This is a genomic window from Salinicola halophilus (genome assembly GCF_003206155.1).
Lineage (GTDB): Bacteria > Pseudomonadota > Gammaproteobacteria > Pseudomonadales > Halomonadaceae > Salinicola > Salinicola halophilus.
The window spans coordinates 113230-170900 of record NZ_PZJV01000003.1 but is presented as its reverse complement, the minus strand read 5'-3'; the positions used below and the strand labels follow the sequence as shown (position 1 = coordinate 170900).

At 66.4% G+C, this 57671-nt stretch carries 49 protein-coding genes (1 of these 49 running past the window's edge); 32 read left to right on the top strand and 17 right to left on the bottom strand.

The genetic code is table 11. The features are described 5' to 3' along the window. The 7 genes from treY to DOM33_RS10975 all read right to left on the bottom strand — a co-directional run. Positions 1-2595 carry the 5' portion of a malto-oligosyltrehalose synthase gene (gene treY / locus DOM33_RS11005; RefSeq protein ID WP_110668942.1) on the bottom strand. It extends 12 nt beyond the left edge of the window, so the window shows 2595 of its 2607 coding nt (coding positions 1-2595); it begins with the start codon at positions 2593-2595; its stop codon lies off the left edge, out of view. Next, a complete protein-coding gene (malQ, locus tag DOM33_RS11000) occupies positions 2592-4736 on the bottom strand; it encodes a 4-alpha-glucanotransferase (RefSeq protein WP_110668940.1) in 2145 nt (714 codons plus the stop codon). Before malQ ends, treY begins: the two co-directional genes overlap by 4 nt. After that, positions 4733-6580: a malto-oligosyltrehalose trehalohydrolase gene (treZ, locus tag DOM33_RS10995; RefSeq protein ID WP_110668938.1), complete on the bottom strand. Its 1848-nt coding sequence runs from the start codon at positions 6578-6580 to the stop codon at positions 4733-4735. The genes malQ and treZ overlap by 4 nt, the downstream gene beginning before the upstream one ends. Then, entirely contained in the window at positions 6577-7914 is a 1338-nt protein-coding gene (locus tag DOM33_RS10990; protein ID WP_110668936.1) for an alpha amylase C-terminal domain-containing protein, read from the bottom strand. Before DOM33_RS10990 ends, treZ begins: the two co-directional genes overlap by 4 nt. Continuing rightward, positions 7911-9497 carry a glycogen synthase GlgA gene (gene glgA, locus DOM33_RS10985; protein WP_110668934.1) on the bottom strand — a complete coding sequence of 529 codons (1587 nt, stop codon included), beginning with the start codon at positions 9495-9497 and terminating at the stop codon, positions 7911-7913. The genes DOM33_RS10990 and glgA overlap by 4 nt, the downstream gene beginning before the upstream one ends. 400 nt (positions 9498-9897) lie before the next feature. After that, positions 9898-13095, bottom strand: coding sequence for an efflux RND transporter permease subunit (locus DOM33_RS10980; protein ID WP_110668932.1), 3198 nt, complete (start codon positions 13093-13095; stop codon positions 9898-9900). Further along, positions 13092-14417 carry an efflux RND transporter periplasmic adaptor subunit gene (locus DOM33_RS10975; protein WP_110668930.1) on the bottom strand — a complete coding sequence of 442 codons (1326 nt, stop codon included), beginning with the start codon at positions 14415-14417 and terminating at the stop codon, positions 13092-13094. Before DOM33_RS10975 ends, DOM33_RS10980 begins: the two co-directional genes overlap by 4 nt. Positions 14418-14585: 168 nt before the next feature. On the opposite strand from DOM33_RS10975, the gene DOM33_RS10970 reads away from it, so the two are divergent. Next, on the top strand, positions 14586-15206 hold the full coding sequence (locus DOM33_RS10970; RefSeq protein WP_110668928.1) for a TetR family transcriptional regulator: 621 nt from the start codon (positions 14586-14588) through the stop codon (positions 15204-15206). 69 nt (positions 15207-15275) lie between these two features. On the opposite strand, the gene DOM33_RS10965 is transcribed toward DOM33_RS10970, so the two are convergent. From DOM33_RS10965 to DOM33_RS10955, 3 genes are read right to left on the bottom strand one after another with little or no spacing between them, the layout of a single operon-like run. Next, on the bottom strand, positions 15276-16118 hold the full coding sequence (locus tag DOM33_RS10965; RefSeq protein WP_110668926.1) for a fructosamine kinase family protein: 843 nt from the start codon (positions 16116-16118) through the stop codon (positions 15276-15278). Next, a complete protein-coding gene (locus DOM33_RS10960) occupies positions 16078-17955 on the bottom strand; it encodes a monovalent cation:proton antiporter-2 (CPA2) family protein (RefSeq protein ID WP_110668924.1) in 1878 nt (625 codons plus the stop codon). Before DOM33_RS10960 ends, DOM33_RS10965 begins: the two co-directional genes overlap by 41 nt. A 60-nt stretch (positions 17956-18015) precedes the next feature. Then, entirely contained in the window at positions 18016-19263 is a 1248-nt protein-coding gene (locus DOM33_RS10955; protein ID WP_110668923.1) for a GNAT family N-acetyltransferase, read from the bottom strand. A gap of 146 nt (positions 19264-19409) precedes the next feature. Here DOM33_RS10955 and DOM33_RS10950 point away from each other — a divergent pair, with 146 nt between their 5' ends. Both DOM33_RS10950 and pncB read left to right on the top strand, forming a co-directional pair. Next, entirely contained in the window at positions 19410-19703 is a 294-nt protein-coding gene (locus DOM33_RS10950; RefSeq protein ID WP_239495340.1) for a DUF4190 domain-containing protein, read from the top strand. A 64-nt stretch (positions 19704-19767) separates the two neighbouring features. Beyond that, positions 19768-20943 carry a nicotinate phosphoribosyltransferase gene (gene pncB / locus DOM33_RS10945; RefSeq protein ID WP_110668921.1) on the top strand — a complete coding sequence of 392 codons (1176 nt, stop codon included), beginning with the start codon at positions 19768-19770 and terminating at the stop codon, positions 20941-20943. A 126-nt stretch (positions 20944-21069) separates the two neighbouring features. Here pncB and DOM33_RS10940 read toward each other — a convergent pair whose 3' ends face one another. The 4 genes from DOM33_RS10940 to gap form a co-directional block, all read right to left on the bottom strand. Then, on the bottom strand, positions 21070-21873 hold the full coding sequence (locus tag DOM33_RS10940; protein ID WP_110668919.1) for a dienelactone hydrolase family protein: 804 nt from the start codon (positions 21871-21873) through the stop codon (positions 21070-21072). 119 nt (positions 21874-21992) lie between these two features. Continuing rightward, on the bottom strand, positions 21993-23264 hold the full coding sequence (locus DOM33_RS10935; RefSeq protein WP_110668917.1) for a sensor domain-containing diguanylate cyclase: 1272 nt from the start codon (positions 23262-23264) through the stop codon (positions 21993-21995). A 51-nt stretch (positions 23265-23315) separates the two neighbouring features. Then, a complete protein-coding gene (locus DOM33_RS10930; protein ID WP_110668915.1) occupies positions 23316-23615 on the bottom strand; it encodes a hypothetical protein in 300 nt (99 codons plus the stop codon). A 307-nt stretch (positions 23616-23922) separates the two neighbouring features. Next, positions 23923-24924 carry a type I glyceraldehyde-3-phosphate dehydrogenase gene (gap, locus tag DOM33_RS10925; RefSeq protein ID WP_110668914.1) on the bottom strand — a complete coding sequence of 334 codons (1002 nt, stop codon included), beginning with the start codon at positions 24922-24924 and terminating at the stop codon, positions 23923-23925. 213 nt (positions 24925-25137) lie between these two features. Between gap and edd the strand changes: the two genes are divergently transcribed. From edd to DOM33_RS10880, 9 genes are all read left to right on the top strand, one after another. Beyond that, a complete protein-coding gene (gene edd / locus DOM33_RS10920) occupies positions 25138-26982 on the top strand; it encodes a phosphogluconate dehydratase (RefSeq protein ID WP_110668912.1) in 1845 nt (614 codons plus the stop codon). A gap of 2 nt (positions 26983-26984) precedes the next feature. Further along, positions 26985-27944 (top strand): glucokinase, encoded by a 960-nt coding sequence (gene glk, locus DOM33_RS10915; protein ID WP_110668910.1) that lies wholly within the window; start codon positions 26985-26987, stop codon positions 27942-27944. Further along, entirely contained in the window at positions 27941-28816 is an 876-nt protein-coding gene (locus tag DOM33_RS10910; protein WP_110668908.1) for a D-hexose-6-phosphate mutarotase, read from the top strand. The genes glk and DOM33_RS10910 overlap by 4 nt, the downstream gene beginning before the upstream one ends. Further along, the gene (locus DOM33_RS10905) at positions 28813-29688 is read left to right on the top strand and encodes an aldo/keto reductase (RefSeq protein WP_239495339.1); all 876 of its coding nucleotides are present in this window, start codon (positions 28813-28815) and stop codon (positions 29686-29688) included. The genes DOM33_RS10910 and DOM33_RS10905 overlap by 4 nt, the downstream gene beginning before the upstream one ends. A gap of 80 nt (positions 29689-29768) precedes the next feature. Next, positions 29769-30737, top strand: a complete 969-nt coding sequence (locus tag DOM33_RS10900) for a carbohydrate kinase family protein (protein ID WP_110669021.1) — start codon at positions 29769-29771, stop codon at positions 30735-30737. 399 nt (positions 30738-31136) lie between these two features. Then, a complete protein-coding gene (locus tag DOM33_RS10895; protein ID WP_110668906.1) occupies positions 31137-31838 on the top strand; it encodes a CoA transferase subunit A in 702 nt (233 codons plus the stop codon). Position 31839: 1 nt separating this feature from the next. Further along, positions 31840-32487 (top strand): CoA transferase subunit B, encoded by a 648-nt coding sequence (locus DOM33_RS10890; RefSeq protein WP_110668904.1) that lies wholly within the window; start codon positions 31840-31842, stop codon positions 32485-32487. A gap of 96 nt (positions 32488-32583) precedes the next feature. Beyond that, entirely contained in the window at positions 32584-33759 is a 1176-nt protein-coding gene (locus tag DOM33_RS10885) for an acetyl-CoA C-acetyltransferase (RefSeq protein ID WP_110668902.1), read from the top strand. 112 nt (positions 33760-33871) lie between these two features. Beyond that, the gene (locus DOM33_RS10880) at positions 33872-34168 is read left to right on the top strand and encodes a DUF4235 domain-containing protein (RefSeq protein WP_110668900.1); all 297 of its coding nucleotides are present in this window, start codon (positions 33872-33874) and stop codon (positions 34166-34168) included. 272 nt (positions 34169-34440) lie between these two features. Here the strand turns inward: DOM33_RS10880 and DOM33_RS10875 are convergent, their stop codons facing one another. Together DOM33_RS10875 and zwf are read right to left on the bottom strand one after the other, a co-directional pair. Next, positions 34441-35097, bottom strand: coding sequence for a bifunctional 4-hydroxy-2-oxoglutarate aldolase/2-dehydro-3-deoxy-phosphogluconate aldolase (locus DOM33_RS10875; RefSeq protein ID WP_110668898.1), 657 nt, complete (start codon positions 35095-35097; stop codon positions 34441-34443). Positions 35098-35151: 54 nt separating this feature from the next. Next, on the bottom strand, positions 35152-36636 hold the full coding sequence (gene zwf / locus DOM33_RS10870) for a glucose-6-phosphate dehydrogenase (RefSeq protein ID WP_110668896.1): 1485 nt from the start codon (positions 36634-36636) through the stop codon (positions 35152-35154). A gap of 220 nt (positions 36637-36856) precedes the next feature. Here zwf and hexR point away from each other — a divergent pair, with 220 nt between their 5' ends. The 5 genes from hexR to DOM33_RS10845 all read left to right on the top strand — a co-directional run bounded on the left by hexR (position 36857) and on the right by DOM33_RS10845 (position 41449). Beyond that, positions 36857-37714: a transcriptional regulator HexR gene (gene hexR / locus DOM33_RS10865; RefSeq protein ID WP_110668894.1), complete on the top strand. Its 858-nt coding sequence runs from the start codon at positions 36857-36859 to the stop codon at positions 37712-37714. Between the two features lie 180 nt (positions 37715-37894). Next, positions 37895-38746, top strand: a complete 852-nt coding sequence (locus DOM33_RS10860) for a putative selenate ABC transporter substrate-binding protein (RefSeq protein ID WP_110668892.1) — start codon at positions 37895-37897, stop codon at positions 38744-38746. Positions 38747-38801: 55 nt separating this feature from the next. Next, positions 38802-39515 carry an ATP-binding cassette domain-containing protein gene (locus DOM33_RS10855; RefSeq protein ID WP_110668890.1) on the top strand — a complete coding sequence of 238 codons (714 nt, stop codon included), beginning with the start codon at positions 38802-38804 and terminating at the stop codon, positions 39513-39515. Then, positions 39512-41020 (top strand): PhnE/PtxC family ABC transporter permease, encoded by a 1509-nt coding sequence (locus DOM33_RS10850; RefSeq protein WP_239495338.1) that lies wholly within the window; start codon positions 39512-39514, stop codon positions 41018-41020. The genes DOM33_RS10855 and DOM33_RS10850 overlap by 4 nt, the downstream gene beginning before the upstream one ends. Before the next feature lie 177 nt (positions 41021-41197). After that, positions 41198-41449, top strand: a complete 252-nt coding sequence (locus DOM33_RS10845) for a hypothetical protein (RefSeq protein WP_110668886.1) — start codon at positions 41198-41200, stop codon at positions 41447-41449. A 170-nt stretch (positions 41450-41619) separates the two neighbouring features. Here DOM33_RS10845 and DOM33_RS10840 read toward each other — a convergent pair whose 3' ends face one another. Then, entirely contained in the window at positions 41620-42372 is a 753-nt protein-coding gene (locus DOM33_RS10840) for a Crp/Fnr family transcriptional regulator (protein ID WP_110668884.1), read from the bottom strand. A 540-nt stretch (positions 42373-42912) separates the two neighbouring features. Here DOM33_RS10840 and DOM33_RS10835 point away from each other — a divergent pair. The 15 genes from DOM33_RS10835 (at position 42913) to DOM33_RS10765 (ending at position 57660) form a co-directional block, all read left to right on the top strand. Continuing rightward, positions 42913-43737 (top strand): manganese catalase family protein, encoded by an 825-nt coding sequence (locus tag DOM33_RS10835; RefSeq protein ID WP_110668882.1) that lies wholly within the window; start codon positions 42913-42915, stop codon positions 43735-43737. A gap of 483 nt (positions 43738-44220) precedes the next feature. Next, entirely contained in the window at positions 44221-44916 is a 696-nt protein-coding gene (locus tag DOM33_RS10830; RefSeq protein ID WP_239495337.1) for a beta-ketoacyl synthase chain length factor, read from the top strand. A gap of 56 nt (positions 44917-44972) precedes the next feature. Further along, complete coding sequence (locus tag DOM33_RS10825) at positions 44973-45236, top strand: phosphopantetheine-binding protein (protein ID WP_110668878.1); 264 nt, start codon at positions 44973-44975, stop codon at positions 45234-45236. A gap of 19 nt (positions 45237-45255) precedes the next feature. Then, the gene (locus tag DOM33_RS10820; RefSeq protein WP_110668876.1) at positions 45256-45831 is read left to right on the top strand and encodes a COG4648 family protein; all 576 of its coding nucleotides are present in this window, start codon (positions 45256-45258) and stop codon (positions 45829-45831) included. Further along, positions 45828-47555: an ApeI family dehydratase gene (locus tag DOM33_RS10815; RefSeq protein ID WP_110668874.1), complete on the top strand. Its 1728-nt coding sequence runs from the start codon at positions 45828-45830 to the stop codon at positions 47553-47555. The genes DOM33_RS10820 and DOM33_RS10815 overlap by 4 nt, the downstream gene beginning before the upstream one ends. Then, entirely contained in the window at positions 47545-48300 is a 756-nt protein-coding gene (locus tag DOM33_RS10810) for a glycosyltransferase family 2 protein (protein ID WP_110668872.1), read from the top strand. The genes DOM33_RS10815 and DOM33_RS10810 overlap by 11 nt, the downstream gene beginning before the upstream one ends. After that, positions 48297-49301, top strand: a complete 1005-nt coding sequence (locus tag DOM33_RS10805; RefSeq protein ID WP_110668870.1) for a glycosyl transferase — start codon at positions 48297-48299, stop codon at positions 49299-49301. Before DOM33_RS10810 ends, DOM33_RS10805 begins: the two co-directional genes overlap by 4 nt. Positions 49302-49345: 44 nt before the next feature. Beyond that, the gene (locus tag DOM33_RS10800; RefSeq protein ID WP_162617957.1) at positions 49346-50041 is read left to right on the top strand and encodes a LolA family protein; all 696 of its coding nucleotides are present in this window, start codon (positions 49346-49348) and stop codon (positions 50039-50041) included. Next, positions 50038-52404, top strand: a complete 2367-nt coding sequence (locus tag DOM33_RS10795; RefSeq protein ID WP_204352668.1) for an MMPL family transporter — start codon at positions 50038-50040, stop codon at positions 52402-52404. The genes DOM33_RS10800 and DOM33_RS10795 overlap by 4 nt, the downstream gene beginning before the upstream one ends. Continuing rightward, complete coding sequence (locus DOM33_RS10790; RefSeq protein WP_110668865.1) at positions 52401-53669, top strand: NAD(P)/FAD-dependent oxidoreductase; 1269 nt, start codon at positions 52401-52403, stop codon at positions 53667-53669. The genes DOM33_RS10795 and DOM33_RS10790 overlap by 4 nt, the downstream gene beginning before the upstream one ends. Next, positions 53666-54370, top strand: a complete 705-nt coding sequence (locus DOM33_RS10785; protein ID WP_110668863.1) for a DUF3261 domain-containing protein — start codon at positions 53666-53668, stop codon at positions 54368-54370. Before DOM33_RS10790 ends, DOM33_RS10785 begins: the two co-directional genes overlap by 4 nt. Beyond that, positions 54367-55563: a beta-ketoacyl-ACP synthase gene (locus DOM33_RS10780; RefSeq protein WP_110668861.1), complete on the top strand. Its 1197-nt coding sequence runs from the start codon at positions 54367-54369 to the stop codon at positions 55561-55563. The genes DOM33_RS10785 and DOM33_RS10780 overlap by 4 nt, the downstream gene beginning before the upstream one ends. Then, entirely contained in the window at positions 55560-56069 is a 510-nt protein-coding gene (locus DOM33_RS10775) for a hotdog family protein (RefSeq protein WP_162617956.1), read from the top strand. Before DOM33_RS10780 ends, DOM33_RS10775 begins: the two co-directional genes overlap by 4 nt. After that, positions 56066-56866: a 3-oxoacyl-ACP reductase FabG gene (gene fabG / locus DOM33_RS10770; protein WP_110668859.1), complete on the top strand. Its 801-nt coding sequence runs from the start codon at positions 56066-56068 to the stop codon at positions 56864-56866. The genes DOM33_RS10775 and fabG overlap by 4 nt, the downstream gene beginning before the upstream one ends. Positions 56867-57039: 173 nt before the next feature. After that, positions 57040-57660, top strand: a complete 621-nt coding sequence (locus DOM33_RS10765; RefSeq protein ID WP_110668857.1) for a hypothetical protein — start codon at positions 57040-57042, stop codon at positions 57658-57660. Positions 57661-57671: the final 11 nt, after the last annotated feature.

The window sequence follows — 57671 nt, the reverse complement described above, 5'->3', positions numbered from 1 at the left end:
TACCCAGACCGCGCAGGGGAAGTCCCGCATTGCATGGCCCAGCGACAGCGTTTCGTCGGCGGTTACGGCCTCATGGGTGAACTGCTCGGTGCCGCCATTCCATTTCTCGAGTCCATCGAGACGCAAACGGGTGTTCCCCCAGTCGAGCGTCGCGCTACCTTCGCGGGCAAGCGCCGTCGACAGACGCGGGACGGCGGCGACCACCGTCGCCGTCGGCGTCGTGCGGGCGAAGGCGATGACGTGCGCCGCCTTGTCGCCCTCGGCGTTCAACGGCTGGTAATCCCCTTCGAGGAACAGCGCAGGGTTCTCCTGACGTAGCGCCAGCAGGCGTTGGATGACGAGCTGCTTGACCGCACCGTCCTGCCAGTAGCGCCAGGCATCCTTGGCGTTCATCGAGTCCAGGGCGTCGCGTCGCGCCGCCATGTCCACCGGGCGACGGTTATCGGGGTCGACCAGCGTCTGATCCCAGAACTCGGTGCCCTGGTAGAGATCCGGCACCCCCGGCGCGCAGAGTCTGAGCGTCGTTTGTGCCAGGCCGTTGATGGCACCCGGCAGGTCGAGTCGTCGTGCCGCAGCGGCGAGTTCGCGTGTCACCTCGTCTCCGCAAAGCAGCCGGCGAATGACGTCTTCGCCGGCCTGCTCGTAGTCGGCGTCCGGCGCCAGCCAGTGGCTGTCGAGCTTGGCTTCGCGCATCGCCTTCTGCTGCCAGGCGGCGAGTCGGTCGGCATAGCCTGCCAGGCCATCGCGGTCATCGCCGGCAAGCCCGATCGGCCAAGCGGCCAGCATGACCTGCAGCAGCATCAGCCGGTCGCCACCGCTGGGGCGATCGACGCCGTCGTAAAGCCTCGCATCTCGCGACCAGGCGTCGAGACTGGGCACCAGCGCCGTCAGCTCGCTGATTGCCGCCAGCCGCGCGCGCACGTCCTCGCCACGTTTGTGGTCATGGGTGGCGGTCGTGATCATCCCGCGCGGGAATGCGGCGCGACGCGTCTCGCTCTGGGCGTGAAAGTGGGCAGGAGCGTAGGCGAAAGTCTCCCCTTCACAGCCCACGTCGTTACGCGAGATCAGGGTCGCTGAGCGATAGCCGGCGGTATCTTCCACCGCCTTGGCTGCCAGCGGCGAGGTCAACTGCTGGAAACGCGCGATCGCTTCGAGCCGCAACGCCGCTTCGTCATCATCGTAGTCGCCGGGGGCTTCACCGCCGAGCCAGGCATCGAACCGCGAAAGCCAGGCAGCGTCCGGAGCGGACAACGTCTTGGCGGCGAGCGCGCGTGCCGCGGCGAAATCCTTGGCGTCCTGAGCCGGGCGACCGTCACGGTCGGCGTAGCTGCGATAGACCGGATAGGCGACCGCCAGCGCGTGGGTCACGCGACGGATCGCCGGTTCGCTGAGCTCGCGAGTCGACACGTCGCGCCGCGCCAGGGCGCGAAACGACAGCACGCAGCGTTCGAACTCGGCCGTCAGCGGCCCTTCGATCATCTCGCGACGCGCTGCCCGAATCTCGGCGGCGAAATCCCCGCTGCGCCCGCTGACGTCTCGCCATAGCTGCTTGAGCGGCGCCTCGCCCGCCGGGTCGTGCTGGACCCCGGAGACGGCATCCAGAAACTCGTAACCGCTGGTGCCGTCCACGCCCCAGTCGGTGTGCAGGGTTTCATGGCCGGCGAGGATCTTCTCGACGTAGATCGGAATGCGCGACACCGATTCGGTGCGCCCGGCAATCGCATCCAGACGCTGACGCAGGCGCAGGCAGTAGCCCTTGGGGTCCGCGAGCCCGTCGACGTGATCGATGCGCAGCCCGTCGATCAGCCCGCGCTCGACCAGTGACAGGATGCAGGCGTGGGAGAGATCGAACACGCTCTCGTCTTCGACGCGCACACCGGCAAGCTCGGTGATATCGAAAAAGCGCCGCCAGTTGAGCGCATCGTTGCCCATGCGCCAGTGGGCGAGCCGATAGGCCTGCTTTTCGAGCAGCGCGTGAAGGCGTGCCCGACCCTGCACCGTCGCGACATCGTAGTTGGCAAGCGCGGCCTGCGGGTCGCGACCGTCACCACTGTCGAGAATCGCCTGTGTATGGCGGTCGCCGATGGGGAAGCGATTCTCGTGATAGGCCACGAGGAAACGCTGGCGCTCGGCGTCGTGAACGAGCGTGAGCTCGCCGGCCTCGAGAATCGTTTGATAGCGATCGCCCAGAAACGGCAGCAGCAGCCGACCCTCGGCGCCCGGCTGATCCCAGTCGACGTCGAAACAGCGGGCGAACTCGCCGTCACGTCCGTTGGCGAGCAGATCCTGCCACCAGGGGTTTTCCGAACTCACGGCGAGGTGGTTGGGGACGATGTCGGCGATCACGCCCATGTCATGTGCGTGCAGGGTCTCGACCAGCGCTTCGAAGCCGGCTTCGCCGCCGAGCTCGGGGTCGATCCGCGTGGGGTCGACGCCGTCGTAGCCGTGCGTGGAACCCTGCCGCGAGCGCAGAATGGGCGACAGATAGTAGTGACTGACGCCCAGTGCGGCGTAGTAGTCGACCTGCCGGCGCGCCTGCTCGAAGTCGAAATCCTTGTGCAACTGCAGGCGTACGGTGGCGCGAATCTGTCTCATGCGTCTTCTCCCTGACGGCCGTCGGCGATGCGTGAAAGCCGCTGCTGCGCCGCCGGCGCTTTGAGCAGCTCGCTCGCGGGGGCCGTGAGCCGACGCCGCCAGTTGGGGTGTTCGTCGATCGTACCGGGCAGGTTGGGCTGCTCGATCAGCCCGAGCACGTCTTCGAGCGGCAGTAGCGTCAGCGCCGTGGGCGTGGCGTTGACGAAGTCGATCACGGCATCGATGACCGTGTCGACGGCGATGGCATCGCTGTCGAGCCCGTCGTCGGCGTCGGCAAAACCGAGTCCGCACGCCTCGGCGAGACGTCGGCGGTCCCGGCGCCGCTCGGCACGACTGCCTTCCAGCGTTTCGCCCTCGCCGAACAGCCCGAGCGATTCGCGCCACTCGAGATCATGCCCCTGCCACCAGCCGGCGATCGTGGGCAGGTCATGGGTCGTCGTGGTGGCCATGGTGCCGCTACGCCACTTCGCGGCCGGGAGAAAGTCATCGCCGTCACGTTCGAACCAGAACACGCTGATGCCGAGGACGCCACGACTCTCGAGCTGCTCGCGCAGGCCCGCCTCGACGGTCCCCAGATCCTCGCCGATGACGATCGCCCTATGACGCCAGGATTCCAGGGCGACGAGCCGCAGCATGTCGTCCAGCGGATAGCGAAGATAGGCGCCCCCGTCCGCCTCGACGCCTTCGGGGATCAGCCACAGGCGTGACAGCCCCAGGATGTGATCGATCCGCAGGCCGCCTGCATGGGCGAAGCCGGCGCGCAGCATGCCGAGAAAACCACGGTAGCCGCTGTCGACCAGCCCCAACGGGGAAAACGCCGCTACGCCCCACTTTTGCCCGTGCGCGTTGAAGGCGTCCGGCGGCGCGCCCACGCTGAAGGTAGTCAGCATCTCTTCCGGGAAGCTCCAGGCCTGGCTACCGCTGGGGTCGACGCCGACGGCAAGGTCGGCGATCAATCCCACCGACATGCCCGCCTCCTTGGCGCGCTGCTGAACCGCGTCGAGCCCTGCAGCCATCAGCCACTGCAGAAAGGCGGCGAATGTCACCGTTTCACGATGCTCGTCGACGAAGGCCTCGACCGTGTCGCTGTAGGCGTTCTGCCACTCGGCGGGCCACTGTCGCCAGTCCCGGGTCTCGGCATGCGCCTGGAGCGCCTCGAAGCGACAGTGGCGCTCCAGTGCCTCGCCGCCGTCACGTCGAAAAGCGACGAACTGTGAGCGCCATGCCAGCGCACTCTCGTCGCGCTGCACGTGGTCGAACAGTCGCTCGAGCATCTCGAGCTTCAATCGCACGCTCGTCGGCCAGTCGATCAGCGTCTGCTGCTCCTGCGCTGCCATGGCATCGGCGAACGGCTCGCGCACCTTGGCCAGCGTCTCGGCATCGAACAGCGCCTCGGGCGCGGCGTGCCAGACGTTGTAGTAGAGCCGGCTCGAGGGGGAGTAAGGGCTGTAGTTGCGGCCATCATCGCCGAGCTGCGCATGGATCGGGCTGATCGCCAGGGCGTCGGCGCCTGCGCTGCCGAGCGACTCACAGAGTGCCGCGAGACTTTCGAGATCGCCGAGCCCGCCGTCGCCTTCACGTCGAAGCCCGTAGAGCTGAGCCGCGACCCCCCAAAGCCGGGTCGACGGCGACGGCGAGGAGAGAACGTCCGAGGGCATGAAGCAGCGCGACGGCGCCACTGCCAGGGTTCGTGTCGCGCACTCTTCGCCGCGTCGGCCCATCAGCGTCAGGCTGTGATAGCCACAGGCGCGGACGATCGGCAGACATCCCCAATCGTCTAGCTGGCCTTCCAGCGTTTCGCCGCTCTCCAGGCGCAGCGTAAAGGCCATGCCCGCACCGCTCATCAGCGGCACGGCATAGCTCACGCCCTGATCGGCGATCAGCAGTGGCGGTAGCGTCTGGCAGTCGTAAGGGGGTAGCCGCTGTCGCAGGCGATCGAGACTTTCGCTCGCCTGGGTCTCGTCGTCCGCCGAGAATCCGAGGCGGGCGAGCATCTCACGCTGACGCTCGGGGGCTAGTGTCTTCGGCTGATCGTCGCTTCCCGACCACTCGAGAATGAGCCCTACCGCCTCGGCGAGCGCCCGGAGCGAAGAGGGATCGCGGTCGGCACTCGCAGGGGCACTACTATCGTCATCGTTCATGGATTCTGGGCATCCTTGCCGCGGGTATCCGCACTCGGCTCGAGCCAGAGTGCCGCACTATGGGGAGGCAGCTCGCGGTTCGCGAGCGCCTCGCGTATCTCGTCATGGGATGTGACCCACGCCATCGTCTCATCTTCGATAGCGACCGCCTCACGCGAGAGATTGATCCGCAGCGTGAGGCGGCTGGCATCACCCAGCCGCCAGGTGGCCTCCACTGCCCTGTCGCCGAGCACGCTGGCGCTCTCGCCGCTGGCGCCGTCGAGGCGAGGCACCAGCACGCAATGTCGCAGCGCCAGCCAGCGCGCGAACTGTTCCCGCCGCACGCGGTGATCAGGGTGCTGCGCTTCGCTCGCGTCGAGACGCGACGCCTCAAAGGTGGCGGCAGCGTTGGGATCGGGAATTCGTTCGCGCTGGGCCGGGTCCTCGAACGCGCTGAAGTCGGCGAATTCACGCCGGCGCCCTTCGCGTACCGCGTCGGCGAGCTCGTCGCGATGATCGGTGAAGAACAGAAACGGTTGCTTGGAGCCCCACTCTTCCCCCATGAAGATCAGCGGGATTGGCGGCGTCAGCAGCAGCGCGAGCGTCGCCGCCTCGAGCGCGGCCGGCTCGACCAGCGTGCTCAGACGATCGCCGAGCGCCCGGTTGCCGATCTGATCGTGGTTCTGCAGGAAATTGACGAAAGCCGTGGATGGCAGGTGCCCACTCGGCTCGCCGCGCGACTCGCCCTTGCGCGTCGTCTGCCCCTGATAGAGGAAGCCCTCGCGCAGCACCGTGGCGAGCTTGTCGGTCGCACTGTCGAAGAAATCGGCGTAATAGCCCTCTTTCTCCCCGGTCAGCAGCACGTGCATCACGTTGTGCCAGTCATCGGCCCACTGCGCATCGAAGCCCCCCTTACCGAGATGGCTCGACTCGTTGTGCTCGTTTTCGAGAATCAGATGGCAGTGTCGGCGCGACCCCACGTCACGTCTCAGCGTCTGCTGGAGTTCGACCAGGAAATCCCGCTCGCTGATGGCATGGACGGCGTCGAATCGCAGGCCGTCGAAGCGGTAGTCGTCGAGCCACATCAACGCATTGTCGATGAAAAAGCGTCTCACCCGCGGCTCGCGGAAATCGATCGCCGCTCCCCAGGGCGTCTGGAGATCCTCGCGGAAAAAGCGCTTGGCGTAGTGCGGCAGAAAGTTGCCGTCGGGCCCGAAGTGGTTGTAGACGACATCCAGAAAGATCATCAGGCCGTGCGCGTGCACCGCGTCGACCAGTGCCTTGAGCGCCTCGGGGGAGCCGTAGTGGGCGGCAACGGCGTAGGGCTGAACGCCGTCGTAGCCCCAGTTGCGCTCGCCGGGGCATTCGGCGAGCGGCATCAGCTCGATGGCGGTAATGCCGAGCTCGACGAGCGCCGGCAGCTGCGCCTTTAGACCGTCGATCCCGCCGCATGCGCCAAGGTGTACCTCGTAGATGACGGTCTCTTCCCAGGGGCGTCCCTGCCACTCGGGATGCTGCCAGGCGTAGGCCGAGGGGTCGACGACGATGGAATGACCGTCGACGCCGTCACGCAGCGCCTTGGAAGCCGGATCGGGGACGGCCATGCCGGCCTCGTCGTCACCGACGAAGACGCGATAGCGATAGGCACTGCCGGGGGGACAGTCGGCTTCAGCGACGAAATCGCCGTCGTCGGCCGGCGTCATGGCAATGGCAGGCGCACCTTCCCGCTCCAGGACTACCCGAGCCGCATTGGGCGCCCACAGACGAAACCGCGTGACGCCATCACGACCCGGTGTGGCGCCGTAAGTGGGCACGAACGGGCGCCCGCTGGACGAATCCGACGACGAAGGACGTGGCGTACTCATTGGGCTTCCTCGTACCAGATTTCGTGACGCAAGAAGAGCGTTGCCAGGGGCGGCACGATCAGCGACAGGGATTGGGACCAGCCATGGCTGCTCTGGGGGGCGGTGTTGAGGACGCGACCGTTGCCGACGTTGCTGCCACCGTAGAAAACGCTGTCGCTGTTGAATATCTCCCGCCAGCGACCGGCGGCGGGTACCCCGAAGCGGTAGTCGTGATGGACCTGAGCGTCGAAGTTGCTGATGCACAGCAGCGTGGCGTGACCGCTTTCGGCCCGCCGGGCAAAGACGACGACGTTGTTGTCACTGTCATCGGCAACGAGCCAGCGGAAACCGTAGCGTTCGTTGTCGCGCACCTGGAGTGCCGGCTCGTTGACATACAGGCGATTGAGATCCGCGACCAGCCGCAGCATGCCGGCATGCGGAGTCTCGAGCAGCAGCGGCCAGTGCATCGGTTTGTCGAAGGGTTCGGCGAGATCCTGCGCGAACTCCACGCCCATGCTCAGCCATTTCTCACCGGGCAGCGCCCACATCGTCGCCAGGGTCGTACGCAGCGTCGCGAACCGCTGCCAGGCGTCGCCGTGAATGGGCCGGCGCCAGCGTCCGATCGGCGTTTCGAGCGATGGGGACTGTTCGAGAATGCCGCGTCCGCTCTCGACGGGGGTCAACGCCTCGATCCAGTCCGCATGGTGCTCGGTACGCTCACCGGGCGTGAATGCGAGATAGGCCGCGCTCGCCTCTCGCCAGCGCGGACGAAATTCCAGCTTGAGCTCTTCACGGGCATCGACGTCGACGAACAGGCGGCAGCGCGCCGGCCGGCCGTCCTCCTGTATCTCTTCGATGCCGTCGAGATGGAGCCGTCGACAGCGCTCGCGCCAGCCATTTTCGGCAAAGCAGTGACTCTCGTCGCCGCGAACGATCACGCCGACGCCGGCCACGTGGCAGGTTTCGACGAACCGTGCAGCGACGGTGTCCTCCGCTTTCAGCAAACCGGCATCGAGTGCAACGTGCGTAAAGCCGAGATCGGCGACGTACGGCACGAGTTCCTGTGCCAGGCGGTCCCAGTCGAAGGGCGGCGAGAAGCGCGATTCGAACCAGGGCGCCACGTCGAGCCGGTAAAACGAAAGCGGCATGCCGCCCCCGTGGCGAACGGCGCGTACCCGCATCCAGTCTTCGTCGTCCCAGTGAAGCGTGGGCTCGGCGGCTGGATCATTGGGCGTCGCCATCACCATGGCCAGTATCGGCAGCAGACTGCGCAGCCGGTCCTGCAACTCGACGCCCAGCGGCCGCCACACACCGGCCACATCCCAGGCCCCGGCCGTCGATAAGGAGTGATTCATGTGGCCTCCCCTGAGCTTGCGCCGACCCTGGCGTTGGACATCAGTTCACCGTAGAGCCGGCGATAAGGCACCACGGCCTGCCGCCAGTGCAGACGGCCGGCCATCGCCGCACGGCGCATGGCGTAGAAGAGGTCGGTGGCATGAAACAGATCGAAGGCGCGCAGCACCGTTGCCCTATAGCTCTCGAGACTCATCTCGTCGAACAGCAGGCCGTTGATGCCGTCCTGAATGGTATCCGCCAGGCCGCCGGTGCGATGCGCGATGGGCAGCGAACCGAAACGCTGGGCATAGAGCTGGCTCAAGCCACAGGGCTCGAAGCGAGACGGCATCAGCAGAAAATCGCTGCCAGCGTAGATCTGGCGCGCTTCGCCCTCATCGAAGCCGATGTTGACGCCGACATGCCCCGGAAAGCGGGCCGCCATCGCCATGAGCGACTGCTCGATGACGTACTCGCCGCGACCGATGACCACGAGCTGCCCGCCCGCCCGAACGATGGACTCGGCTACCTCTACCGTCAGGTCGAGCCCTTTCTGGGCGACCAGACGCGAGACGACGGCGAACAGCGGGCCGCCACTGGGATCGAGCCCGAACATGCGACGCACGCGCTGCGTGTTGGCGCGCTTGCCGTGCCAGTCGTTGATGCCGAAATTGGGCGCCAGATGCGGATCGTTGCGCGGGTCCCAGCGATCGTCGATCCCGTTGAGCAGGCCGCTGAGGCGACCTTCGAGCGCGCGCTTCTTCAAGAGCCCTTCGAGACCGCAGCCGAATGCCGGCCTCGTGATCTCGTCGGCGTAGTTGTTGCTGACCGTAGTGACATGAGAGGCGTATGACAGCCCCGCCTTCATGAACGATATCTGGTCGTAGAACTCCACGCCGTCGACATGAAACGCCGACGGCGGAATGCCCAGCGCGGCCATCCGATCCGCCGGGAAGACACCCTGATAGGCGAGGTTATGAATGGTGTAGACGGACGGAACGTAGCGTCGGCCCAGCCAGCGCACGTAGCCGGCGGCGAGCCCGGTCGCCCAGTCGTTGAGGTGCAAAAGGTCGACCTGCCAGTCCAGCAGGGCCGGATCGTTGACGATCTCCGCGGCGGCCAGTGCCAGGCGAGCGAACCGGATGTCGTTGTCGCTCCAACCCACGCCGAGCTCATCGCCGTAGGCATTGCCCACGCGATCATAAAGCTCGGGGCAGAGGATGACGTAGATGAGCAGGCCGTCGTCACACACGAGCTGGCCGATATCGCAGGCCGGCAGATCGTAGCGGGCGGGCAGATGACCGACCACGGCGATCTGATACCCGGACTCGAGTATCTGACGGTAACCCGGCATCACGACGCGAACATCAAAAGCCGGTGTCAACGCCCGCGGCAGCGCCGCCGAGACGTCTCCTAGGCCGCCCGCCTTGATGAAATCGGCGATCTCCGTCGTGACGAAAAGCACTCGGCGGCGCGCGGCGGTGGAGGATACCTTGAGCTGAGGAAGCGAGGTTCTTACCCCGGCTGTGAGATGGCCGTCGCGCCTGTCAGGCTCGTCGGCTGATTCGAGAGTGGCCCGTCTTCCATGAACTGCGGCCTGGGTCATGCTCAGCCTCCCTGAACATTGATGTCGTCCTGACGCGTCGAGTGACGCGACCTCTCATCCTGCCTGGCATCGCGATACAGGTGCGATAACGAGCGTTAACCACGTGGAGAGGATTGGTCGAATTCGTCGAGCAGGAACAGAGAGTTGCGAATCAGCAAGAACACCACCGCGTGAGGATGGCGAGATAACGCTGATGACTCGTTTAAAGGTATAAGTCAGCGGTGTCGTGGCGTCAAAGAGTCTTTGACACAGACGAGAAAAACCCTACCCAGAAACGAAATAAGGCAACTCATTCAATGAGTTGCCTTATCGTTTGAACATCTATCAATATGACTTTGGTGAGGCGACGCTCAGCAGATCGGCGAGCGAGAGCGACAGCGATGCCGCTCTCCTCGACCGATCAGGTCGCTTGCTGCGCGCCCTGCGACTGCGAGTCATTCTTGCGCTTACCGCCGAGCTTCGAGCCCAGCCACTGCGTCACCTGCATGATCAGCACGTAGAGCGCGGGCACGAACACCGTAGCGAGGAGCGTGATCGAGATCATGCCGCCGACGACCGGCGTCCCGATCTGGTTACGGCTGGCCGCACTGGCGCCGGCGGCCAACGCCAAGGGCAGCGTGCCCCCGACGAATGCCAGCGACGTCATGACGATGGGACGGAAACGCTGGCGGGCCGCGGTCTTCGCCGCATCGACCACCGACATGCCCTCGTGCTTGCGCTGCTGCTCGGCGAACTCCACGATCAGAATGGCGTTCTTCGCGGCAAGCCCCACGACGACCAGCAAGCCGATCTGCAGATAGACGCTGGTGCTGAGCCCGGCGAGATAGACAGCCAGGATCGCGCCGATGAAGGCAAAGGGCACCGCCGAGACGACCGCCAGCGGCAGCGTCCAGCTTTCGTACTGCGCCGCCAGGATCAGGAACATCATGACGATACCGAACGAGAGCGCAAGCGTTGCCGCCGTACCCACACTCGTCTGCTGGTAGGCCTCGCCGGACCAACCCATGCCGTACTCCGTGCCGAGCGTCTCGGTGACCACCTCCTGCATCGCCTGGACCGCCTGACCCGAGCTGTAACCCGGTGCCGGGCCGCCCGAGAACTGCGCGGCGGGGTAGACGTTGTAGCGCTGGAGTACGGTGGGTGCCTTGTCTCGCTTCAGCGTGACGAGCTCCGCCAGCGGCACGCGCTCACCGTCACCGCCGCGCACGTAGACATTGCTGATGTCCTGCGGGTTGCGACGGAAATCGTCCTCCGACTGCAGATAGACCTGGAAGTTACGACTGGACCGGGTGAAGTAGTTCACGAACGAGCTACCGAAAGTACTCGCCATGGTGGTATTGAGATCGCTGATATCGACACCGAGGCTACGCACCTTGTCGGTATCCACTTCGGCACGATAGACCGGCACGTTGACGTCGAGACTCGAAAACACGTTGGCGAGTTCCGGCCGCTTGGCCGCCGCCTGCATGACCTGCCCGGCGGCATCGGCGAGCTCCTGCGACGACGCCCCGCCAAACGACTGCAGATAGCCGGTGAAACCCCCGGTCGGAGAGAGCCCCTGAATCGGCGGCAGGTTGAACGCCATGGTCTGCCCGCCCTGGATCTGACTGCCGAGCTGCATGACCTTCCCGGTGAGCTGGTCGACCGAGATATCGCGCTGTGCCCAGGGTTTCAGCGTAATGAAGATGGTGCCCTTGGCCGTGTTCGGCGAGCTCGACAGAATATCGAAACCGGGAATACCGGTGACGTATTCGATGGCCGGCACCTGCTCGCGCAGGCGCTCGCTGAGCTCCTGGATATAGGCATCGGTACGCGCAACCGACGACCCCGCCGGCAACGTCACGCTCGCCAGCGCCACGCCCTGGTCTTCCGAGGGCAGCAGCGCTGACGAGAGCTGCGAGTAGATCAGCCAGGAAGCGACACACACGGCGACCAGTCCCAGCAACGCAATCCAAAGCTGGCGAATCAGGAAGTTGGTGACGGCCATGAAGAAGTCGGTGATCTTCTCGAACAGCTTGTTGAACCAGTCGAAGGGCTTGCGAATCGCCCGAGCGAACTTCGACTGATCCTCCCGCTTCTTCTGACGCTTCAGGAAGATCGCACTCATGGCCGGTGTGAACGACAGCGCCACGATGGCCGAGATGGCGACCGAGATCGCGATCGTGATGGCGAACTGCTGATACATCTGCCCGGTCAAGCCGCCCATGAAACCAACCGGCACGAAGACCGCCGTCATGATCAGCGAGGTGGCGATGACGGCGCCCGAGACTTCCTTCATCGCCTCCAGCGCCGCGCTCATGGGCGTGGCGTCTTCATCCTCTTCGAGTATTCGCTCGACGTTCTCGATCACCACGATGGCATCGTCCACCACGATCCCGATCGCCAGTATCATCCCGAACAGCGACAGCAGGTTGATCGAGAAATCGAGCAGGTACATCCCCGCGAACGTGCCCAGCACCGAAACCGGCACGACCGACATCGCGACCAGCGTCGAACGCCAGCTCTGCAGGAACACGAAGACGATGACCGCGACCAGCGCCAGCGCCTCGATGAAGGTATGCACCACGGATTCGATCGAGGCGTTGATGAACAGCGTCGTGTCGTAGGGAATCTCGTAGTCGAGCCCCGGCGGGAAACGCTCTTTCAGCCCCTGCATCGACGACTTCACCTCTTGCGCCACTTCCAGCGCGTTGGCGCCGGGCTGCAGGTAGATCGCGATCGGCGCGATGGGGTTGTTGTTGACGTAGGCCTGGATGCCGTAGCTGTTCTTGCCGAGCTCGATGCGTGCGACGTCGCTGAGTCTCAGCGACGAACCGTCGCCGTTGGTCCGCAGCAGAATGTCGCGGAACTGATCGACGTTCTCGAAGCGCCCCTCGGTAGTGATGGTGTAGGTGTAGGGCGTCGGGTTGCTCTGCGGCTCTGCCCCCAGCTTGCCCGCCGCCACGACCGAGTTCTGCGACTGGATGGCCGCCGAGACTTCCGCGGGGGTGAGGTCGTACTGCGCCAGCTTGTCCGGATTGAGCCAGACGCGCATGGCGAACTCCTGGCTACCCAGCACCTCGGCCTGACCGACACCGGGCAGCTGCTTGAGCTCGTCGGTGACGTTGATGTTGGCGTAGTTGGTCAAAAACAGCGAGTCGTAGGCGTCCGACTCCGCATCGGCGGTGAGCGCCACGAACAGCAGAACGCTCGAGGAGCGCTGTTCCACCGTCACGCCCTGGGACTGAACTTCGCTAGGGAGCTGAGACAGCGCCCGCTGGACCCGGTTGTTGACGTTGATCGTTGCGGTCTGCGGGTCGGTGCCGATGCTGAAATAGACACTCATCGACATCTGACCGCTGTCGGAGCTCGACGAGGTCAGATAGATCATGTCCTCGGTGCCGTTGATCTCCTGGGCGAGCACCGCCGCCACGGTGTCGGAGACGGTCTGCGAACTGGCGCCCGGATAGGTCGCCGAGACGCTGATCGTCGGCGGCACCACCGACGGGTACTGTTCGATCGGCAGCGAACGCATGGCCATCAGACCGATCAGCGTGATGATGACCGATACGACCGTTGCGAAGATCGGCCGCCTGATGAAGACGCTGGAAAAATTCATCCGTTGGCCCCGTTCTGTGCGTCGCTATCGCCCTGGCCTTGCTCGGCCTGCTGCGCGTCGCGATCTTCCTTCGCATCGTCGCGCCCGCCCTGGACCCCTTCACCCCCTTCGGCGTCCGGCGCCTGGGACGGATTGGAGCCGGCGTTGTCTTGCGGTTCGGCAGGGGCGCCACTGAACGGCTGGGGATCGATCTTGTCGCCCGCCGAGACGCTGCCGATGCCCGAGGCGACGACGCGATCGCCCGGGCTGAGACCATCGATGATGATCTGCCAGTCGCCGGCGACCTCACCGAGTGACACGAAGCGTGCCTCGGCCTTGCCTTCACCGTTGACCACGAAGACCTGCGGGCCTTTGAGCCCCTCCGTTACCGCGATCGCCGGCACCGCGTAGACGTCGAAACGCTTGACCTTCGGCAGCGACACGCGCACGAACTGCCCCGGCAGAAAGAGACCGCCGGGATTGTCGAAGACCGCCTCGACCTGGACGGTGCTGGTCGACTCGTCGACCCGCGAGCCGAGAAAGTCGATCTCACCGGCGAGCTTGAGCGGATCGCGTGCCGCACTGGCAGTGTCCGGTGCGGTGAGTACCGCCGCGTTGGCCTCGTCGTTACCCTGCTGTCGCTGCTGGCGCAGCGCGTAGGCATCGCCGGATGGTAGCGAGAAACGCACCTCGATGGGGTCGAGCGGCGTGATCGTCGCCAGCTCCTGGGGCGGCTGGACCAGATTGCCGACATTGGTCTCGCTCAAGCTGATCATGCCGCTGACCGGTGCGTTCACCTCGGTGTAGCCGAGATCGATCTCGGCGCTGTCGAGCGCCGCCTGGGCCTGGGAGACGTTGGCCTGCGCCGTGCGCAGATCGGCCAGCGCCTGATCGCGCTGCTGCTGGCTCACCGAGTTTTGGTTGTAGAGTCGCTTGTAGCGCTCCGCATCGCGCTGGGCGCGATACTGCTCGGCTTCGGCGCTCTCGACGTCGGCCTCGCGCTGCTCGACGGTCGCCTGATAGGGCGCGGGCTCGATGGTGAAGAGCGGATCCCCCTTTTCGACCATGCTGCCTTCGCGGTAGTGGCGCGCCTCGAGAATGCCCTCGACTCGCCCCATCACTTCGACTTCACGATCGCTGCGGACCTGCGCCGGATACTCTTTGGCCAGACTGATATCGCGGGACTCGATCCGAATCACCTCGGCCTTGGTCGGCGGCGGCTCCTGCTGGCCGCCGCCTTGGGCGCTTTGCTGATCGTCACTGCCACCACAGGCTGCCAACGACAGTCCGAGAAGCAGCGCACCGCCCAAGCTGAGGGTGCGAGTGAAAAGGTTGGGGCGCATGAGTCCATCCTGGAAAATGAGGAGCCTAAAGGAATTTAGCGAGCTTACAGGCATACATACATGAATGTAAACTTGCCGAGAATTGGATATGCTGGCAGCCAACACCGTTAAGCGGGCCATAAGAAAGCCTCGCCGCGCACGCCAATTCACGCTCACGACGATACCGCCATGCCCAAAAGAACCAAGGCCGAAGCCGAGGCCACACGAGAAGCACTGCTCGATGCCGCCGAGACGGTATTTCTCGCCCGCGGCGTATCCAAGACATCGCTCGAGCAGATCGCGCGGCAGGCCGGAATGACCCGCGGTGCGGTCTACTGGCACTTCAAGAACAAGTCCGATCTCTTTCACGCCATGCTCGAGCGAGTGAAGATGCCGTTGCGTCAGCTACTCGACGACGTCGAAGATCCCGAACGACCCCAGGCACCGCTCGACAGTCTTCGACTGGCAACGCTGCACGCGCTCGAGCGCCTCCAGCGCCCCCGCTCGCGCCGGGTACACACGATCCTCTTGCACTGCTGCGAAGCCTCGAGCGATGTCGACACGCTTGCCCTGCAGCACCAGCTCTCCGAGGAGTGTTTCGAGACGATGATCGAGCATTTCGGTATCGCCGAACGCCAGGGCATGCTCGCCGCCGGCATCGAACCCGAGATTGCCTGTCGCATGCTGATGGCGATGTTCGGCGGCTTGATGCACGACTGGCTGCGAGACCCCGACCGCTACGACATCGGCGACGTCGGCCCGCGCATGATCAATACGTACTTCGATCGCCTCGTGCAGGATGCATCCTGATTCGCGTTTTTTTCATCCGCCGAGCACACGCTCAACCGCCGAGCACACGCTCAACCGCCAAGCACACGCTCAACCGCCAAGCACACGCTCGGCAGCGCGCGCCACGCCCGCGCGATAGCCGCCGCCAAAGAGAAAGAGGTGGTTGAGCAGCGGATAGAGCTGGAAGAGCGCTTCGCGTCGCGGCCAGTCGGCGGGACGTGCGCCGTCCCAGTAGGCTTCGAAGAACGCCTCCCCCGGCGTACCGAAGAGCGTGAGCATCGCCAGATCGACTTCCGGATAGTGACGATAGACGGCCGGGTCGATCACGGCGGGCCCGGTGGCGGTGAACATCACGTTGCCGGACCAGAGATCGCCATGCACCAGACTCGGCGGCGCGTCATCGAGCCAGGCCTCGAGCTCCGCGGCGATCCTTTCCAGACGCCCCGCCAACACGCTATCCAGTAGCTGCTGCTCGCGACACACCGCGATCAGCGGCAGCAGCCGGCGCTCGCGCTGAAAGACGCGTCCATCGTTCAGGGGGTCGTTGGGCTGGGGTGTCGCGCCGCAGGCATTGTCGATCGGCCAGCCGTGGGCGCGCGTTGCACCGCGAGTCGACGCGTGCAGCCGCCTCAGACCCTCGCCGAGACGAACGGGATCGCGCGGGCCGTCGTCATCCAGCGCTTCCATCACCAGTAGATCGTCCTCCTCGGCCAGTACGCGCGGCACTCGCAGCGTATCGCAGGCCTCTTCCAACGCTCGCAGCCCATCGGCTTCCCCGCGGATTCGCTCGGCGGTATCCCGCTTGACGACGAAAGGCTCGGCGGCGTCCACGTACCAGAGCGCCGCGCCGCTATCCCCGCCGGAGAGCGGTCGCGCTCGCGATTCGACGGGCTTACCTAGCGCCGCGAGACGGTGTTTGATCGTCGGCGTCATCGTCACTCTCCCTGACATCGTCTTCGACATTGGCGGTCGCGCCCTTGAGCGCGTCGCCCTCCGGCGTCGCGCGCGGCTTGGGTCGATTGAGCTCCTGCTGGAACAGGGACTTCAGCTCCTGCATGGCCGCTTTCTCGGTGGCTCTGAGCTGTTCGCGGTCATTGCGATGGGTGTAGGTGTCCTTGAGTAGCTGGTTGTCGAAGTCGCGGAAGGTGCGCACCGCGTTGATCGCGTTCGAACTGGGGTAGCCCATGCCCTTGAGCACCTCGACGCTCATCTCCATGCTCGAAGCGAACGTTTCGCGTACCACGCCGTCGACACCGAGCTCCATCAGCTTCCAGGCGTGATGGCGATTGCGCGCCCGGGCGTAGACCTTGAGGTGCGGAAAATGCTCGCGCGCCAGGTTGGCGATGGTGAGCGCGGCCTGCTCGTCGTCGACGGCGATGACCAGCAGCTGCGCCTTGTCGATACCCGCGGCTCTGAGAAGATCGAGCCGCGTGGCGTCGGCGTAGAAGATGCGTGAACCGAAGCGGCGAATGAACTCGACCTGGCTGACGTTGGGGTCGAGGGCGGTGAAATTGATACCCTCCATCTTCAACATCCGCCCCACCATCTGCCCGAAGCGGCCGAGTCCCGCGATCAGTACCGGCGGGGTCTCCTCGCCGAAGTCGGTATCGTAGGGTCGCGTCTCCTTGAGCCGGCTGCCGAGCTTCTCGCCGAACTGATAGAGAAACGGCGTCGCCGCCATGCTCAACGTCACCGCCGCGATACAGAGACTGGCGATACGCTGGTCGATGACGCCGGCCGCGACCGCGGCTGTCAGCAGCACGAAATCGAACTCGCCGCCCTGGGCGATGATCGTCGCAAGCCTGGGAATCTCGGTTCTCGGCAGCCTTGCGATGAAGCCGATCGCCGCGAGCACCAGCATCTTGACCAGCGTCATCGCGATCGCCAGCCCCAGCACCCAGAGCAGGTTGTCGAGCACCAGCGACAGGTTGACCGACATCCCCACGGCGATGAAGAAAAGCCCCAGCAGCAGCCCTTTGAAAGGCTCGATGTTCGCCTCGAGCTCGTGGCGATAGGGGGTGTCGGCCAGCATCACGCCGCCCAGGAAGGCGCCGAGCGCCATCGACAGTCCCGCCCACTCCATGACCAGCGCCATGCCGAGTACCAGAAAGAGGGCTGCTGCCGTGAATATCTCGCGCACGTCGCTGCGCGCCACCAGGGCCAGTACGCGGGGAAAGACCAGTCGCCCGAAAGCGATGGCCGCCGCGACAGTGGCGAGACTGCGCGCGATGAGCCAGCCATCGTCCGGCGTGGCGTCGGCACGGCCGGCCAGAAACGGCAGCAGTGCCAGCAGCGGAATCACCGCCAGATCCTGAAACAGCAGCATGGCGAACGCACTCTGTCCGTGCGGCGTCGCGAGCTGATGGCGTTCGTTGAGCACCTGCAGCGCGAAGGCGGTCGAAGAGAGGGCCAGCGTCAAGCCGAGAAAGATCGCGATACTGGGCGGCAGATCCATCAGCAGACCGATCGGCGTGAGCAGCGCCGCGCAGCCGAACATCTGCAGCAAGCCGAGGCCCAGCAGGCGCTTGCGCATGCTCCAGAGTCGCCGTGGCTCGAGTTCGAGACCGATGATGAACAGCAGCATGACCACGCCGAATTCGGAGAAGTGCAGCACCGACTCCGGCTCGGAGATGAAGCCGGTCAGCGACGGCCCGGCGAGCAGCCCGATGCAGAGATAGCCGAGAATCGAGCCAAGCCCCAGGCGCTGAAACAGCGGCACGGCGATGATCGCCGCCCCCAGCAGTACCGCCGCTTCATGAAGAAAGTTCATCGCGTTTGTCTTCCTTGGTGTTCGGTCGCGGTCATCTGACCGTGAGTGCGCCGCCCCATATCACGATGTCGGACGTCTCGGCGCTGGTTCATCCGGCACTGGCTCATCCGACATTGGCTCATCCGACATTGGCTTGTTCGGCACCTGTTTGGCGTCGCCGCCGGTCTTGAACGGCAGCCGTTGCTCGCACTGCGTCAGGTAGGTCTGCACGTAGGCGCGCTCCTCGGCGCAGAAATCCGCGACCGCATCGCGAAAGCCCTGATGATCGAGATAGTGGAGCGAGCGGCTCAGCGTCGGCGAAAATCCACGCGTCAATTTGTGCTCGCCCTGCGTGCCGGGATCGAAATAGTCGAGCCCGGTCTCGAGACAGTGCTCGATGCCCTGGTAATAGCAGGTTTCGAAGTGTAGAAAATCCGCCTCGACTTCGCTGCCCCAGTAGCGTCCGAAGAGCCGTCCGTGACCCTCGTCGCTGCGCCCTTCGAAACATAGCGCCGCCGCGACCAGACGCCCCTGGTGGATCGCCTGCACGAGCAGCATCGAGTCCGCGAGCCTGTCGCGCAGCCGAGTGAAGAACTCGAGCGTCAGGTAGGGCCGCTGGCCCCGCTCGAGATAGGTCATGCAGTAGCAGCGGAAAAAGTGCGCCAGCGCGTCGTCGTCGATCGCCTCGCCGGTCAGTCGGGCAAAGGTGAAACCCTGCTCTTCGACCTTGCGCCGCTCGCGGCGGATCTCCTTGCGCTTGCGCGAACTCATGCGGCCGAGAAACCCCTCGAAGTCGCCGAAGCCGTCGTCGCGCCAGGCGAACTGCACCGCATGGCGCTCCATCAGCGGCGCCTCGAACGTTTCGCGCCAGTCGGCGACTTCGTCGGATTCCGCAAACAGCAGGTGCCAGCTCACCATGCCGGTGCCGACGAGATACGGTGCCAGCGCGGCCATCACCTCGCGGCGAGACTCATCGGGTCGCACGCCCAGACGGGGGCCGGCTGCAGGCGTGAAGGGAATCGCGCAGAGCGACTTGGGATAGTAGTCGCCGCCGGCGCGCTCCCAGGCGTCCGCCCAGGCCCAGTCGAAGACGTACTCGCCGCGAGAGTGGAACTTGGCGTAGCGCGGCAGCACCGCGACGACCGCATCCCCGCGATAGACCACCAGATGATCGGGCTGCCAACCGGTCTCGACGCTGGCGCAACCGGTCGCTTCGAGCGTCGCGAGAAACTCATGGCGCAAGAAGGGGTAGATCTCCCCGGCGGCGGCGTTCCAGCTCGCCGCATCCAGCGCCTCGAGGCTGCCGATGTTCTCGACCCGCAGTGTCATGATGCTTCTCCCTCGCTCGTTCGAATTCGCACGGCCGCCGCGAACGGCGCTGGTACCCGGTGCCACACGGCATAGGGTGAAAACGTCGAGCCCGCGCAGCAAGCGTGCGATACTCCCCCCAAAGTCACCGGCCAGAGGGAGCCTGCATGCCCCAGACCGTGCGCCCACCCATGCCTTCGACGCCAGGTCCACTCAACTGGATGGCACTGGCCGCCTTCGCGTTGAGCGTGCTCGGCACGCTGGTGCCTCCGGCGGCGCTGGGCGGGGTAGTGTGCGGCCATCTGGCCAGGCGTCAGATCCGCCAGCGCCACGAATCCGGCGACAGCTGGGCTCTGGCGGGACTGATCCTCGGCTACCTACTGATTCTGCTGTCGCTGGCCGGCCTTTTGCTGTTTGGCGGGTTCGTCGCGACAATGTTCGCCATCACGGCCTTTTTCTAGAACGTGCCGGTACCCGCCCCGATGGGCGCTCGATGCCGGTGCCGCCCTGCCACGATGAGACTTCATGCTGACTTCGCTTCTCGACAACGATTTCTACAAGATCACGATGCAAAACGCCGTGATCAAGCGCTTCCCCTACGCGCAGGCGCGATATGCCTTCATCAACCGCGGCGATCATGCCTTTCCCGACGGGTTTGGCGATGCCTTGCGCCGCGAGGTCGACGCGATGGCCGAGCTGCGCCTGACCGGAGCCGAGAAGCACTATCTCGAAAAGACCTGCCCTTACCTCGACCCGACCTATCTCGATTTTCTCGCCGGTTTTCGCTACGACCCCGCCGAAGTCATCATCGAACAGCGCGGTAGCGAGCTTTCGGTCACCATGGAGGGGCTCTGGTATCGCACCATTCTATGGGAAGTGCCCCTGATGGCGCTGATCAGCGAGCTCTGGTATCGCTTGCGCGACGTTCCCCGTGACGACGACGAGCTGATCGAGCAGCGCACCCGGGACAAGATAGAGCACTACCGCGGCCTGGGTCTGAAAATCGCCGAATTCGGTACCCGGCGGCGCTTCGCCTTCGACGTTCACGACCGGGTGGTCGGCGCGCTCAAGCGCTACGGCGGCGAAAGCTTCACCGGCTCGAGCAACGTGCTGCTGGCGATGCGTCACGACGTCAAGCCGATCGGCACTCACGCCCACGAGTGGTTCATGTTTCACGGGGCGCGCTTCGGCTTCAAGATGGCCAACAGCCTCGCGCTGGAGCACTGGGTCGACGTCTACCGTGGCGATCTGGGCATCGCGCTGACCGACACGTTCACCTCTCACGCCTTCTTCGAGAGTTTCGACAAGAAATTCGCCAAGCTCTTCGACGGCGTGCGTCATGACAGCGCCGACCCGATCGACTTCGCGGCGTCGACCATCGCTCACTACGAGCGCCTGGGTGTCGATCCGCGCAGCAAGACGATCATCTTTTCCGACGCCCTGACGCCGGAGAAGGTCGAGCGCATCCAGGCATTCTGTCAGGATCGCATCGGCATGGCGTTCGGCATCGGCACCAATTTCACCAACGACGTCGGCGTCGAGCCAATGAACATGGTGATCAAGATGGTCGAAGCACGCCCCGAAGGTCAGCACTGGCTGCCGGTGGTCAAACTGTCGGACATTCCGGACAAGCATACCGGTGACCCGGAGATGATTTCGCTGGCCAAACGCGTGCTCGCCCTCAGCCGGCCCAACGAATAGCGCAACCGTCGACGGCGCGCGCTGCTGCCAAGAGACGCGTCAAGCGTCACTAAAAAAGGCCACGAACACTGGGTTCGTGGCCTTTTCGATTCTACTCCGACTCGTGCCGGACGCGTCACTCGACGGCTACTGGTTCAGCGCGCGATCGAGCGCCAGCAGCGCCGCCTGCCAGGAAGCGGCATCCGCCGCAGCATCGTAGGCCAGCGGCAGATCGTACTCGGCCGCGAGACGGTCGGCGTCAGGGTTGGTGAAAGCATGCATGGCGCCGGGATACTGCACGACGCGCACGTCGGCGCCATCCTCTTCGAGCGTGGCGGCCATGCTGTCGAGCGCTGCCGGGTCGACCAGCGAATCCTGCTCGCCATTGTAAATGCGTACGATGCCATCGAAGGGTTGGGGCTGGCTCACCGCCTGCGTGGGGCTGCCGTGGAAGCTGATCGCGGCCTCGATCGGCATGCCGGCGAGCGCCATGTTCATCACCACCCCGCCACCGAAGCAGTAGCCCAAGGCGGCGATACTGTCCTCGCGAACCGCCGGATGCTGGCGAAGAGCCGCTATCGCCGCATCCAGGCGCGAGCGCGCCGCCGGCCAGTCCTGCATGACCTGGCTCGAAAATGCCTTGGCCTCGTCGGGATGCTGCGCGACCTTGCCGTCGCCGTACATGTCCACCGCCAGCGCCACGAATCCGAGCGCGGCGAGCTGCTCTGCCCGATGCTTGATGGTGTCGTTCAGTCCCCACCATTCGTGCACCAGCAGCACGCCGGGGCGGGGTTCCTCGTCGGCGGCGTTATACGCGAGGTAGCCCTCGTAGGTATTGCCGCCAGTACTGTACTCGAACGTCTCCCCTTGCACGTGCGGGCCCTCGACCTCGTCAGCCCACGCAGCGGTGGCGATCAGACTGAACAGCGCGACCACTAGCAGTCGTCTCATTATCGTTCTCCTTGTGGCTCGTCACTCGCTGACGCGGTGCGACGCTTGATGCTTCTGCACCATCGATCGACTGGCAACGGCCCGGGGCCTCGGTCGATGGTCATCGATATCGAAAGCCGTTAAACGGCCTGCTGGACCCGGTCGCGGCCCAGCGATCTTGCCTGCTCCAGCCCCTGGCTGGCGCGCTCGAGAAACGTCTCGGCGGGCTCGCCAACGTGGTGTTCGGCGACCCCAAGACTAACCGAGAACGCCAGCCAGTGACCATGAAACTCGACCCGGGTCGACGAGAGCCGCGAGCGCAGGCGCTCGGCGATCGCGGCGCTCTCCTGCAGCGTCTTGCCGCTGAGCAGCAGAGCGAAATCGTCGTCCCCGAGGCGCCCGAAACTGAAACGTTCGCGCAGCGTCGCCTGACAGATCTCACCGATGCAGCTGAGCACCAGATCACCGCCGTAGCGGCCCCATTCGGTGTTTATCGCAGCCAGGTGATCGATATCGAGCACGATGAGCGTCAATCGAGAGGTGGGGTCCGCGGCGGCGCAAACCTGGCGCAGAAGCCCCAGAAACGCCGTGCGATTGAGCGCCGAAGTGAGCTCGTCGGTCGCCGTATAGGCATCCCACTGCAGTGACTGTCGGCGACGCTCGGTAATGTCTCTGGCAATGGCGTAGAAGCCTCCATCGACGCGCTGGCGTAGCGAAAACTGTACCTCGAACCAACGGTAGCCACTTCTGACATGCTGCAGTCGCAGCTCGAGCAGTGCCCCTCTCCCCTCTCGGGCGCACTCTTCCAGTGAACGCTGCGTCTTGGGCGCGTCCTCCGACGCCATGAGGGTCAGCAGCGACTCGTTGCGCAGCCGCGCGGCGGTCATACCCAGCAGGTTCTCGACATCGCCCCCGGCGTTGAGACATTCGAGCTCTTCCCCCAGCTCGAGAAGCAGGTCCCCCGCGTGATGGACGAGCCCGTTGGCGAAGACGGTATCGACTTCGACGTGCTCGGAACGCTGAAGCACGCCGGAGAGCGACGTGATCTCGCCGCGGGCATCCCGCTGAATGTTCAGCGTATCCTCGATTCGACAGAGCGTCCCGTCGCGCGTCGTGACGGCGTAGTCGAGCGTGAGTCGAGATTCGCCATCGTTCAGGGCGGTCTGCAGACGTTCGAGTACGTCAATGCGCTCGGCTTCCACCATCGACGTGAGCCAGAGCTCGGGGTTCGACAGGTAGTCGGCGGCCGGCCGACCGCTCAATTCCATGATCGATTCGGACACGAAGTGAGCGTCACCCAGCCACCAGGAGGGGCCAGTCACGTAGAGCGTCACGGGAAGGGTGCCGAACCAGTCTCGAGTCCGCTCGTCCAGCCCCTCGGTGTCGCCGCCCGGCGCCTGCGGTGATGGCATGTTGCGCTCTCTTCCACCCGCGCTCTAGGCGACAGGACGACGAATTTCGCGTCAGCGTGAGCCGACGCGGCGGCGAAAATCGGCAGGTTCGGCGACCGCCGACACGTCGCTTTCGCTGTCGTCGGTCGTGCGGGAAGCCGGCTCACGGTGCTCGCAAGCATGCGCCAGTTGACGAAGCTCGTCGACGGTGAGCTCCACGCGATGAATTCCCTCTTGCCCCTGCCATATGACGAACACTACCGGCGTGGCGCGCGACTGGTCTACGCCGACGATTTTGCCGCAGCGTTCCTGGCCGGGCTCACGAACTGACTCGCCAATCAAGCGATGGGCGTTGATGCGCGTCTGTTCCATGACGGCGTCAACCTCGATGTAATGGATGGATAGTCGGATGGCCTACACCTTAGAGTGTAGAACCCGCTAAACCAAGCCCTTAGCCCTCAGACGCGGCGTTTTTCCTGCCAACTGTCACTCTATCGGCAGATAGGGGTGGTAATTGAACGCTGCGATCGAATTTCGACCGGATCGGCACTGGGAACGCCAATGTCTGCTCGAATTCCGCCTCGTCAGCATGAACTCGTAGGCATGAAAAAAGGCGACGCCCAGTGGGCGTCGCCTTTCGATTCCGGCACGAGCCTGCCTCATGCAGGCCGAGGCAACTTCACACGGCGGCCTGCATCGCAAGCGCCGTGTCGAGCATGCGGTTGGAGAAGCCCCACTCGTTGTCGTACCACGCCATGACCTTGACCAGGCGGCCGTTGACCCGGGTGTGGTTGGCATCGAACGTCGACGAGTTGGCGTCGTGGTTGAAGTCGATCGACACCAGCGGCTCGGCGTTGACCGCCAGTACCGGCGACGCCTCGGCGGCTTTCTCGACGATACGATTGATCTCTTCCTTGCTGGTATCGCGGCTCGCGGTAAAGGTGAGATCCACCAGCGAGACGTTGATCACCGGCACCCGCACCGCCAGGCCATCGAGCTTGCCGTCCAGCTCCGGCAGGACCAGCCCCACCGCCGCCGCAGCGCCAGTCTTGGTCGGGATCATCGAGTGCGTCGCGCTGCGCGCCCGATACGGGTCCTTGTGATAGACGTCCGAGAGATTCTGATCGTTGGTGTAGGCGTGGACGGTGGTCATCAAGCCGTTCTCGATGCCCACGCTGTTCTGCAGCGCCTGGGCCACCGGGGCCAGGCAGTTGGTGGTGCAGGAGGCATTGGAAACCACCTTGTGCTCGGGCTTGAGCGTACCTTCGTTCACCCCGAACACGATGGTCGCGTCGGCGTCCGGGCTCGGCGCGGAGATCAGCACGCGGCCGGCGCCCGCTTCGATATGCTTGGCCGCCGCTTCCCGCTTGGTGAAGAGTCCTGTGCACTCCATCACCAGATCGACGTTCAGCGACTGCCATGGCAGTGCCGCCGGATCCCGCTCGGAGAGGATACGAATACTGTCACCGTCTACGCTCAACGTGCTTTCGTCGTGCTCGACATCGAAGGCGAAACGACCGTGAACGGTATCGTGGCGCAGCAGATGCGCGTTGAGGGCCGGATCGCCGAGATCGTTGATGGCAACGATCTCCAGGCGGTCCCGATAGCCGTTCTCGTAAAGGGCGCGGAGGACGTTGCGGCCGATACGACCGAATCCGTTGATGGCGACACGCAGAGTCATGAAACTCTCCTTCGGTGACCTGATTGCACGTTTCGATGCCGCGACGACACGACGACAATGACGTCAGCGGCCGCGAACCTGATGACAGTCTAGAACATCCTGTAAAGAAAGAATATTACGTATAAAACCAAAATAGCCCGCCTACACGGGTATTGAAGGTCTTATTATTTGGTAAGTTTACAAACATAACCTGACCATTCGATGAGGCAGACCATGGCACTTCACCCTACCGTCGACCGCGTGACGAAACGCATCGAGGCGCGCTCCACCGATCGCCGCCGACTCTACGAATCGCGTATGGAGCAGCAGCATCGCCGAGGCGTCCATCGCGGCGAACTCTCCTGCGGTAACCTCGCCCACGGCTTCGCCGCCTGCAGCCCTGCCGACAAAAACAGCTTGAAGCTGATGAATGCCACCAACATCGGCATCGTCTCCTCCTATAACGACATGCTGTCGGCTCATCAGCCCTTCGAGCACTTTCCGGAGGCGATTCGTGAAGCGGCGCGGAGCATGGGCAGTACCGCACAGTTCGCCGGCGGCGTGCCCGCCATGTGCGACGGGGTGACCCAAGGTCAGCCGGGCATGGAGCTTTCGCTCTTCTCGCGCGATGTGATCGCCATGTCCACGGCGGTGGCGCTCTCCCACAACATGTTCGACAGCGCGCTCTATCTCGGGGTCTGCGACAAGATCGTGCCGGGGCTATTCATCGGGGCCGCTCGCTTCGGCCATCTGCCAGCGCTCTTCGTTCCCGCCGGGCCGATGCCGAGTGGCCTGCCCAACAGCGAGAAGTCGCGCATCCGCCAGCTCTACGCCGAGGGCAAGGTCGGCCGCGACGCACTGCTGGAAGCGGAGTCGGAGTCCTACCACAGCCCCGGCACCTGCACTTTCTACGGCACCGCCAACTCGAACCAGCTGATGATGGAGATGATGGGTCTGCACCTGCCGGGTACCTCCTTCGTCAATCCGGGGACGCCGCTGCGCGACGCTATCACCCGCTACGCCACCGAGCAGGTGATCCGCAACAGCGACCAGGGTGGCAGCTACCGCCCGTTCTACCGCCAGATCACCGCCAAGGCGATCGTCAACGCGCTGATCGGGCTGCTCGCCTCCGGCGGCTCGACCAACCATACGCTGCACCTGGTGGCGATGGCCGCCTCGGTGGGCGTGACGCTCAACTGGGACGATTTCGACGAGCTCTCCGCCGTCATCCCGAGCCTGACCCGGATCTACCCCAACGGCCAGGCCGACGTGAACCACTTCCACGCCGCCGGTGGCGTGAGCTTTCTGGTGCGCGAGCTGCTCGGCGCGGGCCTCATGCACGCCGACGTCGAGACCGCTTTCGGCACCGACATGACCGCCTACACCCAGGAACCCTTCCTCGAGGACGGCCGCCTCGTCTGGCGCGAGGGGACGCAGCAGAGTCTCGACGAAGACGTACTGCGTCCCGCCTCGCGACCCTTCTCGCCCACCGGCGGCCTGGCCGTGCTCGACGGCAACCTCGGCCGCGGCGTGATCAAGGTCTCCGCGGTGAAGCCCGAGATGCGCCTCGTCGAAGCCCCTGTGCGCATCTTCGACGATCAGAGCCAGGTTCGTGCCGCCTTCGAGAGCGGTGAACTCGACCGCGACGTCATCGTGGTGGTCCGCTTTCAGGGTCCGCGGGCCAACGGCATGCCCGAGCTTCACCAGTTGACGCCTTTCCTCGGCGTCCTGCAGGATCGCGGCCACAAGGTCGCCCTGGTCACCGACGGGCGCATGTCCGGCGCCTCGGGCAAGGTACCGGCGGCGATCCATATCACGCCGGAAGCCGTCGACGCCGGCCCGATCGCCTACCTTAGAGACGGCGACATCGTTCGGCTCGACCCGGACAGCGGCGTCCTCGAAGCGCGAGTGGATGCCGCTACCTGGGCGGCGCGCGCGCCTGCGACCAGCGATCTGAATCACTATCATCACGGCATGGGGCGCGAACTCTTCGCCGGATTTCGTCAGCAAGTCGGCGGTGCCGAAGAGGGCGCGGCGACTTTCGGCGGTTTCGACGCCGCCGATCTGCACGGAGAGTAAACATGACGACCCCCGCCCTGGTCGGCGATATCGGCGGCACCAACGCCCGCTTCGCCCTGGTGGAGCCCGGCGGCTTCGATCTTCACTCGATCGAGACCCTGCCCTGCGCGCGTTACATGGGGCTCGCCGAGGCGATCCAGGACTACCTGCGCCAGGTCGGAGCCCCGATGCCGAGGGAAGCGTGTCTCGCTTTCGCCTGCCCGGTCCACGAGGACTGGGTGAAGATGACCAACAACGCCTGGGCGTTCTCCAAACAGGCCGTCGCCGAGACGCTGGGGCTCGCCACCTTCAAGGTGATCAACGACTTCACCGCCCAGGCGCTGGGCATTCCCCACGTCAATGCCGACGAGTTGATCGCGGTCGGCGAAGGCGAGGCCGAGCCGCGACGGCCGCGGCTGGTGATCGGCCCGGGCACCGGGCTCGGCATGGCGGGACTGGTCCCCAGCCAGCGCCACTGGATCCCGCTCTCCACCGAGGGCGGCCACGCCACGTTCGCCCCCACCGACGTCCGCGAGCGCGAGCTGCTGGACTACTTCACTGCACGCTACGGTCGCGTCTCCCTCGAACGCTTGCTCTGCGGCCAGGGGCTGCTGGATCTCTACCTCGCCCACGCCTCGCTCGCCGGTACCACGCCGCACTACAACACGCCTGCCGAAGTGACCGGTGCCGCCCGTGCCGGCGACACCCTGGCCCGCGAAGCGCTGCTGCGTTTTCTCAAGATCCTCGGCGATGCCTGCGGCGACGCGGCACTCACCCTCGGCGCGCTCGGCGGCGTGTACCTTTGCGGCGGTATCGTCCCACGCCTGCTCGATTGGCTGCCGCGCAGTGACTTTCGCCGCGCCTTCGCCGACAAGGGCCGCCTGAGCGCCTACAATGCCGGCATTCCCACCTGGGTAGTCACGGCGCCGTGGACCGGCCTGCTGGGCGCGGCGGAAGCATTGCACAACGAGGAAGTCACATGATTCCCGATACGCTCGAGACGCTGATCGCAGCGACCGACGGTCAGCGGGAGGCCGAATGGGAGAACCGTCGCGTTCTCCTGATCAACGCCGATTGGGGAGAACTCGCGATCTCGCTGCAGGGCGCGCAGGTCCTGCACTATCGCCCGGCCGGCGACGCCCGCGGCTGGCTCTGGGTGACGCCGACGCCGCAGGCACTGCCCGGCGCGATTCGCGGCGGCATTCCCCTGTGCTGGCCGTGGTTCGCCGACGAGTCGCCGGACGGCAAGGGGCCGATGCACGGCCCGGCGCGCACCGCCGAATGGCGCGTCGAGGCGGTCGACCCGGACGTCTCGGGTCACGGCGTCGAGGTTCATCTCTCGCCGATCGAATCGCTCCACGATGAGCTCACCCCCAACGCCGTGATTCACGCCAACGAGCGCCAGCTCAGCGTCGAACTCTTCACGCGTCATACCGGTAGCACCCCGGTCAAGCTGACCGGCGCGCTGCACACCTACTTCGACGTTGCCGAGACCCATCGCTGCCGCGTCGAGGGACTGGCCGGCGCGCGCTATCTCGACAAGCTCGAACGCTTCGCCGAGAAAGAGCAGCAGGGTGAACTCGGTGTGCGCGGCGCGCTCGATCGCATCTACCAGTCCAACCGGCCGGTGGTCCTCGACGACGGCGAGCGCCGCCTGCAGATCACCAAGCAGGGCAGCGACTCCACCGTGGTCTGGCATCCCGGCAGCGAACTGCCCGGCGACACGCCCGCCGAGGCCGGTCAGCGCTTTCTCTGCGTCGAAGCGGCCTGCACCCGGGTCGATCCGGTGTGGCTGGTACCGGACGGTCAGCACCTGCTGGCCACCACGATCATCAAGGAGGTCGCCCAGCCGTGAGCGACGATCTGATTTTCGACTCCCCGGTCATTCTCGGCATGATGCGCCTCCACGAGCGCCCGGATTTCGACGACCCGGAGCGCTTCGCCGACTGGCTCGAGGCGCGGGTCGATCAGGGCCTTCACTGGTTCGATCACGCCGACAGCTACGCCAACCACCTCGGCGAGGAGCGCTTCGGTGCGGCACTGGCACGCCGCCCCGCCCTCAAGTCCCGAGTTCGCGTCGTGACCAAGGGCAACATCGTGCTGCCGGGGCGCGATACCTCGCCCTTCGGCGTCAAGCACTACGACAGTTCGGCGCGCTACCTGACCGACGTCATCGACCGCTCTCTCAGCCGTCTGGGCGTCGAGCGTCTCGAACACTTCCTGCTGCATCGGCCGGACCCGCTGATGGACGCCGAGGACACGGCACGGGCGCTGGACGACGCCATCGACGCCGGCAAGGTCGGCGCGGTCGGCGTCTCCAACTTCCTGCCAGAACAGTGGCGACGGCTGCAGGCGGCGATGACGCATCGGCTCAGCGCCCACCAGCTCGAACTCTCGCTCGCTCGGCCGGAGGCACTCTTCGACGGCTTTTACGATGCCATCCTCGCCGATGGCATGGCGCCTCTGGCCTGGTCGCCCCTCGGCGGCGGTTCGGTATTCGAAGACGTGCTCGGAACGGCGCTTTCCCGGCTCGCCGAACAGCTCGAGTCGACGACTGCCGGATTGGCGCTGGCCTGGCTGCGCCGGCTTCCCGGTAGCCCCGTCCCCGTGATCGGCACGCTCAACGAAAAGCGCATTGATCATCTGCTGTGCAGCGGTAATCTCGATATCGACCGTGCGACCTGGTTCGCGCTGCTCGAAGAGGCGCGCAGCCACCGCGTGCCCTGAGGACCGCCGGACCGCCGGACCGCCGACATGGCACCGGCACGCGATCTCGTCATTCGATGGAGCAGGGAGACAACAGCACCATGACCCCCGTCATTGCCTTCGGTGAAGCCCTCGTCGACATGCTCTCCAGTCGCCTCGGCAACGCCGCCGGCCCGGAGAGCTTCACACCCTATGCCGGCGGCGCGCCGGCCAACGCTGCTGTCGCCTGCGCCCGCCAGGGGCTGTCGAGCTGCTTTCTGGGCATGATCGGCGAGGATCGCTTCGGCGACTTCCTGGTCGACGAACTCAGGGCGCACGGGGTGGATACCCAGCACGTGACGCGCACCGCCGAGGCGCGTACGGCGCTGGCGTTCGTCTCCCGCGATGCCGACGGCGAGCGGCGCTTCGACTTCTATCGTCCGCCGGCGGCGGATCTGCTCTATCGCCGCGAACACCTGCCGCCCGGCATCTTCACCGAACCGGCGCTGGTCCATCTGTGCAGCAACAGCCTGACCGACGAGGCGATCGCAACGACTACGCTGGATCTGGCGAGCATTGCGCGACGCGGCGGGTGCTTGATCAGCGTCGACGTCAATCTGCGCCCGGCGCTCTGGCCCAACGCCACGGTCGATACGGCCATGGTCGGCCGGCTGCTGGAACGGGCGCATCTGATCAAGCTCTCCGCCGAGGAGTTGGATGCGCTACGCGGGCAAGAGAGCGCGGAGAGCTGGATCAACGCCCAGCTCGCCAATCGCGCCCGACTGGTCGTGGTGACCGACGGCCCCAATCCCGTCGTCGCCCATCTCGCCGAGCGGCGCCTGCAGATGACGCCGCCGAGCGTTCAGGCCGTCGACACCACCGCGGCGGGGGATGCGTTCATCGGCGGCCTGCTGGCATCGCTCTCGCGGGCGGACGTGACCTGCGAGACGTTCGGCGATTGGCTCGCCGACGAACAGGCGCTCTCCGAGGCGCTCGAGTTCGCCTGTCGCTGCGGCGCCTTTGCCGCCACGCGCGCCGGCTCCTTCGTCTCCTTGCCGGGGTCGGCGGACCTCGATCAGCTGCCAAGATGACACCGCGGCGCCGATAGTGTCGGCGCCGCGGCTTTACCTCTTCCGCTCTCGGTGCCTCTCGCTGGATAAACTTGCGGTGGACGGCTCCCCGCTTCATGGTCTCGTTCGCTCGGCCACCCCTTGCGCAGACCGTCCGGCCTGACCTTCGTTTTCCCTCTCCGCCGTTCGCCTGACCGCTTCGCCTTCCCTGGATGATTCGTCGACCCCGGGTGAGATCGAGGCGTCTCGTACCCGCCAGATGACCTCGACTTTCGTCGAATGCTCGGCGTCGCGCCCCACCGCCAGTGCTAGTGTCGTTCCTTGAACTCAAGGGACATCGGGGATGTGTCAGTTTCCCTGATCTACGGACGCGCGCCCGGCCTGGCTCGGGCATCGCGCCCCCGCTTTCAGGATGAATCGATGAACAAACTCTACGGCAGCGCCGCCGAAGCGCTGGACGGGCTGATCGAAGACGGCGCCACACTGGCCGTAGGCGGTTTCGGCCTCTGCGGCATTCCCGAGGCGCTGATCGTCGCGCTTCGCGACACCGGCAGGACGGACCTCACCGTGGCCAGCAACAACGCCGGGGTCGACGGCTTCGGCCTGGGTCTGCTGCTCGAATCGCGTCAGATTCGCAAGATGCTCTCCTCCTACGTCGGCGAGAACAAGACGTTCGAGCAGCAGTACCTCTCCGGCGAACTCGAGCTCGAATTCTGCCCGCAGGGCACGCTCGCCGAGCGCCTTCGCGCCGGGGGCGCCGGTATCGCGGCGTTCTTCACCCGAACCGGCTACGGCACCCGGATCGCCGAGGGCAAGGAGGTTCGCGAGTTCGACGGCGAGCACTACGTGATGGAGCGTGGCCTCAAGGTCGACGTGGCGCTGATCAAGGCGCAGACCGCCGACCGCGCCGGCAACCTGCGTTTCAACAAGACCGCGCGCAACTTCAACCCACTGGCCGCGATGGCCGGGCGGGTCTGTGTGGTGGAGGTCGAGGAGATCGTCGAGACCGGCGACATCGACCCGGACGATGTCCACCTGCCGGGCATCTTCGTGCACCGCTTGGTGCACAACCCCACGCCGGAGAAACGCATCGAGAAGCGCACGCTACGGGAGACGACCTGAAATGGCCTGGAACAAGGAACAGATGGCCGAGCGCGCGGCCGCCGAGCTCGAGGACGGCTTCTACGTCAATCTCGGCATCGGCCAGCCCACGCTGGTCGCCAACTACATCCCCGAGGGGATGGACGTCTGGCTGCAGTCGGAGAACGGCTTGCTGGGTATCGGCCCCTTCCCCACCGAGAAGACGGTCGACCCGGACCTGATCAACGCCGGCAAGCAGACCGTTACCGCCCTGCCCGGCTCGAGCTTCTTCGACAACGCCGAATCGTTCGCGATGATTCGCGGCGGTCATATCAACCTGGCGATCCTCGGTGCCATGCAGGTCTCCCGCAGCGGCGATCTCGCCAACTGGATGATCCCGGGCAAGATGGTCAAGGGCATGGGCGGCGCCATGGATCTGGTCGCCGGCGTGCAGCGCGTCGTCGTGCTGATGAGCCACACCGCCAAGGGCGAGCAAAAGATCCTGGAAGCGTGCAGTCTGCCGCTGACCGGCGTCGGCGTGGTGAATCGCATCATCACCGATCTCGGCGTGATGGACGTCACCGACGCGGGCCTTGCACTCGTCGAGCTCGCCCCGGGGGTTGGCCTCGACGAGATACGCGAGGCGACCGGCTGCGAACTGATCGACGCCCGCCAGACGGTTTCCGGCTGACCCGTGGGTCGTCGCCCCCAACCTCGCGCGAGCGCGCCGACCGGCACGCTCGCCTCTTGCTGACACGAATCTTCACCATGGACAGGAGTCTTCTCGATGCGTGATGTCGTCATCGTCGCCGCCACTCGTACGCCGATCGGCACCTTCCAGGGCGGGCTCTCGAGCGTGCCTGCCGTCACCCTCGGCGCCACGGCGATCCGCCGGCTCTTCGACAGCGTCGACTCCGCCGGCGTCGACGAAGTGATCATGGGCCACGTACTGCGTGCGGGCCTCGGCCAGAACACCGCGCGGCAGGCCGCGATCGAAGCCGGTCTTGCCGAGGACATCCCCGCCATGACGGTCGACAAGGTCTGCGGGTCGGGGATGAAGGCCGTGCACCTCGCGGTACAGGCGATTCGCTGCGGTGACGCGGAGACCATCGTCGCCGGCGGGATGGAAAGCATGAGCCTTGCGCCCTACGTGCTGCCCAAGGCGCGCACCGGCCTGCGCATGGGTAACGCCGAGCTGATCGACAGCATGGTCAACGACGGTCTGTGGGATGCCTTCAACGACTACCACATGGGCGTGACCGCGGAGACTCTCGCCGAGAAGTACGCCATTACCCGCGAGGCGCAGGACGCCTACGCCGCCGAGAGCCAGCGCCGCGCGGCGACGGCCAGGGATTCAGGCCGGTTCGACGCCGAGATCACCCCGGTGAGCGTGCCCCAGCGCCGCGGCGAGCCGCTCCTCTTCGAGCGCGACGAGCAGCCCCGCGACGGCGTGACGGCGGAGACGCTTTCCAAGCTCAAACCCGCTTTCGCCAAGACTGGCTCCGTCACCGCCGGCAACGCCTCCGCCCTCAACGACGGTGCCGCCGCCCTGCTGGTGATGAGCGCCGAGCGCGCCGCCAAGCTCGGCCTGCCGGTAATGGCGACGATTCGCGGCTATGCCAATGCCGCCGTCGACCCGGCGATCATGGGCATCGGCCCGGTCCCCGCCACTCGACGCTGCCTCAAGCGCGCCGGCTGGTCGCTGAATGAGCTCGATCTGATCGAGGCCAACGAAGCCTTCGCCGCTCAGTCTCTCGCCGTCGCCGCGGATCTCGGCTGGCCGATGGATCGGGTCAACGTCAACGGCGGCGCCATCGCGCTCGGTCACCCCATCGGCGCCTCCGGGGCGCGAGTTCTCGTGACGCTGCTTCACGAAATGCAGCGTCGCGACGCCAAGCGCGGGCTGGCCACGCTGTGCATCGGCGGCGGTCAAGGTGTCGCGACCGCGTTGGAGCGGGGGTGAAGGCTCGGATGTCGCGTCCGGCCGCCTGCCTTCCCCGTACGCGACTGGTGAGATCTTCGCGTATCGACCAGACTAGCTTAGGACTTCTTCCAATGACGCAGGGAGCGCTATCGTGAGACCTCAGACACTCTGGACCATCGTCGGCACGGGTACGGCCGTCATCAGCGGCGTGATGGCACGTCAGAGCATCAAGCAGACTTTTCGTCATGGCGTGTTCGAGCCGCCGGTCAATCCGGACGCCGAGGACGTCGAGTGGCGCCAGGCACTGATCTGGGGTGCCGCTTCCGGTATGGCGGTCGGCATGGCTCGCATCGTCGGCTGGAAGATCGCCTCCGCCGGCATGCGCCGCACGCGCCGCTCACCGCGCGGTCGGCGACTGCTGGCACGCATCGAGGATTACGAGGACTGAGCGTCGCTGCCTAGGCGCCGTGATCCAAGCGCCGATAGCCAAGCGCCGATAGCCAAGCGCCGATAGCCAAGCGCCCCCGAGNNCTCGGGGGCGCTTGGGTTAGAGGGCTTCCATCGGGCTCGCGTCGAGTCGATACCCCGCGGTCGAACCCGCCACGGCGTTGGAACGGCTCACGGCGGATAGCAAGGTTGTCGGCGGATCGAAAGGTTTATGGCGGATCGAGCCGCTCGCACGATATCGACCGATGTCAGGTGCCGGTTCGGATGCCACCTTCAGCGCGGGTAGCGCTGGGTCGCTTCCCGAGTCACCCGCGTAATGCCCTCCCAGTCTTCGGCGTCGATGAGCGACTTCGCCACCATCCACGAGCCGCCGACGCACATGACGTTGGGCAGCGCCAGATAGTCCTCGGCGTTGTCCACGGTAACGCCACCGGTGGGGCAGAACTGCGCCTCGGGCAGCGGACCGGCGAAGGACTTGAGCGCCTTGGCGCCGCCGTTGGCCTCGGCGGGGAAGAACTTGAAGCGGCGATAGCCGTGCTCCCAGCCGGTGACGACTTCGGACACCGTCGCCACGCCCGGCAGCAGCGGCACGTCGCTCCTGGCGCCGTACTCGAACAGCGTCGGGGTCGTGCCGGGTGTGACGACGAAATCGACGCCGAGCGCCTCGCACGCGCGGTACTGCTCGACGCTGAGCACGGTGCCCGCCCCCAGTGTGACTTGCGGCAGCGCTTCTCGGATGCGCCGGATCGCCTCCACGGCAGCCTCCGTGCGCAGCGTCACCTCGAGCACGTTCAAGCCGCCCTCGACGAGCGCCTTCGCCAGCGGCACGGCGTGATCGAGGCGCTCGATCACCAGCACGGGAATGATCGCCGTCGAGCGGCAGATGGCGTCGACACGATCGGTCTGCGACGCGGGCAGTTGAGCGGTCATCCAAGTCTCCTTGTCAGCGTGGCGCTCGTCGCTTGCGAGCGCCATTCGGTGGGTTCAGTAGTCTTCGTACCAGGAGCGGCCGTCCTGAGTGATCATGGCGATCGACGCCACCGGCCCCCAGGAGCCGGCGGGGTAACGACGCGGCGGAATATCGCGCTGCTCCCAGCCCTCGATCAGCTGGTCGACCCATTTCCAGGCGTATTCGACCTCGTCGCGGCGCACGAAGAGATACTGCTGCCCCTTCATCACCTCGAGCAGCAGCCGCTCGTAGGCGTCGGGAATCCGGGCCTTGGGAAAGGCGTGGTTGAAGTCGAGATGCAGCGGACCGGGGCGCAGGCGCATGCCCTTGTCGAGCCCGCCGTCCTTGGTCAGCACCTGCAGCGCGATACCCTCCTCGGGCTGCAGCCGGATCACCAGCTTGTTGGCGGCCAGGTTGCGCTGATCCGGGTCGAAGATGTAGTGCGGCTGCTGGCGGAAGTGAATGACGATCTGCGAGAGCTTCTCCGGCAGCCGCTTGCCGGTGCGCAGATAGAACGGCACGCCGGCCCAGCGCCAGTTGGCCACCTCGAGGCGCATGGCGACGAACGTCTCGGTGGTGCTGGAGGTGTTGGCCTCGTCCTCTTCGAGATAGCCCGGCACGTTCTCGCCATCGATGGAGCCGGCGACGTACTGGCCGCGCACGACGTGGCGGTTGAGCGCCTCGCCCTCCAGCGGCTTGAGCGCCTTGAGCACCTTGACCTTCTCGTCGCGGATGGCGTCGGCGTCGAGATTGGCCGGCGGGTCCATCGCCAGCATGGTCAGCAGCTGCAGCAGATGGTTCTGGACCATGTCGCGAAGCTGGCCCGCCTTGTCGAAGTATCCCCAGCGGCCCTCGATGCCGACCTGCTCGGCAACGGTGATCTCGACGTGGGAGATCTGGCTCTGATTCCACTGGTTGCCGAACATCGGGTTGGCGAAGCGCAGCGCGATGAGGTTCTGAACCGTCTCCTTGCCGAGATAGTGGTCCATGCGATAGATGCGCGACTCGGGGAAGACCGCGCCGATGGCGTCGTTGATCTCGTGGGAAGACTCGAGGTCGTAGCCGATCGGCTTCTCCACGACCACGCGGGAGCGTTCGTCGAGACTGCCGCTGCGCTCCAGATTGGCGCAGATGTCACCATAGATGCTCGCGGGCACGGCAAGATAGATGGTCAGCGGACAGCCGCTATCCGGGCTCGCGGCATGCCAGTCGCGAATGCTGTCGTAGCCCTCGACGGTATCGAAATCGAGCCGGCGGTAGTCGAGCCGATCCAGGAATCGATCCAGACAGGCCTGCTCCAGCTCGTTGGGCTTGACGCGTTTCTTGAGTCGTTCGAGCACCAGTTCGCGGAAGGTGCCACGGTCGTGTTCGTGCCGGGCGAGCCCCAGAATTCGGGTATCGGGGCCGAGCAGGCCGTCACGGTCGAGATGATAGAGGGCCGGGTAGAGCTTGCGTAACGCCAGATCTCCCAGCGCGCCGAACAGGGCCAGATCCACGTTGGGCGTTGCCTCTCGAGTCATTGCTCGCTCCTCAGGGTGATCGGTTCAGGTAGTTAACTTACGAATAAAATACGCCAATCCCGCGCGTTGCGGTACGCGGTTTCGTGATTCAGCGACGCCGATCGGCAGGCGCTTCGCTACCGACCGCCGGCTCGACTTGGCGCGAGACAGCGCCCGGGCTAGCATGCGAAGCTTTGCGTCACCGTCGTCGCTTATCGCCGCCAGGAGTCTCCCCCCGCGCATGGCCAATCACGATCTCATCGCCCGCATTCGTTCGCGCCTCGACGAACTGAATCGCTCGGAACGCAAGGTCGCCGAGGTCATCCTGAAAGACCCCGATACCGCGATCGGCATGAGCATAGCCACTCTGGCACAGGCCGCCACGGTGAGCGAACCGACCGTCAACCGCTTCTGTCGCAACTTCGACACCAAGGGCTACCCGGACTTCAAGATCCAGCTCGCCCAGAGCCTCGCCGGCGGCACCCCCTACGTCAGCCGCAGCGTGGAGCGCGACGACGACGCCAGCGCCTACACCGACAAGATCATCGGGGCGACCATCGCCGCGCTCGACGAGGCCCGGCGCAACCTCGACGCCAAACGCATCGAGCGCATCGTCGATCATCTTTCTCAGGCGCGCCAGATCAGCTTCTTCGCCCTCGGTGCCTCGGCGCCGGTCGCGTTCGACGCCCAGAACAAGTTCTTCCGCTTCAACCTGCCGGTCAGCGCCCACAGCGACGTACTGATGCAGCGCATGACCGCCGCTGCCGCCCACACCGGCGACGTCATCGTCGTGGTCTCCTACACCGGCCGCACCCGGGATCTGGTCGAGGCCGCCCAGCTTGCCCGGGACAGTGGCGCCCTGGTGATCGGGCTCACCCGGGAGGGCTCGCCGCTGGCCAAGGTGTGCAGCGAGATTCTGGCAGTGGACCTGCCGGAAGACACCGAAGTCTACATGCCGATGTCCTCGCGGATGATCCACATGGCGCTGATCGACGTGCTCGCCACCGGCGTCACCCTGCGCCGCGGCGAATCGTTCCTGCCGCACTTGAAGAAGATCAAGGAGAGCCTGCGCCCGACCAAGTTTCCGCCGGAAGCCTGAGCGGCGCGACTCGAGCGAAGGGCAGCCGCAGATCAGCGAGGTGGATTCGCTGGCGGCGTGTTTCGTCGTGTAGGCGATCACCTTGCCGCTGTCGGCGATCACCTACGACCACCGCCCCCCGCGGCGCCCGCAAAATATGTTTATCCTGACCGCCGTCTCCCCCACCCAGAGGTTGTCCCCATGCGCTGGATGCTCGCGTTTGCCCTGCTGACCGCCGGTTCGGTCGCCCACGCCGAAACCTTTCGCTTCACCGCCATTCCCGACGAAGACCAGTCGCGCCTGGTGGAGCGCTTCTCCAAGGTTGCCGACTATCTCTCCGACGAGCTCGACGTCGATGTCGAATACGTGCCGGTCACCTCCTACGGCGCGGCGGTTACCGCGTTTCGCAACGACCAGGTCCAACTGGCCTGGTTCGGCGGGCTCTCCGGCGTGCAGGCGCGCAAGCTCGTGCCCGGCTCCCAGGCGATCGCTCAGGGTGAAGAGGACGCCGCCTTTCGCAGCTACTTCATCGCCAACCGCGACAGCGGCATTCCCGAGTCGCAGGACGCGCTGCCCGAGGAGGTACGCGATCACTCCTTCACCTTCGGCGCCAAGACCTCGACCTCGGGCCGCCTGATGCCAGAACACTTCATCCGCGAGCGCTTCGACGAAGCACCGGAAGACGTCTTCTCTCGCGTCGGCTTCTCCGGCGATCACTCGCGCACCATCGCGCTGGTCGAATCCGGCACCTACGATGTCGGCGCGGTGAACTTCACCGTCTGGGACGCCGCGGTGGAGGACGACCGCGTGGATACCGACAAGGTCGAAGTCGTGTGGGAGTCGCCGACCTACCCCGACTACCAGTGGACGCTGCGTGGCGATGTCGACGAGCGCTACGGTGACGACTTCACCCAGAAGGTGACCCAGGCGCTGCTCGACATGAAGGACCCGGCACTGCTGGAGAGCTTCCCCCGCTCCGGTTTCATCCCTGCCAGCAACGACGACTACGCGCCCATCGAAGCGGTCGGCGAATCGATCGGCGTGCTGCGCTGATGCCGAACCGGCACTGCCTCATGCGCGGCTCATCGCGCCTTGTCGGTGAGTCGGCATGCCGCTGCTGAGTTTCGAAGACCTCGATCTGGGCCACGGCGCCCAGATCGTGCTGCCCAAGCTCTCGCTGTCGTTCGAGGCCGGCGAGCACGTTGCCCTGCTCGGCCAGAGCGGCGCCGGCAAGTCCACGCTGCTCACCGAGATCCGCCGCCGGCTCGCCTCTCGGGCCGCCTGGTGTCCGCAGGGGCACGGGCTGGTGCCGCTCCTCTCGGTCTATCACAACGTCTACATGGGCCGGCTGGAGCGACACTCGGCGCTTGCCAACCTGCTCAACCTGCTGCGCCCGAATCGCCAGGCGTGGCCGGTCGTCGAATCCCTCTGCGACGAACTGGGGCTGGAGGGGCTGATCCGCCGACCGGTGGCCGAACTCTCCGGCGGCCAACGCCAGCGCGTCGCCGTCGCCCGGGCGCTCTATCAGGCGCGTGACGTCTTTCTCGGTGACGAGCCCTTCGCCAGCGTCGACCCCCACCAGGCGCGGCGACTGCTCGCGCAGATCAAGCGTCGCCACGAGACCGCCATCGTCGCGCTGCATCAGCACCGGCTGGCGCTTCAGGCGTTCGATCGCGTCATCGGCCTGCGCGACGGGGGCATCATTCTCGATGCGCCCACCCGCGAGCTCGATATCGCCCACCTGGATGCGCTCTACCCCGACGCCGCCGAGTCGAATACGCGGCCCGAGACCGCCAGCGACGCACGGATCGCGGCATCGTGAGCGCGCCACCCGGCTGGCTTCGCGGCGAGAGCCCGGGGCTGACGCTGGCGCGGCGAACGCTTGCGCTAGTCGCGATCTGCGCCGTACTGCTGCCACTGGCGGATCTTCGCATCGTTGCCGCCGACCCCTGGACCGAGCTCGGCCGCATGGCGCTCGGCCTCGTCTGGCCGGCGTGGCACGCGCTCGAAAGTCCCTTCAGCGCGATTGCCCTGACCATCAGCGTGGCGCTCTGGGGCACCTTCCTGGGGGCCGTACTGGGCTTTCCGCTGGCGCTGATCTTTCATCGCTCCCGCCTGGTGCGCGGCTTCTGCGCGTTCGTCCGCGCGATCCACGAGCTCTTCTGGGCGCTGCTCTTTCTACAGGTCTTCGGGCTCTCCGCCGTGACCGCGCTGGCGGCGCTGGCGACCCCCTATGCCGGCATCTTCGCCAAGGTCTACGCCGAGATTCTCGAGCTGACGCCGCGGGCGCCGCGCGATGCCCTGCCAGAGGGGACGGGGCGCGTCTCGCGCTTTCTCTACGCCGAACTGCCGCTGGTCTGGGGGCGGCTTGCCAGCTACACCCGCTACCGTTTCGAGTGCGGTCTGCGCGCCAGCGTACTGCTGGGCTTCGTCGGGCTACCCACGCTCGGCTTCTATCTGGAGAGCGCCTTTCGCGAAGGGCGCTTCGGCGAGGCGGGCGCACTGCTGTGGCTCTTCTACGGCCTGATCGCCACGCTGCACTGGTGGGGGCACCGTCGGCTCCTACCATTGTTGATGGTGGGCGCGCTTTTCTGGCTCGGCCCGTGGCCGGAGGTCGACGGTGCCCTGCTGTGGCGCTTCGTTTCCCAGGATCTCTGGCCCGCGCCGCTGCTCGCGGGCGACATCACCGGCATGGGCACGTGGCTCGCCTCGATTCCGGATTTAGCGCCGGCGATCGTCAACACCCTGCTGCTCGCGCTGATGGGCACGGTGGGCAGTCTGGTATTCGCCCTGCTGCTCTGGCCGCTCGCCAGCCGTCATTTCGCCGGCGCAGGCGTGGGCGGCCGCTTGCAGCGGGGCGTCGGCCGGCTGGCGCTGGTGATGCTGCGCTCCACCCCGGAGCTGATGCTCGCCTTCGTCTTTCTCCTGCTGCTCGGCCCCTCGCTGCTGCCGGCATGGCTTGCCCTCTCGCTGCACAACGGCGCGCTCATTGCCTTTCTCGTCGCCCGCCACGCCGACGGCCTGAATCTCGGCATGCCGGGGCTTCCCGCTTCCGGGCGCTACGCCTACGAGCTGCTGCCAAGGCTCTACCCCAATCTGCTCGCGCTGATCTGCTACCGCGCCGAGGTCATTCTGCGCGAGACCGCCCTGCTCGGCATGCTGGGCATCGCCACGCTGGGGTTCTACATCGACTCCAGCTTCGAATACCTCATGTTCGATCAGGCCCTCTTCCTGCTACTGATCACCGCCGGACTGAACATGCTCGTCGATGCCATCTCCCGCCGCTTCCGGCCTCGCGACGTGCCGCTGGACGAGCCTTGCGCTTGAGATCCGTGCTCGAGAATCGATCAAGCAGCACCGGCCCCGAAAGCGTGCGGACAATCGATGAGCGGGGCGAAACCGCGGCGCAAACCGGGCGGCGATGCGGCAGAGTGATACAGTGAAGGAACGAATCCGTTTCGCGCCCGCTGACCATTCGGCGGGCGAACACTGGGAGATCAGCGCATGGACGAGTACGACATCGTGTTGTGGGGCGTCGAGAACGGCAAGGAAGCGCGCGTGCCCGACGCCGTCAAAGCCCACCTGAAACACGTACCGACACTGGCGGACGAGATCCATCACGGCGACATCGAAGAGATCAACGTGCTCGGCCCCAGCTATCCGCTCGAAGTCGTCGGCATCGGCGAGCCCGAGACGTCAGGCTCGGTCGCGACGGTCCACCTCAAGCAGAAAGGGCCTCTGGCGCACTACGGGTGAGCGACAACTCAAGGCCGAGTCGTAAGCGATGACCGCCGGCGGCGCGTTGTCGATGGCCTACGGCGTATCGGCGCGTGCCACGCCACCCTCATCTACAGGCTCGTTGACCGTAGGGTTGGTCGGGCGGTAGGGACAGGGCTGACGTCGGCAGGTCGAGTGGCACCGAATCATCAAAGACTTTTTGATGAAATGACATCATTCAGAAAGTGAAGGTAGCTAGGTTCGAAGTCCCCGACTTTCTTCAGTCTTTCCCAATCCTTGACGACAATTTTGGCACGATCGACTTCGAGCAAGCCATCCGCCCGAAGCGCCGCGTAGACGCGACTCATGTGAACGGAAGTGATACCGGAGGCATCCGCCAAATTCATCTGAGTAATGGGAAACTTGAACGAAAGATCCTCGGCGAGACCCACCGCTTTCAAACGGACCATCAGCTCACAGATCAAGTGCGCCACGCGGGGAAAAGCCTCGCGCTGGCCGATATTGAGCAGCCAGTCGCGATAGATCGAGGCATCCACGAGGGTTTCCCGCCACAGCGCTACCGTTAGGCGAGGCAGTTTCTCGCAGGCGCGACGCAGCTCGTCATGCGGTATGTAGCCAATCGTGCACGGGCTCAGCGTGGCGAGGCCGAAATCCATGAGACCCAGGTGCAGACTTTGAATGTCGGGAATGTCCCCCGGTACGTGGATCGCCATGATCTGGCGGCTACCGTCAGACGTCAGTTTATAGACGCAGGAAAACCCGTCGATGACGATGCAGCACTGCGAGGGGCGCTCCCCCATACGCACGATATCCTGCCCCGATTCCAGCGATACCACCTGCACGGGCAACCCTTCGATCGCCTGCGCCTCCTCCGGCGATAAGGTGTAGATACTTTTCAGTCTTCGAATCATCAACTCGTTCGGCGAGATTGAGTGCGTCATACACGGGCTCATACGGGACGGTGGGTCTAGGGTGGCTACCGCGCCAAGCTTAGTTGACCTCGGTCGATCACGCCCTGCATTCACGGCGAGGCGCCCGCCCAACGCTTGCCGCCGGCCAACGCCTCGACGCCCTGCCGTAAAGTCCGACGGCGAAATGCTCGTTCGCGACGTCACGTTCGTCTCTCGGTCGCTCGCTCGAGCACTCGTTACAGCGGTCGCTATCCAGCCGTTTCGACCCAGGATGAGCCACCGGGGTCAGCCACATCGATGCCCGCCATTGTCTCCTGCCGGCAGCGTTCAGCGCTCGAACGGTCCTATCGCTGGTACTGAGGGATCACGACAAAAAAACACCCAATCTCTCGATCGAAAATCGAGCAATCTGATGTTTGCGTGACCGCTCTGTAAGCGTATTTCGATGTTCCATCGATGCCGGCGACAATTTTCGAGCGTCTTAACGCATGTTGTCCGCCAGGCCTTTGCATAGGACTAGCGTCACGGAACGGTCGCGATCTCGCGGCCCGACACCCACGGAGTCAGGCCATGTTTCAGCATTCGTCGAAGCTTCAGTATCCGGTCAAAGTCGACAAACCCGATCCGCAGTTCGCCATGCTTTTGCAGCAGGCGATCGGCGGTATCGAGGGGGAAATTCGCGTCGCCATGCAGTACTTCTTTCAGGCGATGGGCGCACGCGGGGACGATCGAATTCGCGATCTACTCATGTCCACGGCAACGGAAGAACTGTCACACATCGAGATGCTCGGTCATGCCGTCGCCTTGAACCTGGAAGGCGCGCCGGTTTCGTATCAGGAGGAGTCGGCGAAGGATCCGATCATCAATGCGATTCTCGGTGGCGCCAATCCTCGCCACCTGCTCTCTTCCGGCCTGTCGGCCATGCCGGTGAACGCCAACGGCGTGCCTTTCGATATGAGTCACGTCTACGCGACCGGCAACATCGCCGCTGACATGATGGCCAACGTTGCCGCGGAATCGGGTGGGCGAGTACTCGCCAGCCGGCTGTACAACTGGACGAGCGACAAGGGCATGAAGGACTTCCTGTCGTTTCTCATCGCCCGCGATACCTACCATCAACAGCAGTGGCTGGCCGTCATCGAGGAACTGGGCGGCTTCGAAAAGAATTTGCCGATCCCCAATTCCACGCCGGAAGCGCACGAGGCCACTGAGCACTCCTATTACTATCTCAATACGTTGACCGACAAAGAGGCCCCACTGGGCCGATGGAATCAGGGTCCCTCCCTCGACGGCCGGGGCGAGTACTCGACCCAGCAGCCGCCGAAGCCGCTGGGACAAGAACCCAGCCTGGGCAAGGCTCGCGAGAATTCCGGCGCTCAGAACGAACAGATGTGACCGAAGCGCTGAGATAGCATCTCGAAACCCGTCCCCTGGGACGGGTTTTTCCATTGCGGCCCCGCTGGCGCCGACACTTCTCCTCGATGAGTCACTTGTTCGATACCCCATCACTCGCCGCCGGTGGCCCGCCGGAAGACGACTCGCGCGTTCAAACGATTCGATAACCCTTGGCCAGCCAAGTGACCCGGGCTTCGGTTTCTCTAAAAACTAACCTGGGTTAATTCGACTGAGAGGATGTTAACGGTAGGCTTGCCCCGCCCGCGGAATCGTCCTTCCCGGGTGCGCCGGATTTCGGTCCGGCGCCTTATCTGCCCCCGCCGTCTACCGCCGATCGACGACGCCGTCGCATCCGCTCCCGATCGCCGGCTGTCAACGTTCACCGACACAGCCAGTGCCACGAATGCATAAAGCTTGCACCGAGGCGGTGCCGCTTTCCGTTATGATACGTAACCCTAAAGCCATGGGATCTCGACGCGGGCAATGACGGAGCTCTTTCTACACGACTGGCGCGGCTGGACGCCGATGCGCGACGTACCGACCGATACGCGACTCGACAGCGCCGCCAAGCCCGCCGGCGGCAGCGTCCCGGCGATGCTGCGCCGCCGGCTCAATCTCGTCGGCCGGGCGGTGTGCGACATGCTTCCGGCACTCGACCCGGAGGCCAACCGCGTCGTGCTCCACGCCTCTCGCCACGGCGACGGCGACCGCACGCTGGAGCTCCTCTACACGCTGGCCGAGAACGATCCGATCTCGCCGGCCCGCTTCGGGCTCTCGGTACACAACGCCATCGTCGGCGTCTATTCGATCGCCAGCGACAGCCGCCGCAGCCAGCAGGCGATCGCCGCCAGCGGCGCGGAGTGGGCGGCTCTGACCATTGAGGCCCGCGGCTATCTCGCCGACGGTGAAGACGAGGTGCTGGTCGTCTTCGCCGATCAGCCGGTGCCGGCCCGCTTCGCCGCCTACGCCCCCGAGACGCCGCCCGCCGCGGTGGCGCTCAGGCTCGGGGCACGCCCGGCGCCCGGTTCGCATCGGCTGGTGGTATCGAACGACGCCGCCGTCGACACGCCCCGTCCGCCGCAGCCGCTGGACGTGATCGACTGGCTTTTGGCCACAGACGACGCCACTCTCGCCTGTCCGATGACGCATCGCCGCTGGCAGCTCGCCGCGTCGACGTGAACCGCCGAACTCGACATCCTCTACCCAAGACTTTCAATGACAGGGATCGCTAGACCATGACCACCCCGCTGGAGCACGAACTCAAGGAGATGATCATCGAGAGCCTGGAGCTCGAAGACGTCACCCCGGAGGACATCGATCCCGAAGAGCCGCTGTTCGTCGAGGGGCTGGGGCTCGACTCCATCGATGCGCTGGAATTGGGTCTGGCCCTGCAGAAACGCTACGGCATCACGCTGGAGTCCGACGGCGAGGCGTCCCGCGAGCACTTCGCCAATCTCAAGAGTCTGGCCGCGCTGGTCGAAGCGCGCCGAGTGAAGTGACGCAGCGGCGCTCAGCGTCATGATGTCGACCGCCTCGCCCACCCCGCGCCGCCTGCTGTGGCTGCTGGCCGCGCTGCTCGGCCTCGCCTGGCCGCTGTTGGCGCATGCGCTGCTGCCGCGCTACGGGGCCTGGCCGCTGCTGATCGCGGTCACGGCACTGGCGTGGTGGCGTCTGCCAACGGGTAAGCGTCGCTGGGGCTGGGGGCTGGTCGCCCTGCTTGGCCTGCTGTGGCTGACCGGCGGCGCCGAGCTGGGCCTGCGTCTCTGGCCCGTGCTGATCAATCTCGCCCTGCTCGCGCTCTTCGCGCACGGGCGTCGCTATCCGCCCTCCCCGATCGAGCGCCTCGCCCGCCGCCAGGAGCCGGCGCTGCCGCCGCATGCGGTGCGCTACGTTCGCGGTGTGACGACGGTCTGGTGCGTTTTCTTCGCGCTCAACGCGGCGATGGCACTCGTCACTGCGCTCTACGCCGACCTCGCGCTGTGGAGCCTTTACAACGGGATGATCGTCTACGCCCTGATGGCACTGCTTTTCGCCGGCGAATGGTGCGTGCGTCAGCGCGTCAAACGCCGCAACGACCCGACGAGGATGGCATGAGCTTTCGCGAACTCCGCGCCCGCCCCTGGCGCGACCGCAGCAACGAGACACCGCTGGTCTGGTGCCCGCCCCACGGCGATGCGCCGGGGCGCGAGCTCGCGCTGTCGGCCTGGCATCGGCGCGTCGGCGCCTGGCAGGCGCTGCTCGCAAGCCTCGATGACGGGCGTGGCGCCTGGCTGCTGTTCGAGCCCGACCCGGTGGAATTCAGCGCGGCGCTGGTCGCCATCTGGGAGCGCGGCGAGGCGGCGATCCTGCCGGCGGACAACCAGCCGGAAACCGTCCGGCGGCTCGCCGAGCAAGGCGTCGCCCTCGGTGAAATACCCGGTGCCCCCCGCGCGGGGGCGGATCGCGCCCCGCAGTGGTCGGATCGCCCGCTTCCCGAGATCGCCGTGACGCTGTTCACCTCTGGCTCCACCGGCGCGCCCCAGCGACTGGTCAAGACGTTTGCCCAGCTCGATGCCGAACTCGCCACCCAGGCCGCGCTCTGGCCGCAGGCCGGATGCCGGGTGATCAGCCAGGTGAGCCACCAGCACATCTACGGACTCTTCTTCGCGCTGATGCGCCCGCTCTGCGAAGACGCCACGCTCGTCGCCGACACCTGCCGCTACCCGGAGACGCTCAACGCCTGGCTCGACGCCTGTGCCAGAGACACGAAGCCGGCGGTGGTGATCAGCGCCCCGCCGGCGCTCTCCCGGCTGCCGGAAACGCTCGCCTGGCAGCCGGGCGCACGCTCGCTCCGACACGTCTACAGCTCAGGCGCGCCGCTTGCCCGCGCCGACAGCGACCGTGCCCGGGCACTGCTCGCCACGCCGGTTCACGAGGTCTACGGTAGCTCCGAGACCGGTGGCATCGGCTGGCGCATCCAGCAGCAGGGCGAAGCCTGGACGCCACTGCCCGGTGTGCATATCGAGTGCGACGAGGCGCAGCGGCTGTGGCTCGACTCGCCGCATCTCGCCACCGGCGGCTGGCAGCGCCAGGCGGATCGCATCCAGCGCCTCCCCGATAGCAACGATTTTCTGCTGCTCGGGCGCGCCGACCCGGTGGCCAAGATCGGCGGCAAGCGTCTCTCGCTCGCCGCCATGGACCGGGCGCTCGGCGCACTCGATGGCGTCGAGCGCGCCATGAGCCTGCCACTGCAGCGCCGCGAGCTGCGTCTGGCGGCGGTGGTCGCGCTGTCTCCCCAGTGCGTGCCGCAGCATCACGCCGAGCACCGCGCGCTGGTGCGTGACCTGCGACGGCAGCTGGCCGCCGAGTTCGAACCCGCGCTACTGCCACGCTACTGGCGCTTCGTCTCGACCTGGCCGACCAATGCCCAGGGCAAGCTCGACGCCGCTATCCGCCAGCGGCTCTTTGCCGATCTCGACGATCGCCGCGTACCGCGCTGGCTCGGCGAGGAGGCCGTGGCCGACGGCTTTCGTGTCACGCTCGAGGTCCCGGAGCGCTGCCAGTTTCTCGACGGCCACTTCGACGGCCAGCCGGTACTGCCCGGCGTCGCGCTGGTGCACTGGGCGATGACGCTCGCCGCCCGGCTGTTCGCCGGCCCCATCACCTTTGCCGGGCTCGAGCGGCTGCGCTTCACCTCGCCGCTGCTACCCGGGGATCGCTTCACGATGACGCTGACCCGCAGGTCGGGGACGCCGAAGCTGCATCTGCGCTGCGAAGGGGGGCGCGGCGAGCACGCCAGCGGCCGACTCGCGCTGACGGGAGAGGCTCATGACACCTGACGCCCCGGCCCGTACGCTCGTCATCGTCCCCGTCTACAACCACGCCGAGGCGATCGGCGAGACCGTAGTCGGGCTGCGCCAGCATCTGGGCCTGCCGATTCTGCTGGTCGACGACGGGTCGGATCTGGCCTGCGCCGCGGTGCTCGAACGTCTCGCGACCCAGCCAGACGTCGCGCTGATTCGTCAGTCGCGCAATCGCGGCAAGGGCGCCGCGGTGCGCGCCGGACTTACTTACGCCGCCGAGCGCGGCATGACCCACGCGCTGCAGGTGGATGCCGACGGCCAGCACGAGCCGGCGGATCTGCCGGCATTCGTCCGCGATCTCACGGCCGGCGACGAAACGCTCACCATCGGCTATCCCCGCTTTGACGACAGCGTACCCCGCCACCGCTTCTACGGCCGCTATCTGACCCACTCGCTGGTCTGGCTCGCCACGCTGTCACTGACGCTCAGAGACACCATGTGCGGCGCCAAGCTCTATCCGGTGACGGCGACCAACCGACTGCTGGCGCGACACGCCTGCGGCGATCGCATGGAACTCGACAGCGAGCTGCCGGTGCGCTGGCTCTGGCAGGGCGGCGCGGTTCGCAATCTGCCGGTGCAGGTGCGCTACCCCCTCGATGGCGTCTCCCACTTCGCCCTGGTGCGGGACAACGTGCGCCTGGCCTTCATGCACCTGCGCCTGGTCGGCGGCATGCTACTGCGGCTGCCCAAGCTGTTAACCGTCCGAGGCGAGAAACCATGACGCCACCCCCCAACAGCAACCCGCATCACTGGTCGCGCATCCGCGAGACCGGCAGCGCCACTGGCATCCGCACCATGGTGTGGATTCGTCGCCACCTGGGGCGCGCACCGTTTCAAGTGATGCTGGCGCTGGTGGTCGGCTACTACTATCTCGCCCACGGTCTGCATCGACGCACGTCGCGCACCTACCTCACTCGGCTCTGGCACCATCTCCATGGATGCGCGCCGCGCAACCTGGCGTGGCTCGGGCTGCGCCACTTCTGGCACTTCGGCCAGAGTCTGATCGACAAGATCGAGGCCTGGAGCGGCATTCCCCCCCGGCTGCGCTTCGAGGCGGGGGCGCGGGAGCGCTTTCTGACGGCGGTGGGCAGCGGTCGTGGCGGTGTCATCCTGGTGTCCCACGTCGGCAACATCGAAGTCTGCACCGCGATGAGTGACCTGCGCGAAGAGTTCCACGCGACACTATTGATGCACACCCACAACGCCCAACAGTTCGACTCGGTGCTGGCACGCGCCACACATCGCAAGAACCCGCCGGAGATCGTGGAGGTCAGTCAGATCACGCCGTCCACCGCCATGCGCCTCGGTCAGCGCATCGCCGATGGCGGTTTCGTGGTGATCGCCGCCGATCGCGTGCCGATCAGCGACGACGGCCGAGCCCGCCAGCGCGAGTTTCTCGGTCACCCGGCGCCGTTCCCCGAAGGCCCCTTCTGGCTCTCGACGCTGCTGCGCTGTCCGGTCTACACCCTCGGCTGCTTCCGCGAGACCGGCCACGCTGACGGTGGCGCGTCGCGCGGCACGCCGGGCTACCGGGTGGCGTTCGACGCGTTCGACGATACCGCCGCGCTCTCGCGGCGCGAGCGCGAAGCGTGGATCGATACGGCCATGGATCGCTATGTCGACTGGCTGACTCGCCAATGCGAAACCACGCCGCTGCAGTGGTTCAATTTTTTCCCGTTCTGGCACGACGACCCCGACGCCCAGCCCACGGCGACCGAGTGAGGCGTCGCTCGCCGGGTCATTCCTCTTTTGACAGGACCCACGCCATGCGCCCAGGAACACACTCTCTGCCACGTCTCGCCTGGCGGTTCAGCGCTAGGCTGAAGAGCGAGACGCTGATCAGCGCCATGCGGATGAGCGTCATGCGGATGAGCGCCATGCGGATGAGCGCCATGCCGATGAGCGCCATGCTGATGAGCGCTATGCTGGCGGGCCTGGCACTGGCCAGTCCGGCGGCTGCCGCCGATGCGTTCGATCTCGACGCACTGCAGCGTGAGCTGAATCAGGCGCCGTCGGTGACGGGGCGCTTCGAGCAGCAACGCGAACTCGCCGACCTCGATGCCACCATGACCAGCCGTGGCCACTTTCGTTTCGAGCGCGGCGAACGGGTCGTCTGGCAGCTCGAGCAGCCGGTAGAGGAGCGCATCACTCTCACCCCGGAGGCAATCGTCAGCGAAAGCGGCGACCGTGCCCCGCCGGGCGGCGAGCAGGTCGCAAGGCTCTTTCTCGAGCTGCTCGAGGGTAACTGGGCCTCGCTCGAGTCGCGCTTCGCGATCGCGCTCGTCGGCAGCGCCGAGGACTGGCAAGTGACCCTCACGCCGAAAGCCGAGGCGCTGGCCCGGCGCATCCGCGAGATCCATCTCAGCGGTGGTGAGTCCGTCGACACCCTCGAGATGCACGCGCCGAACGGCGACCAATTGCGGGTTCGCCTCTTCGACCAGACGCCGATCCCGGCACCATGACGAACGCGGGCTACCGTTGTCTCGGCCATCTCTGGCTGGGTGTACTGGCGCTGTGTGCCCTGTGGCTGGGCATCATGCTGCGCGACGGCCTGCCGGCGGACTCGGACCTTACCGCCCTGCTCCCCGCCGACCGCCAGGCGCCGCTGGTCGAGGCCGCGGACCGCCAGCTCGGGCGCAGCTTCGAGGATCGTTTTCTCCTTTTGCTGCGCGCCGATGAGCGGGTCGCAGCGACGCAGGCACTGGGTAACGCGCTCGAACAGCGCATGGCGGAGGGGACGCTGGCGAGACTCGACTGGCGCGCGCTCGACCTGGCCGACCGCGACCCGCGGGACTGGATGGGCGAGTGGCGCTACCGCCTGCTCACGCCCGCCTGGCAGCAGGCCATCGACGCCGATGGCGGCGACACGCTAGTGGCGCCCGCGCTGCGCCGGCTCTTCTCGCCGACTGCCCGCCCCGAGCCGGTAGCGGACCCGTTCGGGATGACCGACGCCTGGCTCGCGCGTCAGCCAACGAGCCCGATCACCGCGCGGGACGGACTGTTGACGCTCGATGCCGATCGCCAGCATGACGGTAACGGCGAACGCTTCAGCGTACTGATCGGTGAGCTTGCCGACTCGCCCTACGCCATGGGGAGCCAGCGCGCGTTGCATGAGACGCTGACGCGATTCGAGCAGGCGCACCCGGATGCCGAACTGCTGCGCTCGGGGCTCATCTTCCACGCCGGCGCCGGGGCGCGTCAGGCCAAGCGCGAGATCTCCACCATCGGGGCGGCGTCGCTGCTCGGCGTGCTGCTGATCATTGGCTACGTCTTCCGCTCACCGCGGGTGCTGGCCCAGCTGACGCTGCCGCTGCTCGCCGGCTCGCTTTTCGCACTGACGCTGACGCTCGCACTCTTCGGTCGGCTGCATCTGCTGACGCTGGCCTTCGGCGCGAGTCTCATCGGTATCGCCATCGACTACGTGCTGCATCTGCAGTGTGACCGCGCCGTCGAAGGTCGAAACTTTACCCTGCGCCGGCTGCTGCCGAGCCTGACGCTGGGTCTCGTCTCCAGCGTGGTCGCCTACGTCGCCCAAGCGCTGACGCCGATGCCGGGGCTGCGCCAGATGGCGGCCTTTGCCGCTTTCGGGCTCGTCGGCGCCTGGCTCACGGTGGTGCTGTGGCTACCGCGTTGTCGGCTGCGAGCGAGCCCCTTCACCGCCCGCTTTGCCGCGCGCTGGTGGCAACTCTGTCAACCGCGCTGGCGACCGCGCCCCTGGCTGGCAATGCTCGCCGCCGCGGCGCTGGTGACGATCTGCGCCACCCGGCTCGAGAGTGACGACAGCCTGGCGCTGCTCAACCCGTCTCCCCCGGCGATGATGCAGGAAGAGGCACGGGTGCAGACACTGCTCGAGCAGGATACCGGCAGCCGCTACCTGCTGGTCCGCGCCGCCGACGAGGACGCGCTGCTGACCCGGCTCCACCGGCTGGATGGCGCGCTGGACGCGGCGATCGCCGGCGGGCTCGGCATCGATTACCAGTCACTGGCAACCGCGGTGCCGCCCCGCGCGGTGCAGCAGGCCAACCTGGCCCGAGTGCGCAAGCTCTACGGCGCCCCGCTGGACCGGCTGATCGCGCGCGCGGGACTACCCGAGTCGACGGCGGACGCCGCCCGCGCGCGACTCGATACCGTGCCGACACTCGATCTCGAAGGCTGGCTCGCCACGCCACTGGGCGAGTTCGGGCAGCGCCTCTGGCTCGGCGAGACGCCGGCGGGCGATGTCGCCGCGATGATCGTCATCGACGGCAGGCGCGGCGCCGACACCCGTGCCGCGCTGGAAGCCATCGCCGCCGCCGAGCCGCAGACTCGCTACGTCGATCGGGTCTCCCGGCTCGGCACGCTGCTGGGCGAACTGCGCCGCCAGACTGCCGCCTGGGTGGCCGGGGCCATGGCGCTGATGGCGCTGGCGCTGGCCTGGCGTTACCGCCGCCGCGCCTGGCGAGTGATGGTGCCCCCGTTCGGCGCGACCCTGATCGTGCTGGCACTCTTTTCGCTGGCCGGCGTGCCGCTCAACCTCTTCAGCCAGCTCGGGCTGCTGCTGGTATTGGGCATCGGACTGGATGCCGGTATCTTCAACGTCGAGCATGCCCGCCGGCCCTCGGCCTGGCTGGCAATCTCGCTGTCGACGCTGACCAGCCTGCTGGCGTTCGGTACGCTTTCGTTGAGCGCCACGCCAGCGCTGCACTATCTGGGCCTGACCTGCCTGATCGGTCTGGCGAGCGTGTGGGCGCTGGTGCCCTGGGTGCGCCCGCAGGACACCGGACCCGATACGGCCGCACGCGCTCACGCCCGACCGCCATCGCCTCATCAAGGAGCGCTCGAATGACGCCATCTGCCCCCGATGTCATCGTCATCGGTGCCGGTCCCGCCGGCGCTGCCGCGGCGGCGATGCTCGCCGGCCAGGGTTGGCGCGTGCACGTCTTCGAGCGCGGGCACTTCCCGCGTTTCTCGCTGGGCGAAAGCCTGCTGCCGCGCTGCATGGCGGATCTCGAAGCCGCCGGCCTGCTGGATGCCGTGCTCGCCGGCGGCTACCAGCCGAAGAACGGCGCGGCCTTCACCCGCGACGGCCGGGAGACGGCCATCGACTTCCGTGACAAGTCCACCCCCGGCTGGGGTACCACCTTTCAGGTCGAACGCGCCGACTTCGACCGTCGCCTGATCGAGGCGGCGGCCGAGCGGGGCGCCGCGGTCACCTTCGGTGCCAGCGTCGACGCGTTCCACGCCGACCCGGTCCGCCCCCGGGTCAGTGTTTGCTACGCCGACGGCCACCGGGAGACGCTGGAGACCGGCTTCGTTCTCGATGCCAGCGGCGCCGGGCGGGTGCTGGCGCGGCTCGAACAGCTCGAGTGCGAGTCCGGACAGGCAGCGAGAAGCGCGCTCTTTACCCACGTCGATGTCGACGAGGCCACGTTGGCCCGCGACGGGTTCGATCGCGAGAAGATTCTGATCGGCGTCCACCCCGACGATGCCGGCCTCTGGTACTGGTTGATTCCGCTGGCCGACGGGTGCGCCTCGGTGGGCGTCGTCGGCGATCGCGCACGCATGGCCACCTTCGGCGAGACGCCGGCGGCGCGCTTTGCCGCACTGATCGCCGCCGAGCCGCGCTTTCGGGCGCTCCTCGAGGGTGCCCGCCACCGCCGCGAGGTAGGCGAGCTACAGGGTTATTCGACCGACGTGACGCGCCTGCACGGCCCGGGCTATGCGCTGCTGGGTAACGCGGGCGCCTTTCTCGACCCGGTCTTCTCCTCCGGCGTAACGCTGGCGCTGCGCTCGGCGTCCCTTGCCGCGCCGCTGGTGGCACGGCAGCTCGCGGGCGAAACCGTGGCGTGGGACGACGCGTTCGACGCTCCGCTGCGCCGGGGGATGGCGACGTTTCGTGCCTTTGTCGACGGCTGGTACGACGGCCGGCTGCAGTCGATCGTGTTTCACGAGAATGCGCCACCCTCGATCCAGTCGCGCATCAGCGCCATCCTCGCTGGCTACGCCTGGGACGACGCCAACCCCTTTACCCGCGAGACGGCGAAACATCTCGATACGCTTGCCGCGCTCTGTGGCCACGAACGCGCCGGGCCCGGCACGGTAACAGCATGAGACGCGGGCCCGCTGTCATCGCCATCGTCACGCTGCTGGCGCTATCGACGCTCACTGGCTGCAGCCTGTCACCGCCGGTGTCGCCCGCCCCACCGCTGGCGGCCGCGGCCAGCGAGCAGACGCTCGCCAGCCGGCTGACCTTCACCCCGAACGACACGCCGGACGACGACCGAGCCGAGCGTAAGGAGCAGACGCGAGCGGAGCGTACGGTGCAGACGCGAGCGGAGCATACGGTGCAGACGCGAGCGGAGCGTACGGTGCAGACGCGAGCGGAGCGTACGGTGCAGACGCGAGCGGAGCGTACGCTGATGGCGTTCATCCGCATCACGCCGACGGCCCTGCGTGCCGCACTCGTCACGCCCTACGGCCAGCGCCTGACCACCCTGGTACGCGACGCCGACGGCGCGCGCTTCGAGGCGGGCGACGCCCCTGGCGAGCCGCCGCTGCCGATACCGCCCGATTGGCTCGCCTCACGTCTCGAGTGGAGTCTGTGGCCGCGCGAGTCGCTCGAGCGGGCCTTCGCCGGGAGCGAGTGGTCCATCGACGAGGATGCCACCCGCCGCGAGATTCGTCGGCGCGGCACCCTGGTGGCGCGCATCACCCCGGCGCCACGCCCCGGTTCCCCCCGGACCCTGACACTCGATGACCGCGAGGGCGGTTACCGTCTGACCATCACGCCGAGGGAGGCCGATATCCCGTGAGCCAGCCCGTTCCCTGCCATCTCTCCCGCCCCGGCGTGGTGTGCTCTCTCGGCGACGAGCTCGACGCCATCAGTGAGGCGCTCTTCACCGGTCAGCGTGGCCTCGAGGCGAGCGACCGCTATTCCCCCGGCATCCTGCAGACCCTGGGCAGCGTGCGCTCGCCGCTATCCGACGACAGCGACTGGCCCACGGCCCACCGCAGCCGCAACAATCGGCTGCTCGCCCGGGCCCTCGACGGGCTGGCGGCGCCGCTGTCGAGGCTGCTGGAGACCACGCCAGCCTCGCGCATCGGCGTGGTGATCGGCACCAGTACTTCCGGCATCGCCGAAACCGAGATCGCGCTCGCCACCGCCGGTCGCGAGGGGCCGCTGCCGGAGAGCTTCGACTACGCCCGCCAGGAGCTCGGCGCACCGGCGCGCTTCATCGCCGAGCGGCTGGGGATCACCGGGCCGTGCTACGCCCTCTCGACCGCCTGCAGCTCCAGCGCGCGGGCGCTGGCCAGCGCCCGTCGCCTGCTGAGAAGCGGCGAGTGCGATGCGGTGATCGCCGGCGGGGCGGACAGCCTCTGCAAGCTGACGGTCAATGGCTTCGCCAGTCTCGACGCGGTGTCGCCGATGCCCTGCCTGCCATTCTCGCGCAACCGCCAAGGGATCAACCTGGGCGAGGCTGCCGCATTGTTCGTTGTCACGCCGAAGACGGGCGGCATTCAGCTGGCCGGCATCGGCGAGAGCAGCGACGCCCACCACATCTCCGCCCCGCGTCCCGACGGCAGCGGCGCCCGGGAGGCGATGTATCAGGCATTGGCGATGGCCGGGCTGTCGCCGAAAGCGATCGACTATCTCAACCTTCACGGCACCGCGACGACGCTCAACGACGCCATGGAAGCCGCCGCGGTGCATTCGCTCTTCGCCACGCCGCCGCCGGCGAGTTCGACCAAAGCGCTCACCGGCCATACCCTGGGCGCCGCCGGCGCGCTGGAGGCCGCCTTCTGCTGGCTGGCGCTGGCACACGGCCGGCTGCCGCGGCACGTCTACGACGGCGACTACGACCCCGAGATTCCCGCGCTGCCGCTGGTGGACCATTCCCGCGCCGCTCGCCCGCTGCGCGCGACGCTGAGCAACAGCTTCGCCTTCGGCGGCAGCAACGCCAGCCTGCTGCTGACGCGAGACGACACCGATTCCGAGGCCTCATGAGCGAGACGCTGAACGCCCGACCCGAACTGCCCTGCCCCATCGCGCCACTGGTGCCCCACGCCCGCGGCATGTGCCTGCTGGACACGCTCCAGCAGATCGACGACGACGGCGCCGTCGCCGAGGTGACGCCAAGCGCGGACGATCTCTTCGCCGACGACGCCGGTATCCCGGCCTGGGTCGGGGTGGAGTGGATCGCCCAGACGCTCGCCGGCTGGGCGGGATATCGGGCACTGGCCAGCGGCGAGGCGCCGCAGCCGGGGCTGCTGCTCGGCTGCCGGCGCTATCGCAGCGAGTCGCCGGCGTTCGCCTTCGGGCGTCGCTTTCGGGTGTCGGTTCGGGTCGATTTCGTCGCCGACAACGGCGTTACCCAGATCGAGGGCGAGATCCTCGACGCCGAGAGCGGCGACACGCTCGCCGCGGGCACGCTGACGCTCTACCGATCGCCGCTTGCCGCCGCCACCGATGAGCCATCGCTTTTCCCCTCTTCCACCGGCGAGATCGTATGAGCCTCGACACAGCTTCCCCGGACACAGCTTCCCCGGACACCGCAAGCCAGGACGCCACCGACGACGCTTCGCCAGCGCGCAGCGTGCTGGTGACCGGCGCCAACCGCGGGCTCGGCGCGGCGATCGCCCGTCGGCTGGCGCGAGACGGCTTCGACATCGTGCTCCACTGCCGCCGCCCGGGGGCGGGGATCGAGGCGGTGAAGGCGGACGTCGAGGCCGAGGGCCGGCGGACGAGACTCCTGCATTTCGACGTTCGCGAGCGCGAGCGGGTGCGTGAGGTGCTGGAGGCGGACATCGCCGCCCACGGCTGCTACTACGGCGTGATCTGCAACGCCGGCGTCACCGCCGATGCGCCCTTTCCGGCACTCGACGGCGACGCCTGGGACCGCGTGCTGCGCACCAATCTGGACGGCTTCTACAACGTGCTGCAGCCGCTGACGATGCCGATGATCCAGCGACGACAGGGAGGCCGAATCGTCACATTGTCGTCGCTCTCGGGAATGATGGGCAACCGCGGCCAGGTCAACTACAGCGCCGCCAAGGCGGGCATCATCGGCGCGACCAAGGCGCTGGCGGTGGAGCTCGCCAAGCGGCGCATCACGGTCAACTGCGTCGCCCCCGGCTGGATCGACACCGACATGACCGAGACGCTCTCACGTGACGAGCTACGGCGAACGGTCCCCATGCAGCGCACGGGGCAGGCCGAGGAGATCGCGGGGACCGTGAGCTTTCTCTGCTCGGCGGACGCGGCCTATATCACCCGGCAGGTAATCGCGGTCAACGGCGGGATGTTCTAGCCCGCACGCCCGCAATCGCTGCCGCGAGACGAGAAGTGGCGGGGTCGGGGACTACACGGCGTTGAGCGTGGGATCGGCTCGTCGCCAGAGGCCGAGAGGGGCCGCCGGCTCAAGCATCGTCGCCGCACGCCGATAACAGACGCCATCGCGGTCTCTCTCGACAGGACAACCCCATGCATTCCGGTCTTTTCATCGTGGCGCTGATCGTCGCCCTGCTGGCACTGGCCGCCGGCGGCGTGATCGCAAGCGAACTCACCTGGCCGCTGGCACCGCAGGCGCTCGCGCCGCTGGGCATCTATCTGCTGGCGCTGACGCTCGCCGGCTGGCTCTGTGTCCAGCTGGTGCTGCTCACCCGCGGCCTTGCGCGCCAGCAGCGGGCCCTTGCCGAGAGCCAGCAGGCGGTGCGCGAACAGCTCGAGTCGGCAGAACTCGCCCAACTGGTGCAGCAGTTCATCAGCCACGCGGAGGGGCTGCTGGACAAGGAGAGCCTCGACCCCAACAAGCGCAGCGTGATGCGCTGTCTATCGGTGGATGCGCTACGCGGCAATGCCGGCCGTGGCGACGTGACCTACACCCGGCTGGCAAGGCTCTTCGAGTGGCTCGACGACGAAGCCGCGCGCCACGAACACCAGCCGCATCGTCAGCGGCTGATGACGCCGACCCTGATGCACTACGCGGAGATCGCCTGGCAGCTCTGCCGCGTCGGCGAATGCCAGCCCGAAAGCCTCGGCCAGTTCCTGCGCCACCGCCCCACCCCGCCGGCGCGGGACGACGAGCGCAGCGCCAGCGAGTGACGCGGCCGCTC

Bases quoted from the DNA above. Each gene is read 5' to 3' on its own strand.
- malQ (WP_110668940.1), bottom strand. From the start codon at position 4,736: ATGAACGATGACGATAGTAGTGCCCCTGCGAGTGCCGACCGCGATCCC.
- treZ (WP_110668938.1), bottom strand. From the start codon at position 6,580: ATGAGTACGCCACGTCCTTCGTCGTCGGATTCGTCCAGCGGGCGCCCG.
- DOM33_RS10990 (WP_110668936.1), bottom strand. From the start codon at position 7,914: ATGAATCACTCCTTATCGACGGCCGGGGCCTGGGATGTGGCCGGTGTG.
- glgA (WP_110668934.1), bottom strand. From the start codon at position 9,497: ATGACCCAGGCCGCAGTTCATGGAAGACGGGCCACTCTCGAATCAGCC.
- DOM33_RS10980 (WP_110668932.1), bottom strand. From the start codon at position 13,095: ATGAATTTTTCCAGCGTCTTCATCAGGCGGCCGATCTTCGCAACGGTC.
- DOM33_RS10975 (WP_110668930.1), bottom strand. From the start codon at position 14,417: ATGCGCCCCAACCTTTTCACTCGCACCCTCAGCTTGGGCGGTGCGCTG.
- DOM33_RS10970 (WP_110668928.1), top strand. From the start codon at position 14,586: ATGCCCAAAAGAACCAAGGCCGAAGCCGAGGCCACACGAGAAGCACTG.
- DOM33_RS10965 (WP_110668926.1), bottom strand. From the start codon at position 16,118: ATGACGCCGACGATCAAACACCGTCTCGCGGCGCTAGGTAAGCCCGTC.
- DOM33_RS10960 (WP_110668924.1), bottom strand. From the start codon at position 17,955: ATGAACTTTCTTCATGAAGCGGCGGTACTGCTGGGGGCGGCGATCATC.
- DOM33_RS10955 (WP_110668923.1), bottom strand. From the start codon at position 19,263: ATGACACTGCGGGTCGAGAACATCGGCAGCCTCGAGGCGCTGGATGCG.
- DOM33_RS10950 (WP_239495340.1), top strand. From the start codon at position 19,410: ATGCCCCAGACCGTGCGCCCACCCATGCCTTCGACGCCAGGTCCACTC.
- pncB (WP_110668921.1), top strand. From the start codon at position 19,768: ATGCTGACTTCGCTTCTCGACAACGATTTCTACAAGATCACGATGCAA.
- DOM33_RS10940 (WP_110668919.1), bottom strand. From the start codon at position 21,873: ATGAGACGACTGCTAGTGGTCGCGCTGTTCAGTCTGATCGCCACCGCT.
- DOM33_RS10935 (WP_110668917.1), bottom strand. From the start codon at position 23,264: ATGCCATCACCGCAGGCGCCGGGCGGCGACACCGAGGGGCTGGACGAG.
- DOM33_RS10930 (WP_110668915.1), bottom strand. From the start codon at position 23,615: ATGGAACAGACGCGCATCAACGCCCATCGCTTGATTGGCGAGTCAGTT.
- gap (WP_110668914.1), bottom strand. From the start codon at position 24,924: ATGACTCTGCGTGTCGCCATCAACGGATTCGGTCGTATCGGCCGCAAC.
- edd (WP_110668912.1), top strand. From the start codon at position 25,138: ATGGCACTTCACCCTACCGTCGACCGCGTGACGAAACGCATCGAGGCG.
- glk (WP_110668910.1), top strand. From the start codon at position 26,985: ATGACGACCCCCGCCCTGGTCGGCGATATCGGCGGCACCAACGCCCGC.
- DOM33_RS10910 (WP_110668908.1), top strand. From the start codon at position 27,941: ATGATTCCCGATACGCTCGAGACGCTGATCGCAGCGACCGACGGTCAG.
- DOM33_RS10900 (WP_110669021.1), top strand. From the start codon at position 29,769: ATGACCCCCGTCATTGCCTTCGGTGAAGCCCTCGTCGACATGCTCTCC.
- DOM33_RS10895 (WP_110668906.1), top strand. From the start codon at position 31,137: ATGAACAAACTCTACGGCAGCGCCGCCGAAGCGCTGGACGGGCTGATC.
- DOM33_RS10890 (WP_110668904.1), top strand. From the start codon at position 31,840: ATGGCCTGGAACAAGGAACAGATGGCCGAGCGCGCGGCCGCCGAGCTC.
- DOM33_RS10885 (WP_110668902.1), top strand. From the start codon at position 32,584: ATGCGTGATGTCGTCATCGTCGCCGCCACTCGTACGCCGATCGGCACC.
- DOM33_RS10875 (WP_110668898.1), bottom strand. From the start codon at position 35,097: ATGACCGCTCAACTGCCCGCGTCGCAGACCGATCGTGTCGACGCCATC.
- zwf (WP_110668896.1), bottom strand. From the start codon at position 36,636: ATGACTCGAGAGGCAACGCCCAACGTGGATCTGGCCCTGTTCGGCGCG.
- hexR (WP_110668894.1), top strand. From the start codon at position 36,857: ATGGCCAATCACGATCTCATCGCCCGCATTCGTTCGCGCCTCGACGAA.
- DOM33_RS10860 (WP_110668892.1), top strand. From the start codon at position 37,895: ATGCGCTGGATGCTCGCGTTTGCCCTGCTGACCGCCGGTTCGGTCGCC.
- DOM33_RS10855 (WP_110668890.1), top strand. From the start codon at position 38,802: ATGCCGCTGCTGAGTTTCGAAGACCTCGATCTGGGCCACGGCGCCCAG.
- DOM33_RS10845 (WP_110668886.1), top strand. From the start codon at position 41,198: ATGGACGAGTACGACATCGTGTTGTGGGGCGTCGAGAACGGCAAGGAA.
- DOM33_RS10840 (WP_110668884.1), bottom strand. From the start codon at position 42,372: ATGACGCACTCAATCTCGCCGAACGAGTTGATGATTCGAAGACTGAAA.
- DOM33_RS10835 (WP_110668882.1), top strand. From the start codon at position 42,913: ATGTTTCAGCATTCGTCGAAGCTTCAGTATCCGGTCAAAGTCGACAAA.
- DOM33_RS10830 (WP_239495337.1), top strand. From the start codon at position 44,221: ATGACGGAGCTCTTTCTACACGACTGGCGCGGCTGGACGCCGATGCGC.
- DOM33_RS10825 (WP_110668878.1), top strand. From the start codon at position 44,973: ATGACCACCCCGCTGGAGCACGAACTCAAGGAGATGATCATCGAGAGC.
- DOM33_RS10820 (WP_110668876.1), top strand. From the start codon at position 45,256: ATGATGTCGACCGCCTCGCCCACCCCGCGCCGCCTGCTGTGGCTGCTG.
- DOM33_RS10815 (WP_110668874.1), top strand. From the start codon at position 45,828: ATGAGCTTTCGCGAACTCCGCGCCCGCCCCTGGCGCGACCGCAGCAAC.
- DOM33_RS10810 (WP_110668872.1), top strand. From the start codon at position 47,545: ATGACACCTGACGCCCCGGCCCGTACGCTCGTCATCGTCCCCGTCTAC.
- DOM33_RS10805 (WP_110668870.1), top strand. From the start codon at position 48,297: ATGACGCCACCCCCCAACAGCAACCCGCATCACTGGTCGCGCATCCGC.
- DOM33_RS10800 (WP_162617957.1), top strand. From the start codon at position 49,346: ATGCGCCCAGGAACACACTCTCTGCCACGTCTCGCCTGGCGGTTCAGC.
- DOM33_RS10795 (WP_204352668.1), top strand. From the start codon at position 50,038: ATGACGAACGCGGGCTACCGTTGTCTCGGCCATCTCTGGCTGGGTGTA.
- DOM33_RS10790 (WP_110668865.1), top strand. From the start codon at position 52,401: ATGACGCCATCTGCCCCCGATGTCATCGTCATCGGTGCCGGTCCCGCC.
- DOM33_RS10785 (WP_110668863.1), top strand. From the start codon at position 53,666: ATGAGACGCGGGCCCGCTGTCATCGCCATCGTCACGCTGCTGGCGCTA.
- DOM33_RS10775 (WP_162617956.1), top strand. From the start codon at position 55,560: ATGAGCGAGACGCTGAACGCCCGACCCGAACTGCCCTGCCCCATCGCG.
- fabG (WP_110668859.1), top strand. From the start codon at position 56,066: ATGAGCCTCGACACAGCTTCCCCGGACACAGCTTCCCCGGACACCGCA.
- DOM33_RS10765 (WP_110668857.1), top strand. From the start codon at position 57,040: ATGCATTCCGGTCTTTTCATCGTGGCGCTGATCGTCGCCCTGCTGGCA.